At 67.4% G+C, this 57,493-nt stretch carries 47 protein-coding genes (2 of these 47 cut by a window edge); 24 read left to right on the top strand and 23 right to left on the bottom strand.

The features are described from left to right. The 5 genes from AB6806_RS03625 to AB6806_RS03605 form a co-directional block, all read right to left on the bottom strand. On the bottom strand, positions 1-343 hold the start of the coding sequence (locus AB6806_RS03625; protein ID WP_142020706.1) for a L,D-transpeptidase family protein. The gene continues 902 nt to the left of window position 1, outside the view; the window shows 343 of its 1,245 coding nt (coding positions 1-343); its start codon is at positions 341-343; its stop codon lies beyond the left edge, outside the window. 290 nt (positions 344-633) lie between these two features. Further along, positions 634-1,146: a transcriptional regulator LdtR gene (ldtR, locus tag AB6806_RS03620; protein ID WP_038368311.1), complete on the bottom strand. Its 513-nt coding sequence runs from the start codon at positions 1,144-1,146 to the stop codon at positions 634-636. A 336-nt stretch (positions 1,147-1,482) separates the two neighbouring features. Beyond that, positions 1,483-1,923: a DUF6163 family protein gene (locus tag AB6806_RS03615; RefSeq protein ID WP_051988506.1), complete on the bottom strand. Its 441-nt coding sequence runs from the start codon at positions 1,921-1,923 to the stop codon at positions 1,483-1,485. Positions 1,924-1,925: 2 nt separating this feature from the next. After that, the gene (locus AB6806_RS03610) at positions 1,926-2,981 is read right to left on the bottom strand and encodes an enoyl-CoA hydratase/isomerase family protein (RefSeq protein ID WP_370954124.1); all 1,056 of its coding nucleotides are present in this window, start codon (positions 2,979-2,981) and stop codon (positions 1,926-1,928) included. 221 nt (positions 2,982-3,202) lie between these two features. Then, on the bottom strand, positions 3,203-5,242 hold the full coding sequence (locus AB6806_RS03605) for a putative bifunctional diguanylate cyclase/phosphodiesterase (protein WP_185747822.1): 2,040 nt from the start codon (positions 5,240-5,242) through the stop codon (positions 3,203-3,205). 275 nt (positions 5,243-5,517) lie between these two features. Between AB6806_RS03605 and hemB the strand changes: the two genes are divergently transcribed. The 5 genes from hemB (at position 5,518) to AB6806_RS03580 (ending at position 10,284) form a co-directional block, all read left to right on the top strand. After that, entirely contained in the window at positions 5,518-6,573 is a 1,056-nt protein-coding gene (hemB, locus tag AB6806_RS03600) for a porphobilinogen synthase (RefSeq protein ID WP_142020704.1), read from the top strand. A gap of 33 nt (positions 6,574-6,606) precedes the next feature. Continuing rightward, on the top strand, positions 6,607-7,029 hold the full coding sequence (locus AB6806_RS03595; RefSeq protein WP_142020703.1) for a GatB/YqeY domain-containing protein: 423 nt from the start codon (positions 6,607-6,609) through the stop codon (positions 7,027-7,029). A 65-nt stretch (positions 7,030-7,094) separates the two neighbouring features. Then, complete coding sequence (locus AB6806_RS03590; RefSeq protein WP_142020702.1) at positions 7,095-8,435, top strand: branched-chain amino acid ABC transporter permease; 1,341 nt, start codon at positions 7,095-7,097, stop codon at positions 8,433-8,435. 74 nt (positions 8,436-8,509) lie between these two features. Next, positions 8,510-9,754: a threonine ammonia-lyase gene (locus tag AB6806_RS03585; protein ID WP_370954123.1), complete on the top strand. Its 1,245-nt coding sequence runs from the start codon at positions 8,510-8,512 to the stop codon at positions 9,752-9,754. Positions 9,755-9,810: 56 nt separating this feature from the next. Then, positions 9,811-10,284 carry an RDD family protein gene (locus tag AB6806_RS03580; RefSeq protein WP_051988508.1) on the top strand — a complete coding sequence of 158 codons (474 nt, stop codon included), beginning with the start codon at positions 9,811-9,813 and terminating at the stop codon, positions 10,282-10,284. A 3-nt stretch (positions 10,285-10,287) separates the two neighbouring features. Here AB6806_RS03580 and AB6806_RS03575 read toward each other — a convergent pair whose 3' ends face one another. After that, on the bottom strand, positions 10,288-11,118 hold the full coding sequence (locus AB6806_RS03575; protein WP_142020700.1) for a class I SAM-dependent methyltransferase: 831 nt from the start codon (positions 11,116-11,118) through the stop codon (positions 10,288-10,290). A gap of 86 nt (positions 11,119-11,204) precedes the next feature. On the opposite strand from AB6806_RS03575, the gene AB6806_RS03570 reads away from it, so the two are divergent. The 4 genes from AB6806_RS03570 (at position 11,205) to AB6806_RS03555 (ending at position 14,976) form a co-directional block, all read left to right on the top strand. After that, complete coding sequence (locus tag AB6806_RS03570; protein WP_142020699.1) at positions 11,205-11,969, top strand: arginyltransferase; 765 nt, start codon at positions 11,205-11,207, stop codon at positions 11,967-11,969. A gap of 204 nt (positions 11,970-12,173) precedes the next feature. Further along, a complete protein-coding gene (locus AB6806_RS03565) occupies positions 12,174-13,199 on the top strand; it encodes a DUF2336 domain-containing protein (RefSeq protein ID WP_142020698.1) in 1,026 nt (341 codons plus the stop codon). Positions 13,200-13,303: 104 nt separating this feature from the next. Next, positions 13,304-13,912 (top strand): outer membrane protein, encoded by a 609-nt coding sequence (locus tag AB6806_RS03560; RefSeq protein WP_038368326.1) that lies wholly within the window; start codon positions 13,304-13,306, stop codon positions 13,910-13,912. 203 nt (positions 13,913-14,115) lie between these two features. After that, positions 14,116-14,976 (top strand): peptidoglycan-binding domain-containing protein, encoded by an 861-nt coding sequence (locus AB6806_RS03555; RefSeq protein ID WP_142020696.1) that lies wholly within the window; start codon positions 14,116-14,118, stop codon positions 14,974-14,976. 34 nt (positions 14,977-15,010) lie between these two features. Here the strand turns inward: AB6806_RS03555 and parC are convergent, their stop codons facing one another. The 3 genes from parC to AB6806_RS03540 all read right to left on the bottom strand — a co-directional run bounded on the left by parC (position 15,011) and on the right by AB6806_RS03540 (position 18,706). Beyond that, positions 15,011-17,257, bottom strand: coding sequence for a DNA topoisomerase IV subunit A (gene parC, locus AB6806_RS03550; RefSeq protein WP_038368327.1), 2,247 nt, complete (start codon positions 17,255-17,257; stop codon positions 15,011-15,013). A 180-nt stretch (positions 17,258-17,437) separates the two neighbouring features. Beyond that, positions 17,438-18,184 carry a DNA repair protein RecO gene (gene recO / locus AB6806_RS03545; RefSeq protein WP_142021047.1) on the bottom strand — a complete coding sequence of 249 codons (747 nt, stop codon included), beginning with the start codon at positions 18,182-18,184 and terminating at the stop codon, positions 17,438-17,440. Positions 18,185-18,325: 141 nt separating this feature from the next. After that, positions 18,326-18,706, bottom strand: coding sequence for a tautomerase family protein (locus AB6806_RS03540; RefSeq protein ID WP_113254681.1), 381 nt, complete (start codon positions 18,704-18,706; stop codon positions 18,326-18,328). A 122-nt stretch (positions 18,707-18,828) separates the two neighbouring features. On the opposite strand from AB6806_RS03540, the gene AB6806_RS03535 reads away from it, so the two are divergent. Beyond that, positions 18,829-19,674: a LysR family transcriptional regulator gene (locus AB6806_RS03535; RefSeq protein WP_370954122.1), complete on the top strand. Its 846-nt coding sequence runs from the start codon at positions 18,829-18,831 to the stop codon at positions 19,672-19,674. Between the two features lie 57 nt (positions 19,675-19,731). Here AB6806_RS03535 and AB6806_RS03530 read toward each other — a convergent pair whose 3' ends face one another. The 3 genes from AB6806_RS03530 to AB6806_RS03520 all read right to left on the bottom strand — a co-directional run bounded on the left by AB6806_RS03530 (position 19,732) and on the right by AB6806_RS03520 (position 24,451). Beyond that, positions 19,732-21,945 carry a RelA/SpoT family protein gene (locus tag AB6806_RS03530; RefSeq protein ID WP_038368850.1) on the bottom strand — a complete coding sequence of 738 codons (2,214 nt, stop codon included), beginning with the start codon at positions 21,943-21,945 and terminating at the stop codon, positions 19,732-19,734. A gap of 158 nt (positions 21,946-22,103) precedes the next feature. Continuing rightward, positions 22,104-22,493 carry a DNA-directed RNA polymerase subunit omega gene (gene rpoZ / locus AB6806_RS03525; protein ID WP_038368333.1) on the bottom strand — a complete coding sequence of 130 codons (390 nt, stop codon included), beginning with the start codon at positions 22,491-22,493 and terminating at the stop codon, positions 22,104-22,106. Positions 22,494-22,732: 239 nt separating this feature from the next. Next, positions 22,733-24,451, bottom strand: coding sequence for an ATP-binding protein (locus tag AB6806_RS03520; protein ID WP_370954121.1), 1,719 nt, complete (start codon positions 24,449-24,451; stop codon positions 22,733-22,735). A 234-nt stretch (positions 24,452-24,685) separates the two neighbouring features. Between AB6806_RS03520 and AB6806_RS03515 the strand changes: the two genes are divergently transcribed. Beyond that, on the top strand, positions 24,686-25,438 hold the full coding sequence (locus AB6806_RS03515; RefSeq protein WP_370954306.1) for a pyridoxine 5'-phosphate synthase: 753 nt from the start codon (positions 24,686-24,688) through the stop codon (positions 25,436-25,438). 9 nt (positions 25,439-25,447) lie between these two features. Continuing rightward, the gene (gene acpS / locus AB6806_RS03510; protein ID WP_370954120.1) at positions 25,448-25,852 is read left to right on the top strand and encodes a holo-ACP synthase; all 405 of its coding nucleotides are present in this window, start codon (positions 25,448-25,450) and stop codon (positions 25,850-25,852) included. Positions 25,853-25,942: 90 nt separating this feature from the next. Here acpS and aqpZ read toward each other — a convergent pair whose 3' ends face one another. Further along, positions 25,943-26,668, bottom strand: a complete 726-nt coding sequence (gene aqpZ, locus AB6806_RS03505) for an aquaporin Z (RefSeq protein WP_038368335.1) — start codon at positions 26,666-26,668, stop codon at positions 25,943-25,945. Positions 26,669-27,125: 457 nt separating this feature from the next. Between aqpZ and lepB the strand changes: the two genes are divergently transcribed. The 5 genes from lepB to AB6806_RS03480 all read left to right on the top strand — a co-directional run bounded on the left by lepB (position 27,126) and on the right by AB6806_RS03480 (position 30,932). Continuing rightward, positions 27,126-27,893: a signal peptidase I gene (gene lepB / locus AB6806_RS03500; RefSeq protein ID WP_038368337.1), complete on the top strand. Its 768-nt coding sequence runs from the start codon at positions 27,126-27,128 to the stop codon at positions 27,891-27,893. Further along, positions 27,890-28,621 carry a ribonuclease III gene (gene rnc / locus AB6806_RS03495; RefSeq protein WP_260368319.1) on the top strand — a complete coding sequence of 244 codons (732 nt, stop codon included), beginning with the start codon at positions 27,890-27,892 and terminating at the stop codon, positions 28,619-28,621. The genes lepB and rnc overlap by 4 nt, the downstream gene beginning before the upstream one ends. Continuing rightward, positions 28,614-29,525, top strand: coding sequence for a GTPase Era (gene era, locus AB6806_RS03490; protein ID WP_142020692.1), 912 nt, complete (start codon positions 28,614-28,616; stop codon positions 29,523-29,525). Before rnc ends, era begins: the two co-directional genes overlap by 8 nt. A gap of 21 nt (positions 29,526-29,546) precedes the next feature. Continuing rightward, complete coding sequence (locus AB6806_RS03485) at positions 29,547-30,098, top strand: sugar O-acetyltransferase (RefSeq protein WP_142020691.1); 552 nt, start codon at positions 29,547-29,549, stop codon at positions 30,096-30,098. A 198-nt stretch (positions 30,099-30,296) separates the two neighbouring features. Then, positions 30,297-30,932: a LabA-like NYN domain-containing protein gene (locus AB6806_RS03480; protein WP_038368345.1), complete on the top strand. Its 636-nt coding sequence runs from the start codon at positions 30,297-30,299 to the stop codon at positions 30,930-30,932. Between the two features lie 24 nt (positions 30,933-30,956). Here the strand turns inward: AB6806_RS03480 and smpB are convergent, their stop codons facing one another. Genes smpB through dapA form a run of 3 tightly spaced genes read right to left on the bottom strand, consistent with a single transcriptional unit; the run spans position 30,957 to position 33,021 of the window. Next, entirely contained in the window at positions 30,957-31,430 is a 474-nt protein-coding gene (gene smpB, locus AB6806_RS03475; protein ID WP_038368346.1) for an SsrA-binding protein SmpB, read from the bottom strand. Further along, positions 31,427-32,074, bottom strand: coding sequence for an FMN-binding negative transcriptional regulator (locus AB6806_RS03470; protein WP_113254590.1), 648 nt, complete (start codon positions 32,072-32,074; stop codon positions 31,427-31,429). Before AB6806_RS03470 ends, smpB begins: the two co-directional genes overlap by 4 nt. Positions 32,075-32,127: 53 nt before the next feature. Then, positions 32,128-33,021: a 4-hydroxy-tetrahydrodipicolinate synthase gene (dapA, locus tag AB6806_RS03465; protein WP_038368349.1), complete on the bottom strand. Its 894-nt coding sequence runs from the start codon at positions 33,019-33,021 to the stop codon at positions 32,128-32,130. A 171-nt stretch (positions 33,022-33,192) separates the two neighbouring features. Between dapA and AB6806_RS03460 the strand changes: the two genes are divergently transcribed. Together AB6806_RS03460 and AB6806_RS03455 are read left to right on the top strand one after the other, a co-directional pair. After that, positions 33,193-35,271 (top strand): transglycosylase SLT domain-containing protein, encoded by a 2,079-nt coding sequence (locus tag AB6806_RS03460; RefSeq protein ID WP_185747820.1) that lies wholly within the window; start codon positions 33,193-33,195, stop codon positions 35,269-35,271. A gap of 8 nt (positions 35,272-35,279) precedes the next feature. Next, the gene (locus AB6806_RS03455; protein ID WP_038368350.1) at positions 35,280-36,167 is read left to right on the top strand and encodes an alpha/beta fold hydrolase; all 888 of its coding nucleotides are present in this window, start codon (positions 35,280-35,282) and stop codon (positions 36,165-36,167) included. Between the two features lie 25 nt (positions 36,168-36,192). Here AB6806_RS03455 and AB6806_RS03450 read toward each other — a convergent pair whose 3' ends face one another. The 6 genes from AB6806_RS03450 to AB6806_RS03425 form a co-directional block, all read right to left on the bottom strand. After that, positions 36,193-37,257, bottom strand: coding sequence for a hypothetical protein (locus AB6806_RS03450; RefSeq protein ID WP_370954119.1), 1,065 nt, complete (start codon positions 37,255-37,257; stop codon positions 36,193-36,195). A gap of 10 nt (positions 37,258-37,267) precedes the next feature. Next, positions 37,268-39,598: an OmpA family protein gene (locus AB6806_RS03445; protein WP_370954118.1), complete on the bottom strand. Its 2,331-nt coding sequence runs from the start codon at positions 39,596-39,598 to the stop codon at positions 37,268-37,270. Between the two features lie 376 nt (positions 39,599-39,974). Continuing rightward, positions 39,975-41,360 carry a porin gene (locus tag AB6806_RS03440; protein ID WP_191123409.1) on the bottom strand — a complete coding sequence of 462 codons (1,386 nt, stop codon included), beginning with the start codon at positions 41,358-41,360 and terminating at the stop codon, positions 39,975-39,977. Between the two features lie 390 nt (positions 41,361-41,750). Continuing rightward, entirely contained in the window at positions 41,751-46,049 is a 4,299-nt protein-coding gene (locus AB6806_RS03435; RefSeq protein ID WP_370954117.1) for a translocation/assembly module TamB domain-containing protein, read from the bottom strand. A 122-nt stretch (positions 46,050-46,171) separates the two neighbouring features. Then, a complete protein-coding gene (locus tag AB6806_RS03430) occupies positions 46,172-48,184 on the bottom strand; it encodes an autotransporter assembly complex protein TamA (protein ID WP_370954116.1) in 2,013 nt (670 codons plus the stop codon). Between the two features lie 108 nt (positions 48,185-48,292). Continuing rightward, positions 48,293-49,048, bottom strand: a complete 756-nt coding sequence (locus AB6806_RS03425; RefSeq protein ID WP_370954115.1) for a hypothetical protein — start codon at positions 49,046-49,048, stop codon at positions 48,293-48,295. 142 nt (positions 49,049-49,190) lie between these two features. Here AB6806_RS03425 and AB6806_RS03420 point away from each other — a divergent pair, with 142 nt between their 5' ends. Both AB6806_RS03420 and AB6806_RS03415 read left to right on the top strand, forming a co-directional pair. Beyond that, complete coding sequence (locus AB6806_RS03420; RefSeq protein WP_370954114.1) at positions 49,191-49,703, top strand: DUF4142 domain-containing protein; 513 nt, start codon at positions 49,191-49,193, stop codon at positions 49,701-49,703. 102 nt (positions 49,704-49,805) lie between these two features. Beyond that, a complete protein-coding gene (locus AB6806_RS03415; RefSeq protein ID WP_370954113.1) occupies positions 49,806-50,930 on the top strand; it encodes a zinc-dependent alcohol dehydrogenase family protein in 1,125 nt (374 codons plus the stop codon). A 120-nt stretch (positions 50,931-51,050) separates the two neighbouring features. Here AB6806_RS03415 and AB6806_RS03410 read toward each other — a convergent pair whose 3' ends face one another. Continuing rightward, the gene (locus tag AB6806_RS03410) at positions 51,051-52,484 is read right to left on the bottom strand and encodes an aldehyde dehydrogenase family protein (protein ID WP_370954112.1); all 1,434 of its coding nucleotides are present in this window, start codon (positions 52,482-52,484) and stop codon (positions 51,051-51,053) included. Between the two features lie 198 nt (positions 52,485-52,682). Between AB6806_RS03410 and AB6806_RS03405 the strand changes: the two genes are divergently transcribed. From AB6806_RS03405 to AB6806_RS03395, 3 genes are all read left to right on the top strand, one after another. Further along, on the top strand, positions 52,683-54,650 hold the full coding sequence (locus AB6806_RS03405) for a bifunctional 2',3'-cyclic-nucleotide 2'-phosphodiesterase/3'-nucleotidase (protein ID WP_370954111.1): 1,968 nt from the start codon (positions 52,683-52,685) through the stop codon (positions 54,648-54,650). A gap of 151 nt (positions 54,651-54,801) precedes the next feature. Continuing rightward, a complete protein-coding gene (locus AB6806_RS03400; RefSeq protein WP_162738028.1) occupies positions 54,802-56,712 on the top strand; it encodes a putative bifunctional diguanylate cyclase/phosphodiesterase in 1,911 nt (636 codons plus the stop codon). Positions 56,713-56,753: 41 nt separating this feature from the next. Then, positions 56,754-57,493, top strand: the 5' portion of a protein-coding gene (locus AB6806_RS03395; RefSeq protein ID WP_112761835.1) for an aspartate carbamoyltransferase. 301 nt of this gene lie beyond the right edge of the window; the window shows 740 of its 1,041 coding nt (coding positions 1-740); its start codon is at positions 56,754-56,756; its stop codon lies off the right edge, out of view.

Here is a 57,493-nt window from a genome sequence, read left to right as displayed (position 1 = left end):
CACCGGCATTCTGCTGGAGGTCGCCGGTGATCGAGAGGCGCTGGCGCAGCGCCGCAACGGCGCCCCCCCTGGCGCCGAGGCCCATGCGATCGGGCAACTGCACCGGCTGCCAGCCGCCGCGGGCGGCAAGGTCGCGATAGGCGGCGATCGCCTGCTCCGTCGCCTGCAGCGACTCGGGCGACAGCATCGGCGTCGAGGAGCGCAACACGGCGTTGCGCGGGCCGGCATCGTAATTCTGAAGCCATTCGGCCTGCTGGGCGAAAGCAGGAGCCGCTGCGGTCGAGGCAGCGCCGGAAAGCAGCGCCAGCACAGTCTCGCGGCGTGTCAGGCTCAGTTGCGACATCTCTTCCCTCTTCAACTTCATCCGAACGCGGGCGGCCGGCACGAAAACGCCGCCGGCGGGAGCGGCAGCGCGGCTGATCGGCTCCCATGACGGCGACGGTGTCGTATCACAGTTAAAGAGGCGTGATGAGAGCGGCGAATTTAGGGCATGGCCATGTTTTGCCGCATGCATGGCAGTAAAGTCACACTTGACTGCCGGCCGGCATCTCACCGCCGCTGAAACGACCCCGGGCGGCTGGGGTAGCCAGCCGCCCGGTGGGCAATCTCCCGAAACCCCTGGAAAGACGGCCTTCAGAGCTTGTAGCGGATCTGATCGGTCCAGAAGCGCTCCAGCCGCAGCAGCGCGTTGTTCATGCGCTCGAAGTCATCAGCCGCGATGCCGCCGATCTGCTCGACGGTGCGAACATGCTTGTCGTAGACGCCCTTCACGATGTCGTGCACTTCGGCGCCCTTCTCGGTCAGGCTGATGCGGACCGAGCGGCGGTCGATGCGCGACCGGGCGTGGTGGAGATAGCCGAGCTCGACCAGCTTCTTGACGTTGTAGGAGACGTTCGAGCCGAGATAGTAGCCGCGGGTGCGCAGCTCGCTGGCGGAGAGTTCGGCGTCGCCGATATTGTAGAGCAGCAGGGCCTGCACGCTGTTGACGTCGTCGCGACCGCGGCGCTCGAACTCATCCTTGATGACGTCGAGAAGCCGGCGATGCAGCCGCTCCACCAGGGTGAGCGACTCAAGATAAAGCGGCTTCACGTTGAGATCGGCCGCGCTATCCTTGGCAACTACAGAAGTCTTCACGCTCGCTTTCATGGTATTACCCGCCTGTTGTGTGCCAGCCGGAATTTCTCTTCCGGTCCGCTTCTGAAAAACACCATAAGCCTGCCCGGATGAAAACGAGTTTAAATATCAGGATGAATCGGAGATTTACCCCTTTGGGTGAATCGTAAGTGAAGCCAGAAACGCTTAAGCTAAAGCGATTCTTACCATGACTCGCGGCAATTGCGCGGTTGCAGGGCGCCAGCGCCCATCGCTTGAAGTCGGCCGGAGGGTCGATATCTGCGCCGAAATCCGAGCCCTCATCCTTCGAGACACCGCTTGCGCGGCTCCTCAGGATGAGGGCTCGCTCGACAAGGAGGCCGGAGCGCCCTACTCCGCCTCGTTCTCGGCCGCCCAGGTGACGAGGAAGTAGACCGCGATCAGCGCCATATAGATGCCCACCATCCAGGTCGTCATCGGCACGAAGCGCGGAAAGAAGAAGCTCAGCAGGAGCTGGCTCAGCGTCGCGAGCAGCCAGAGCACCCCACCCCAGGTCGAGGTCAGCCACAGCCCCACCGCCGCGACGAGGTCGATCACCGCGAAATAGACGATGATCGCCTGGAAACTGAGCAAACGATTCTCGAAGGGCAGCTGGCCGTCGCCCGAAACGCCGAAGATCACCATCCAGGCCATCAGCCCCTTGGCGAGCCAGAGCACCGAGAGCAGCCGCAGGAACCAGACCAGCACGAGCCGCCAGCGGGCCGCATCCTTGGTGCCGCCCTCGCCCGCCTGTTCGCCGCGCAGGGCCTCGACGTCGCCACCCAGACCCAAGCTCAGACCTCCAGCTTCAGCTCGGCGGCGCCGAGTGGAGCGAAATAGGCCGCGATCGCGGCAGGCTCGACGGCTTCCAGCGTATCCGGCCGCCAGTGCGGCGCCTGGTCCTTGTCGATCACCACCGCGCGCACGCCTTCATAGAAATCATGGCCATGGGCGATGCGCGAGACGATGCGGAATTCGGTGCGCATCGCCTCGGCGAAATCGAGATCCTTGCCGCGGCGCATCTGCTCATGGGCGATGGCGACGCTGGTCGGCGATTTGGCGGCGATGGTCTGCGCGAGCTTGCCGGCAAAGGCGCTGCCGCCGGTCGCGAGAGCTTTCAGCCGCGCGACGACCTCCAGCGGCGAGGCCGCAGCGAAGGCGTCCGCGATCGTCGCGGCCTCCGCCTGCAACGGGCCGGGCGGCCGGGCGATGGTGAAGCCGGCGAGGATGTCGTCGAGGGCGGCGCGGCTGGTCAGCGCGTCGGCGAGCTCGGCCATGCGGTCGCTGGCGACGCTATGGGTGGCAAGGCCGACCGAAAGCGCGTCGGCCGCACCGATGCGCTCGCCCGTCAAGGCGAGGAAGTTGCCGAAGGCGCCGGGCAGGCGCGGCAAGGCATAGGTCGCGCCGACATCGGGGAAGAAGCCGATGCCGACCTCGGGCATGGCGAAGAGATAGCGGTCGCCGGCGATGCGATGGCTGCCATGCAGCGATATGCCGACGCCTCCGCCCATGACGATGCCGTCGATGAGCGCGACATAGGGCTTGGGATAGGTCTTGATGCGATGGTTGAGGATGTACTCCTCGCCCCAGAAGGCGAGCATCTCGTCCTGGCGGCCGGCCTTGCCGCAATTATGCAGCCAGCGGATGTCGCCGCCGGCCGAAAAAGCCTTCTCGCTCGTGCTGATGACGACGACGCGCGTCACCTGCGGATCGTTCTCCCAGGCGTCGAGGGCGCGGGCGAGCTCGCGGACCATGCCGAGGCTGAGCGCGTTCAGCGCCTTCGGCCGGTTGAGGATGACGACGCCGGCCGCGCCGCGGATCTCGCAGATGATGTCCTGGTCCTGCGCCATGATCCGCCCCGGTTACGATGGGCTGCGGTTCTGGAAGGCGGGGGCGAGGTTGTCAACGCGGGGGGTGGTGTAACGGTGCAAATGTCGGTTTGGGGTGGAAACGAACGCTGGAGGACCTCCCTGGAAGCCGGCACCTAGCCCCAAGACCTGCCCCGGCTCAAACGGTGCTGCTGGAGCCGGTGAAGGTTGCGTGCTGGCCGGTGGCTCGGATCATTGGTGCGTCAGGAGCGCGTCGAGGGCGAGCGGCCTGCCGGCGACCAATTCCGAATGGTCTTCGGCACCTTCTCCCCTTGCAGAGGCCTTGCATACAAATAGCCTTGAGCGGAATCGCACCCTGTTTCTCGCAGGCGCGCGGCCTGCTCGGCGCTTTCGACCCCTTCTGCCGTCGTATGCATTCCCATGGCGTGGCCGAGGCTCACGATGGCGGCGACAATCGCGGCGTCACTGTCGTCGCTGATCAGGTTCTGCACGAAACTCTGGTCGATCTTGATGTGATCCACGGGGAACTGCTTGAGGTGCAGGAGCGAGGCAAACCCCGTCCCGAAATCGTCCAGAGCGATGGAGACGCCAGCCTCATGCAGTTCGCTCAAGATGGCGGACGCCGTCGCTGTCCTGCGCCCAAGGAACGCCGTTTCGGTCACTTCGACTTCGAAATGCTCGGAGGAGACACGCGCCTCTTCCAGGATGCGGAGAATCCTGTCGGCGAGTTTCGGGTCGGAGATGTCGGCCGAGGACAGATTGACGGCCACCCGGCCGCATTCGAGACCCTGGTCCAGCCATAACCGAACATCGGCGGCAACCTGGCGGATCATCTGCTCGCCCAGCGCAATCGAAATGGCCTGCTCAGAGAACATGGAGCCAAAGTAACCGGGAGTGAGAAGCCCTTTGGTCGGGTGGTTCCACCGCGCGAGGGCCTCGAAGCCGACGATCCGGCCTGTCACCAGCGACACTTTCGGCTGGTAGTACGGGACGAATTGCTGCGCCGCGAGCCCTTCCCTAACGTCATGCGCGATGGTCACGCGGTGTTCCATCGTCTCGCGGGCGGCGCTGGTATACACCACCGCTTGGCTGCGCCCCTGCTCCTTGGCGCGATAAAGCGCGATGTCGGCGTCCTTCATCAGCTCGACCGGGTCGCGGTGATGTTCCGGGAAGGTCGCCAGCCCAATGCTGACCGTGGTGGAGAGCGCCCGCCCCTCGTGCTGGAAGGGCGCGCGCAGAGCCTCGACAATTTCCGCAGCCCGGGCGATGGCGTCGCTCCCCGCTGAAATCTCGGCGAGGATAATGGCGAACTCGTCGCCCCCGAGGCGTGCCACGGTATCGCCTTCGGCGACGAAGCTCCTGAGCCGAAGGGCCGCTTCCTGAAGGAGGAGGTCTCCGACCGCGTGACCCAGGGTATCGTTGACATCCTTGAAGTCGTCGAGATCGAGCAGCAGCAGGCCCACGCCGGCCCCGGAGTCCCCCGCATTCTTCAGGGCCTCGTTCAGGCGGACATGGAACAGCGCCCGGTTCGCCAGGCCCGTCAGGGGGTCGTGGTTGGCGGTTCGCCAGATGGCTTCCTCGGCCGCTTTCCGATCGGCGATGTCGAAGGTCAGTCCGATGAGCCGGTTTTCGCCCTTTCGCTCAGCCCTGAGTGACAGCCATGTGTGCGTGCCGTCTGGGGACAGGTAGCGCACTTCGGTCGCGCCACTGCCCTCCGACATCACGGCGTGCCAGAAGGTCGTCACCCTCTGCCGGTCGTCGGGATGCACCCGATCGATGAAATCGGCCGCCGGTCCCGAAGAAATCCCCAGCAGCACCATGGAATTCTCGGAGCGATCGACCCACAGCGTCTCGAGATCGAGTTCCCAGGCCGCCATCCTGCTGGCTTGCAACGCCAGCCGCAGGCGCTCCTCGCTCACCCTGATCGCGTTCTCGGCTGCATTGCGGATGGTGATGTCGGTAAAGGTGCGCACCATTCCGCCATTGGGAAGGCGGTTGGTTCGAACCTCCAGCACCGTCCCGTCCGGTCTCTGCCTCTCATAGTCCAGAATTTCGACGTTTATTCCTTCGTATTTGATGGCGCGAAGGAGCGCTTCGGTGACCGTACCAAATTCGCCTTGCTCCATCTGCCATCGTTTCACCGCCTCGAACGACGGATGGGACCGCATCAAGTCGGCAGGCAGGCCGAGCAGATCGATCGCGCGCTGATTGCAGACCGCCACATAGCCGTTGGCGTCCACCATCAGAATTCCCTGGTCCACATGCTCCACGACAGCGTTCAACAGAGCGCTGTCCACGGGGAATGCTCGCGTCATGCGCTGAGTGGTCAAGCGTCGGCCCCTCCCCAAGCTAATGGTCAAGCAAGGTATGGCCGCCCACTTTCGAAATACTGAAAGACCGAATGCCCGGCATCGCAGGCCAGACCGGCATGCTCGCTCGGCTTGCGACCATGCGCCTCTGGTTTGGAATTGTTCCGATGTGATATGAAGCCGGCATGCCGCTGCCGCCCCCGCTCAAGCCTCGGGCGTGCCGCGACGTCGTCATTTGAGGCATCGCCATGGAATCCCGGGTCGTCAGGCCGTTCCCCCATCCTGAGTCGCGCCAGAGCGAGGCCCAGGCCGCCCCCTCGCTCGGACTGACGCGCCGCATGCGCCGCAACCGCAAGGCCGAGTGGTCGCGACGGCTGGTGCGCGAGACGCGGCTGACGACCGACGATCTGATCTGGCCGATCTTCCTGATGGACGGGCAGCAGGCCCGCACGCCGGTGGAATGGATGCCCGGCGTCGACCGGCTGAACATCGACGAGGCCGTCCGGCAGGCGGCCGAGGCGGCGGCACTCGGCATCCCCGCCATCGCCCCCTTCCCCTATGTCGAAAAGGCGCTGCGCGACTCGACGGGCTCGGAGGCGCTGAGCAGCGAAAACCTGATGTGCCGCGCCGTGCGGGCGATCAAGCGGGAGGTGCCGCAGATCGGCATCATCTGCGACGCCGCGCTCGACCCCTACACCTCGCACGGCCATGACGGCGTGATGGATGGCGAGCGCATCCTGAACGACGCCAGCGTCGCGATCCTCGTCCGGCAGGCGCTGGCGCTGGCCGATGCCGGTGCCGACGTGATCGCCCCTTCCGACATGATGGACGGGCGCGTCGGCGCGATCCGCGCCGCGCTCGACGCCGCCGGCCAGGAGGACGTGCAGATCATGGCCTATGCGGCCAAATATGCGTCCGCCTTCTACGGCCCGTTCCGGGACGCCATCGGCACCAATGCGACGCTGATCGGCGACAAGCGCACCTACCAGATGGACCCGGCCAACACCGACGAGGCCATCGCCGAGGTCGCGCTCGATCTCGAGGAAGGTGCCGACATGGTGATGATCAAGCCCGGCCTGCCCTATCTCGACGTGGTGGCGCGGGTGAAGGACCAGTTCCGCGTGCCGACCTTCGCCTATCAGGTCTCCGGCGAGTACGCGATGCTGATGGCCGCCGTGCAGAATGGCTGGCTCGACGGCGACAAGGCGATGCTGGAGAGCCTGCTCGCCTTCAAGCGAGCCGGCGCCGACGGCGTGCTGACCTATTTCGCGCCGCGCGTGGCGAAGATGCTGAAGGCGGGCTGAACTTTCCGGTCCCAGACGATTTCGGCTCGTTCGGTGGGTGCCGAATGGTTTTCCGCTCCGCTCGAAAGCGACGACGATTTCAGCATGATGACGGATGAGAGCCAGAGCTTCCTGGCGCGACTGAAGGCCGACCTGCGAACGGCGATGCGAGAGCGCAAATCCGCCGAGGTAACGGTGCTACGCGAATTGATCGCCGCGATCGACAATGCCCAGGCCGTTCCAGTCGGCGATCGACACGACAGCTATGTGTTTCACGCATTCGGCGACAGCGCGGTCGAAGTCCCACGCAAGGTGCTGGGCAAGGACGAGCTGCGCCGATTGGTCGAAGCCGAAATCCACAGCCGAAACGACGCAGCGAAGACGTATCGCAGCCTCGGGCGCGACGACAAGGCTCAGGATCTGTCTGATGGAGCACAGACCCTGAATCGATATCTCGATCCGCCCGATCTGAGCTAGCGGCACACCACCCACTCCAAAGCCATGTTTCAAACGGCACGGGCAAGCGCTACCGTTGCCGCCGCATGCGCCCGCTCCTCCTGCCGATTCTGGTTGCCGTCCTCGTGGCCCTCGCCGGTTGCGGCGAAGACTTCGACACCGACCAGACGCGGCTGTGCCGGCAGGCGATCCCGCCGCTCAACCCGCCGGGAGCGCATATCGAGATCGAACGGATGACGGTCGGCCCGGTGCGGCGGGCCCTGCGCCTGCTCTACCGGATGCAGCTCGGCGACGGCGTCGCGCGGCATCGCAGCATCGACTGCCTGTTCGGCACGGACGACAAGGGGCTCGGGCGGCCGACGCTGATCGGCATCGCCTCGGACGGGCAGCCGATGTCGGATGCCAGCTTCTATTTCCTGCGCCGGTTCTATCTCGAGGATCGCAGCGAGCCGCCGCCGGATCCGGCCGCGCCCACGGCGTCGGACCTGCCCGCCGTGCCGGCCGGCCTCGCCTATGGCCTGCAGCAGGCGCTGAGCGGCCTGCCCTCGGCAGCGATCTACGGGCTGCTCGCCGCCGCTTATGCGCTCGTCTACGGGCTGACCGGGCGGATCATCCTGTGCTTCGGCGAATTCGCCGCGCTCGGGGCGCTGGCCTCGGTGGTCGGGGTGGCGCTGCTGCTCTCGCTCGCCGTCTCGACGCCGCTGACGGGGCTCGCCGTCGCCTTCACCGTGGCGATCCTCGTCTCGGCGCTGCACGGCTTCGCCATGGGCCGCTTCGTGCTGCGCCATCTCGAACGCGCCAGCGGCCAGCAGATGCTGATCGCGACGATCGGCCTTTCGATCGCGCTTTCGGAATATCTGCGCCTCGCCCAGGGGCCGCAATTGCGCTGGCTGCCGCCGGTGTTCAACGCTCCCGTGGCGCTCGTCCATGCCGGCGATTTCATCGTGACGCTCAACCCGGTCGCGACCCTCCTGACGCTGATCGGGTTGGGCGCCACGCTCGGGCTGGTGCAGCTCATCCGCCGCACCGCCTATGGCCGGGCCTGGCGGGCGGTCGCCGATGACGAGGGCACGGCGGCGCTGTTCGGCGTCGATGCACGCGCCGTGCGCGACATCGCCGTCATCATCGCCTGCGCGCTCTGCGGCATGGCGGGCGTCATCGTCACGGTGATCTATGGCGGCATGGGCTTCGCCGGCGGCTTCTCGCTCGGCCTCAAGGCGCTGGTCGCGGCCATTCTCGGCGGCATCGGCTCGGTGCCGGGCGCGGCGCTGGGCGGATTGTTCATCGCCGGCTTCGAGGCGGTCTGGTCGGCGACGCTGCCGATCGAGCAGCGCGACCTCGCGGTCTATCTGCTGCTCGCCATCGTGCTGATCTGGCGCCCCGGCGGCTTCTTCGGCGACAGCGAATTGACGCCGCGCCAGGTTTGACGACAGCCTGCGGCATCGGCTTCCGTCCGAAAACACATTTGCCTTTCGCCCCCGGACGAGACACGGACCTCATCATGACCGAGACCTTCGCGATCACGCCCGAGGACATCGACGCCGCCGCGGGGCGGATCGCAGGCCATGTCCTGCGCACGCCGCTGGTGCCGGCGCCGCGCCTCTCCGAGCTCACGGGCGCGCAGGTCATGGTCAAGCATGAGAACATGCAGGCGACCGCCTCCTTCAAGGAGCGCGGCGCGGTCAACAAGCTGCTCTCGCTCAGCGAGGACGAGCGGGCCCGCGGCGTCATCGCCATGTCGGCCGGCAACCATGCCCAGGCGGTGGCCTATCACGCCAAGCGCTTCGGCATCCCGGCGACCATCGTGATGCCCGAGACGACGCCATTGGTGAAGGTCGAGAACACCCGCGCCCATGGCGCGCGCGTCGTGCTCCATGGCGAGACGCTCTATGAATCCGCGCAGAAGGCACGCGAGCTCGCCGGCGCCGAGCAGCTCGTCTTCGTCCACCCCTATGACGATGCCGCGGTGATGGCGGGCCAGGGCACCGTCGCGCGCGAGATGCTCGCCGACGAGCCCGATCTCGACATGCTGATCATCCCGCTCGGCGGCGGCGGGCTGATGGCCGGCAACGCCGTCGCCGCCAAGGCGATCAAGCCCGGCATCGAGCTGATCGGCGTCGAGGCCGACCTCTACCCCTCCTTCTTCAACGCCGTGAACGGGCAGGACCGCCCCATCGGCGGGGCGACGCTGGCCGAGGGCATCGCGGTCAAGACCGTCGGCCAGATGACGCTGCCGATCGTCTCGAAGCTGGTTTCCGACATCGTGCTCGTCGGCGAAGACCTGATCGAGCGCGCCGTCAACGCCTATGCCTGCCTGCAGCACAGCCTGGCGGAAGGCGCCGGCGCGGCCGGGCTCGCGGCGATGCTGAAGGAGCCGGAGCGCTATGCCGGGCGCAAGGTCGGGCTCGTGCTCTGCGGCGGCAACATCGACACCCGCCTGCTCGCCGCGATCATGGTGCGCGAGCTGGAGCGGGAGGACCGTATCGTCGCCTTCCGCCTGACCAGCAGCGACCGGCCCGGCCTGCTCGGCAAGATCGCGAGCCTTCTCGGCGATGAGGGGGCCAATATCCTCGAGGTCAGCCATGGCCGGCTTTTCCTCGACGTGCCGGCGAAAGGCGTCTCGCTCGACGTCACGGTCGAGACGCGCGGCGAGGCACATTCGCGCGCGATCGAGGACATGCTGGCGAAAAATGGCTTCGCGCCCCGGCGCATCCTGCCGCGTGGCCTTGCGGAACCGACGCGCTGATCAAACATTGTTGCCCGGGTGCGCATTCCCGCGCGCCGTCATGAGGATCGAGTTCGATGAGCGATACCCGCTACGGCCAGCCGCCGATCACGGCCCTGGAGCAGCGTCCCTACCAGAACGTCAGCGGCGTCCTGGGCTCGCGGCTCTTCGCCTGGATCATCGACATCGTCGTGCTGTTCTTCCTCGGCTGGCTGGTCTTCCTGCTGCTGGTGGTGCTCGGCCTCGTCACCTTCGGCGCGACCTGGTTCCTGATCCCGGCGGCCGCCTTCGTGACGGCGCTGGGGTATGCGGCTTTGACGGTCGGCGGCCGGCGCCAGTCGACCTGGGGCATGCGCGTCGCCGGCTTGCGGGTCGAGACCGCGGATGGCGGGCGGCCGGACGGCCTCGTCGCGGCGGTGCATGCGCTGTTCTTCTACGTCGCGGCCGGAACGGTGGCGCTGTGGCTCATCGACATCGGCTGCGGCCTCTTCCGCTCCGATCGGCGCCTCGGCCATGACCTGCTGACCGGCCTCGTGGTCGTGCGGGCTTGAGGGCTAAAACCGGAAGCGCAGCAGGCGGCCGATTCGCGAGAAGGCCGGGATCATCTCCATGACCGGCACGGCCATTCGCGCGAACAGGGACAGGCGCGCGATCTGGTCGAGGTCGTAGCCGCGCGAACCATAGCCTGTGAGCTCCTCCACCAGCTCGAGCCGGGGAAGCTGCCGGAGCAGTTCCTCCGGCTCGTCGAGCGCCCAGTGCAAAGCCGCGCCGGTGGCGCGGATGGAGGGCTGCCAGGCGATCAGGATGAGCCCGAGCTGGCTATAGGCATCGAAGGCCAGCTCGCCCCCGGGCAGATGCCCGGTCACGCGTTCCAGCAGCAACGGCACCTCCTCCGACGGCAAATAGGGCAACAGCCCTTCGGCGATGACGAAGGCCGGCCTGTCCCGCGGCACGGCTTCGAGCCATTCCGGCTCGGTCACCGAGGAGCCGAGCAGCACACAGCCGTCGCGGGCCGGGTAGAGGCGCTGCCGCAGGGCGATCACGTCCGGGTAGTCGACGTCGAACCAGCGGACGGTTTCGGGCGGCGCGATCCTGAAGACGCGGCTGTCCAGCCCGCAGCCGAGATGAAGCACCGTCGCATCCGGGTGTCGCCCCAGAAAATCGCGTGTCCAGCCATCGATGAGGTGAGCCCGCAAGGCGACGCCGATCATGATGTCGCGGTCGACCCTCAGCCGGTCGAAATCGTAGTCGATCCCCGCCAGGGCCTGCGCGGCAAAGCGGTCCTTCAGCAGGGTATCGGGCAGCTGGCTCTCGCCGGCCTTGGCACAGAGCGTGACGAGAAGCGTTTCGCGCGCGCCGTGGAGAACTACCTTTTCACCGGCCATCGCGTCCTCCCGATCTCGCATCGCGCTTGTTGCCGCCGCTGCCGATGCTACATTGAAGGGCGGAAGCTTCCGGGGAGCCAGCCGACGTGACGCGCCCGTTGCGGGATGCCCCGCAATTCTACCTCACTTCGCCGACCGCGTGTCCCTATTTGCCGGGCCGCGAGGAACGGAAGGTGTTCACCCATCTCGTCGGACCGCGCGCCGGCGACCTCAACAACGTGCTGTCGCAAGGCGGATTCCGGCGTTCGCAGAGCATCGCCTACCGCCCGGCCTGCGAGGTCTGCCGGGCCTGCGTCTCGGTGCGCGTCTGCGTCGACGATTTCCGCTACTCGCGCGGCTTCCGCAAGGTGCTGGCCCGCAACAGCGACCTGATCGGCGAGGCCCGCCCGCCGCAGCCGCGCTCCGAGCATTATTCCCTGTTCCGCTCCTATCTCGACGAGCGGCATCCGGATGGCGGCATGGCGACGATGTCGGCGCTCGACTTCGCGATGATGGTCGAGGACACCCATGTCGAGACCAGCCTGATCGAGTATCGGCGGCGCGGACCGGATTCGGGCTTCACCGGGCGCGGCCAGGGCGACCTCTTCGCCATGGCGCTGACCGACACGCTGAACGACGGCCTGTCGATGGTCTATTCGGTCTATGATCCCGGGCTGGAGCTCCGCTCGCTCGGCACCTTCATGGTGCTCGATCACATCGCGCGCGCCCGCAGGCTCGGGCTGCCTTACGTCTATCTCGGCTATTGGGTCGATGGCTCGCCCAAGATGTCCTACAAGGCCCGGTTCCTGCCGCAGGAGCGGCTGACGCCGCAGGGCTGGGAGCGGGTCGAGACGAACGCTCCCACCGCGTGAAGCGCATCGCGACGCCAGCGAACCGAATTCCGCAACCTATGAGGGCATTCTCTCAAGAATGATCGCATTCCCATAGGGCGTCGGGCCATACGGTCAGGGATCGGCGTATCCGCCCCCGTTTTCCCCGAAAAAGCGCAATCGGCTTAAGAGTAAATCAAGTCCGCATCTCGCATTGTCCCGGCACCTGATCGCCTGGGGGGCTTCATGCTGCGCGACCTGACCCGGATGCCGGCCGAGATGTCGTCGGATTCGCGCCGGCAGTTGCTCAATGCCGTCACGGACCTGTTCCTGCTGGACCAGGAGCCGAGCAAGGTCAGCAAGGAGCATTACGGCGACATCGCGGTGACGTCGCTCTCCCATCTCGGCGACGAGGACCGCCAGAGCTATGCCGATCGCGTCGCGGCGCTGCCGAGCCTGCCGCGCAACGTCGCCGTCACGCTCGGCGGCGACGACAATGTCGAGGTGGCGCGGCTGGTCCTGACCCTGTCCCCGGTCCTCACCGACACCGATCTCGCCGCCATCGCCGTCAGCCAGACGCAGCAGCATCTCGCGGCCATCGCCGAGCGCGCGCGCCTGTCCGAGAGCGTCACCGACATCCTGGTCGAGCGCGGCGACCGGACCGTTCTCTCAACCGTCAGCGCCAATGAGGGCGCCGCCTTCTCGGATCGCGGCTTCGACCGGCTGCTGGAGCGCGGCACCGGCGATGCGGGCATCGCCGGCAACCTCGCCCGGCGCTCGGATCTCGCACCGAAACGGGCTGAACGGGTGCTGCGCATCGTCGAGCAATTGTCGGACAGCCCTGGCGCTGCGGGGACACCGACCGAGGAAGCGGTCTCGCTCGCCCGGCAGGCCCGCCAGCAGCGTCTGGAAGTGAAGCTCCTGCTCTCCGATCTCACCGCCAAGGTGCGCGAGGTCGACGACGTCCTGACCATGCTGGCCGACGAGGACCGGGCCTTCCACCTGGCGCAGGTCTTGTCGCAAGTCGCCGAGATCACCCCCGAGCAGGCGCTGCGCGTGCTGATGCAGCGCAATGCCAGCGGCATCGCGGTGACCTGCCGCTCGCTCGGCGTCGGCATGACGGCCTTCCGCGCCATCCTGCAACTGCGGGCGCGGCGCCTCTATTTCTCCTCGCGCGACATCGACGACGACGTCGACGCCTATGCCAAGCTCGACCTCGCCACCGCCGAGCGGACGCTGCGCTTCCTCAAGCTGCGCACCAAGATCGCCTGAGCCGCTAGGCGCGCCTGCGCGGAGCGGCCGCGCCACAAAACGGCGACATTCGCCGGACCTCATGCTAAGCTCCAGCAGGTATTTGCCGTGAGGATGCCTTCGACGTGAGATTTCCGGTCGTTTCCGCCGCCGTGACCGCCGCCGGGCTGGCTCTGTTTGCGGCCGCCGGAACGGCACGGGCCCAGACCTCCCTCCCGCTCACCGGCTTCGCCTCGCTGCCCTCCTTCGCCTGGGACGCGCCCTCGCTCTCACCGAAATGGGAGGGCTCCTATGCGCGCATCTCCTCCGGCTTCCAGGTGACGAGCGGCAAGCATATGCGCACCAGCGCGGGGCCGACCTTCGGCCTCGAAATGGGAACGATGCGGCAGGAGGGCAATTTCGTCTACGGCATCGTCGGCGCGCTCGACTACTCGCCCACCCTCGGAGGCTACGGCACGCCGAGCTTCGGCAATGTCGCCTATACCCGCGATTTCGCCGGCGCGTTCCAGATCAAGACCGGCGTGCTCGTGACGCCGGACGTGCTGGTCTACACCAAGGTCGGCATGTCCGCCGCGAACGAGACCTGGCGCTATGGCGCGACGAGCGTCTCCCCACCCTTCAGCCAGAGCGATATCGCGGTCAGGCCCGAGGCGCGAGCCGGCGTGGAATGGGCCGTTACCGACAAGCTGACGCTCGGCGTCGAGGTCGGCGTGGTCGGCCAACGGCTTCGCTGACGGAGTCGGCGCCGACACCGGCGGGGCGGCATCCCGCGCATCGCCCCGAGATTTCGCCCTCGTCCTCCAAACTGATGATCCCGCCGCTCGCGGACACAATAAGCTGCGCCTGACCGGACGTTCCCGGATCGGGCGAGCGTGCCGCGGGCCGGCAGCCCGGATCCCCGTCGCCCGGCTTCGAACTCCTCAGGCGAGGCGAAGCGATGGCGCGCAATCTCAGCAAGGGCATGAGCGGCCAGGATGTGCGGATCCTCCAGGACCGGTTGAACTACCATCTGCGCCGCGAAACCCCGCTCGCGCTCGACGCCATCTTCGGGCCGAAGACTCATGAGCGGGTGAGCAAATTCCAGACGCTTCACGGGCTGACGAAGGACGGCATCGTCGGCCCAAGGACCCGCGCCATCCTGTTCGAAGTCGAAACCTTCCCGGCGCAGGTCCTCGTCTTTCCCGAATTGACGCGGCCGACCTTCGGAGCCGGCGCGGCTTCGGGAATCAAGCCGCCGCAGCTGATCCCGCCGCTGACGCTGCCAGGCACCGCGCCCAAGCAGCCGCAATTCGTCCTGCAGCCCCCGGTCATCCTGGGCCCTCAATTGAGCCTGGCGGGGGTCTCCTCGGCGTCCTTCTCACCGGTGAGACAGCCGAGCCTGCTCAACCTGACCTTCACGCTCGTGCCGGTGCAGGACCCGAGCGACCCGGTCGTGCGATCGACGCAGAACATCGTCAAGCTGGTCCAGGACATCCCGGTCAACAGCAGGTTCAAGGCTCAGATCCTGTCGTTCATCCCGAAGCCGTTCAAGTCGATCAGCGAGCCGACGGCCGGGCTCGATGTCGATATCGGGATCCCGAAATATTCCCCGCTCGATCCCAACAAGATCAGCCAATCCGGCAGCGCGCAGTACAATCTCCGGCTCACCGGGCGGCCGGGCGGAGCGACGCCGCTCGTCATGCTGCAAGGCCGGGCCGAAGGCGAGATCGAAATCGACTACACCGGCAAGGCGCAGTCGAACTATTTCAAGGCGACCGTCACCTGCAATTTCTTCCTCGGCGTCGTCGGGACTTTTTGACCGGACCGCCGCAGGCATCGCGACCTTAAGCCCGTCAGCCGCCGAAGCTGTTGCTCTTCGGGAAGCCCTTGGGCGGCAGACGGCCGGACTCGGCGCGGTGGCCGAGCCATTCGAGCAGATCGCCCTGCGGCACCGTCCAGGTCCGGCCGGAGGTGTCGAGCCAGGTCAGTCCATCAGCCAGCTTGAAGGTCTTGGCGTCGGAGAGGCCGCCATCCTTGTAGCGCTGCAGGCGCACGCCCTTGCCGCGCCCCATCTCCGCGACTTCCGAGATCGGGAAGCAGAGCAGCTTGCGGTTCTGACCGATGATCGCGACATGGTCGCCATCGGCCGGCACGGCCAGCATGGCGACGGTCGTTCCATCGACATTCAGGACCTGCCTCCCTTTACGCGTATTGGCGACGACGTCGTCCGCAGGCGCGACGAAGCCCCTGCCCTCGCTCGTCACCATCAGCAGCTTCGAACCAGGCTTGTAGGCGAAAGCCGAGACGATCTCGGCCGTCTCCTCGAGCTCGATCATCAGGCGGATCGGATCGCCGAAGCCGCGCCCGCCCGGCAGCTTCGAGGCCTCCAGCGTGAAGACCTTGCCGTTCGAGGCGAGCACCAGCACCTTCGCCGTCGTCTCGGTGAAGAAGGCCGTCTGGAGCGTGTCGTCGCCCTTGAAGGAGAAGCTGGACTTGTCCTGGACATGGCCCTTCAGCGCGCGGATCCAGCCCTTCTTCGAGATCACGACCGTGATCGGCTCGCGCTCGACCATGGCCTGAGTCAGGTCGATATCGGTGGTATCGGGCATATCCGCGAAATCGGTGCGGCGCTTGCCGATCGCCGTCTCCGGGCCGAAGGTCTTCTTCACCTGGCGGATGTCCCAGGCGATGGTCTTCCACTGGGTCGCCTCGGAGCCGAGCAGTTCCTCGATCTGCCCCTTCTCCTTGGTCAATTCGTCGAGCTCGGTCTTGAGCTGCATCTCCTCGAGCTTGCGCAGCGCGCGCAGGCGCGTGTCGAGGATCGCGTTGGCCTGGACCTCGGTGAGCTCGAAGACCTTCATCAGCTCGATCTTCGGCTCGTCCTCCTCGCGGATGATTTTGATCACCCGGTCGAGGTCGAGATAGACGATCAGCAGGCCGCGCAGGATTTCCAGCCGCTTGTCGATCTGGCCGAGCCGGAAGCGCGAGCGCCGCTGGAGCACCTCGCGGCGATGGTCGAGCCAGGCGCGCAGCGCCTCGGCGAGGCCGAGCACGCGCGGCACCAGCCCGCCGGTCAACACGTTCATGTTCATCGGAATGCGCGCTTCGAGCTCGGAGAGCCTGAACAGCGATTCCATCATCAGGTTGGCATCGACATTGCGGGCGCGCGGCTCGATGACGATGCGGATGTCCTCTGCGGATTCGTCGCGCAGGTCGGCGACCAGAGGCAGCTTCTTGTCGTTGAGCAACTCCGCGATCTTCTCGATCAGCCGGCCCTTCGAGACCATGTAGGGGATCTCGGTGACGACGACCTGCCAGGCGCCCCGCTCAAGGTCCTCCTTCAGCCAGCGCGCGCGGGTGCGGAAGGCGCCGCGCCCGGTGCGGTAGGTCTCCGCCATCGAGGCGCGGGTCTCGACGATGATGCCGCCGGTCGGGAAATCCGGCCCGGGCACGAAGGTCATGAGCTGCTCGGAGGAGGTCTCCGGGTGCTGGATCAGGTAGAGCGCGGCGTCGCAGAGCTCGGCCGCGTTGTGCGGCGGGATCGAGGTCGCCATGCCGACCGCGATGCCCTGCGAGCCGTTGGCGAGCAGGTTCGGGAAGGCGGCCGGCAGTACGACCGGCTCCTCGTCCTCACCGTTATAGGTCTCGCGGAAATCGACCGCGTCCTCGTCGATGCCGTCGAGGAGCAGGCGCGCGACCTCGGTCATGCGCGCTTCGGTGTAACGATAGGCGGCGGCGTTATCGCCGTCGATATTGCCGAAGTTGCCCTGCCCGTCGACGAGCGGGTAGCGCTGGGCGAAATCCTGCGCGAGGCGCACTAGCGCGTCATAGACCGACTGGTCGCCATGCGGGTGGAACTTACCGATGACGTCGCCGACGATGCGGGCGCATTTCTTGTGGACCTGGCCGGGGTCGAGCCGGAGCAGACGCATCGCATGGATGATGCGCCGGTGGACCGGCTTCAAGCCGTCGCGCGCATCCGGCAGGGCGCGGTGCATGATGGTGGAGAGCGCATAGGCGAGATAGCGTTCTTCGAGCGCCGATTTCAGATCGATGCGCTCGGCTCCATCCTCCGGCGGCGGATCGATCGGTTTGCCCATACGCTGTCAGCCCTCTTCCCGTCCAAATTCGCGCCGACCCTGATCGTCTGGAGCATTGCTCCCTGCGGAAACCGGCACCCGCTTCTTCGCGCCATGCTCTATGGCACAGCACGAATCAGCCCGCCAGAACAATGCAGGTACGCACGCATGCGCGCAAACGCCGGAGCGGCCATTTTGCGTTCAATCGGTGGATGAATTCGCGGCCAAGCGCGTCGCCAGCTCGACCAGCCGGGCGCGCTCCGGCGGCTCCTGCAAGCCGCGCGGCTCGAAGAGGTGCCGGCGCAGGAAAAAGCCGGTCAGGGCGAAGCCCGACAGGATGTCGGCGGCGGAGGGCTGGCGTCCGCCCTGCCCCTCGACGAGAAAGGCCGGGAGCTTCAGCAGCCGGTCGAGATAGGGCTGCGCCGCCGGGCGGCTGACGGCCTTGCCGGATTTCGGTGAGACATGGCTGAGGTCATCGGGCGTGCCGGTCACGGCGCAGCGGGCGAGATCGAGCCCGAAACCGAGCTCGGAGAGCATGGCAAGCTCGAAGCGCACCACCAGCGGCGGGGCGAGCTGCGGCTCGTCGAGATGCTCGACGAGGACGGCGAGCCCCTCATAGAGACCCGGATGCGGATCGCGCTCCGGCAGGAGACGCAAGAGGCCCGCAATGGTCGCCAGCCCATAGAGCGCGACCGGTGTGGCCATCAATCGCGCGGCATGGGAGGTCAGCAACTCCACCTTGTACTCGCCGAGATGCTCGTCGAGACGAGCCCGCCATGTCAGCGCGACCCGGTTGCCGGGCTGGAGCAGCGGCTGCGTCTTCTGCGAGCGCCCGCCGCGAACGAGGCCGAGATGGCGGCCGTGGAAGCGCGTCATCACCTCCAGGATCACGGCGCTTTCGCCATGCCCCCTCAGCCCGATGACGGTGCCCTCGTCGACCCATTCCATGGACTGGATGTAGGGCAGACAAGCGCAGGAAGGAACCGCGTCATGGTCGGGCTTGCCCCGACCGTCTCGGAAACGAGCTATCTTGTCATGAGATTCTCGGGTCTGCGCTTCGCTTCGCCCGAGAACGACGCCTCGTCGGTTTCACACATATTGCGCGATGCCGCCGCCGAAGGACCAGTTCTCGCGTGCCGTCTCGACGAGATTGATGAAGATGTCGTCGGAGCGCAGGCCCGGATCGCGGCGCAAATTCTCGTGGATCCTCGCGAACAATGCCTTCTTCTGCGTCACGCCGCGCGAGGCGCTGACGGTGATCTGGATGACCACCATCGCATCCGAGCGATCGAAGCCGAAATACTTGGCGTCGTAGATGAACTCGCCGGCATCGTGCTGGTGGACCAGCGCGAAGAGATCGCCCTCAGGCACCTCGAAGGTCTCGCGCAGCGCCTTGTAGACGCCATCGACGATGGCGGCGGGCTCGGAGGCCGGGCGGCCGCGGCGCATGGAAATCCGGATCAGGGGCATGGTCGTCTCCTTTGGCGGCGAAGCGCGATCCCGCGCCGATCGCCGATGGAGAGAAGCTAGCGTTGAAACAACAAACATAAAACCGTATCATACGAGATATCAGAGATACGGATTCTTGATTGATGAGCTCCCCTGCCCTCGACGTGGACGCCGTCGCCGCCTTCCTGCAAGCGGCCGAGCTCGCCAGCTTCACACGCGCGGCGGAGGCGCTCGGCTCGACGCAATCGCTGGTCAGCACCCGGATCAAGCGTCTCGAAACCACGCTCGGCCGGCTGCTGCTGCAACGCCATCCGCGCCTCGTGCGGTTGACGCCGGAAGGCGAGCGCTTCCTGCCGGCGGCGCGGGAATTCCTGGCGGCGCATGGCCGCGCGCTCGCGGCCTTCACCGAGGAGCCGGAGCGTATCGCGGTCGGCATCAGCGAACAGGCGGCGGGGCCCGACATCCCGCTCCTGCTCTCGCGGCTGGCGGCGCATGATCCCGGCCTCGTCGTCAATCTCCGGATCGAGCCGTCAAGCCTGCTGGAAGCCGCCTTCGAGGCCGGGGAACTCGACGTCGTGCTGGTCCGGCGGGTCGGGGGAGGCAGGACCGGCGAGGTGCTGCGCGAGGATATCTTCGGCTGGTTCGCCTCGCCTGCGCTGATGCCCTGGCCGGACGCGCCGCTGCCGATGATCAGCCTCGTCACCGAGTGCCGCCTGCGCCGCCATGCCATCGAGGCGCTGACCCGCTGCGGCCGCCCCTGGCGCGAAGCCTTCATCGGCGGCGGCATGGCGGCGGTGCTGGCGGCGGTCTCGGGTGGGTTGGGCGTCAGCCCGCTCGCCAGCCGCATCGCGCCGCGCGACGCGGTCGATGTCGGGGCGGATTGGGGCCTGCCGCCGCTCGGCCGCTCGCAGGTCGTGCTGCGCAGCCAGGTTTCCAGCGCGCGCGGGCGCTCCTTCGTCCGCGAACTCGCGGCGGCGTTCCGGGGGTGAGCCTCGCGGTAAGGCTGCCGTCATCGGGAATGACGGACCTGCCCTGGAAGAACGGCCCTATCCCAGCACGCGCTCGACCCGGCTGATCTGACGCTTCTCACGCAATTCGCTGATGATCGCCGAGAGGTGCTTCAGGTCCCAGACCGTCAGATCGATGGTCACATCGGTGAAGTCCGGATTGGGCCGGTTCATCTGGACGGCGTCGATATTGCCATCATGCTCCGCGATGATCGTGGTGATCTGGGCGAGCGAGCCCGGCTCGTTGATCGACTTCAGCGCGATCCGCGCCGGGAAGCGCTGCGGCACCTTGTCGTCGAGATCCCAGCGGACATCGAGCCAGCGATCGGGCTCGTTGTCGAAGGCGGCAAGCGCTGGCGACTGGATCGGGTAGATCGTCACCCCCTCGCCCGCCGTCAGGATGCCGACGATGCGGTCGCCCGGCACGGCGCCGCCTTGCGGCGAGAAGCGCACCGGCAGGTCGCGCCCAAGGCCCCGGATCGGAATGGCGTCGGCGCTGGGCTCGCCCGGCAGCTTGAACTTCAGGTTCTCGCCCTTGCCGAGCTCGAACCAGCCCTTGCCGCTCGCCGTGGCCGCGGCCGGCTTGGGCTCGCCGGCCGTGCGCTTCTCCGGCTCCAGATCGGGGTAGACGGCCTTGACCACATCGCCCGAATACATCTCGCCGCGGCCGACGGCGGCCAGCACATCGTCCACGGTGCTGCGCGCGAGGCGCTTCAGCGCCGCCTTCAGCTTCTCGTCGGAGAAGGCCTTCTCGGCACGCGAGAAGGCGCGTTCGAGGATCTGGCGGCCCAGGCCGGCATATTGCCGGCGCACCGCGACACGGGTGGCGCGGCGGATGGCGGCGCGGGCCTTGCCGGTGACGACGAGGGATTCCCAGGCGGCAGGCGGAGCCTGCCCCTCGGCGCGGGTGATCTCGACCTCGTCGCCGTTCTGCAATTCGGTCAGCAGCGGGGCGATGCGGCCGTTGATTTTGGCGCCGACGGCGCTGTTGCCGACATCGGTGTGGACGGCATAGGCGAAGTCGATCGGCGTCGCGCCGCGCGGCAGGGCGATGAGCCGCCCCTTCGGCGTGAAGCAGAAGACCTGGTCGTGGAAGAGCTCGAGCTTGGTGTGCTCCAGGAACTCCTCGGGGCTGTCGCCCTCGGCCAGCAGATCGACGGTGCGGCGCAGCCATTGATAGGCGCGGCTCTCGTCGACGAGCTGCATCGGCTCGCCGGGGCGGCCATCCTTGTAGTGGGCATGGGCGGCGATGCCGTATTCGGCGATGCGGTCCATCGAATCGGTGCGGATCTGCAATTCGACGCGGCTGTGGCCGGGGCCGACCACCGTGGTGTGGATCGAGCGGTAGTCGTTCTGCTTGGGCGTCGAGATGTAGTCCTTGTAGCGGCCCGGCACCATCGGCCAGGTCATGTGGACGATGCCGAGGACGCGGTAGCAATCCTGCGGCTTCTCGACGATGACGCGGAAGCCGAAGATGTCCGACAACTGCTCGAAGGAGACGGATTTCCGCTCCATCTTCTTCCAGATCGAATAGGGGCGCTTGCGGCGGCCATGGACCTCGGCCTCGATGCCGCTGGCCGCGAGCTTGTCTTTCAGGTCGCGCTCGATCTCGCCGATGACCTTGCCCTCGCGCGCGGTCACCTCCTCCAGCCGCTTGGTGACGGTGGCATGCGCCTCCGGCTTGATATGGCGGAAGGCGAGCTCCTCCAGCTCCTCGCGCAATTCCTGCATGCCCATGCGGCCGGCAAGCGGGGCGTAGATCTCGATCGTCTCCTCGGCGATGCGCAGGCGCTTTTCCGGCGGGACGAAATGCAGGGTGCGCATGTTGTGCAGCCGGTCGGCCAGCTTCACCAGCAGCACGCGGATATCGTCGACGATGGCGAGCAGGAGCTTGCGGAAATTCTCGCCCTGCGCCGCCTTCTTCGAGACGAGGTCCAGCTTCTTGATCTTGGTGAGCCCGTCGACGAGCCGGCGGATATCCGGCCCGAAGAGGTTCTCGATCTCCTCCAGCGTCGCCGCCGTGTCCTCGACCGTGTCGTGCAGCACCGCCGCGACGATGGTGGCATCGTCGAGCTTCAGGTCCGTCAGGATCGCGGCGACTTCGAGCGGATGCGCGAAGAAGGGATCGCCGGAGGCGCGCTTCTGCGTGCCATGGGCGCGCATGGCATAGACATAGGCCCGGTTGAGCAGGTCCTCGTCGGTACTCGGATTGTAGCTCCTGACCCGGTCAACGAGCTCATATTGCCGCATCATGCCCATGCGGGCCCCAGCCTCAGCCTACGATCATTGCAACGCATTATTATTTGCACAGGTCTGGGCGGCAGCAAGGCGCTTTTCCGAGTATCGGGCATGAAAAAGCCCGGCAGTGCCGGGCTTTAGAGCAAAACGGTGAAGAAATTCCCCGACGGGAATCAATCCTCGTCGTCGGCGCTCTCGGTCGGCGGCACAAGGCCGTCGAGACCGCGCAGCAGGTCTTCCTCGCTCATGCGATCGAACTGGACTTCGTTGTCCGAGGTCGCGGCGCTCGTGGGGCTGGCGAGCAGCGGGACGGTCTCCGGCTCCGGCTCGTCGACCTCGACATGCTTCTGCAGCGAGTGGATCAGCTCTTCCTTCAGATCCTCGGGCTTCAGCTTCTCTTCGGCGATCTCGCGGAGCGCGACGACGGGGTTCTTGTCGTTGTCGCGCGCCACCAGGATCGAAGAGCCCGAAGCGATGTTCCGAGCGCGATGAGCCGCGAGCAGGACCAGCTCGAAGCGGTTGTCGACCTTGTCGATGCAGTCTTCAACGGTAACGCGAGCCATGGCGGCTCCTTCCGATCTCGGCGATGCAGGGAGATGAATCTGCGACGGCCATACAGGCAAAGCCGCCGCGATGCAAGAATTTCGCTGGCTGAGATACAAGCCACCGGCGGCAAACGTCAACCGAGCGGCCGCCCTCCGCGGTCATTCCGGACAAGCCGCATCGCGGCGCCGATCCGGAATCCATCATAGAGCACGGCACCTTCGATGGATTCCGGGTCAAGCCCGGAATGACGGTGGATTCAGGCGCGCATCCGCCGCACCAGATCGTCGAGCGTCGGGTCAAAGCGCGCGCCCTCCTCCGCCGCGGCCTTGCCGCCCATGGCCGGCAGCTCGTGCGGCGCGAGCGCGGCGAAGCGCATGCGCATGGTCGTCGCCACGCCTTCGCCGAAGGCGATGGCCTCGCGGTTGCCGATCGAGGAGAGGAAGGCGATCGTGCTGGCGGAGGCGTCCGAGATCGCCGAGCGGATGATCTGCTGGTCGCGCTCATTGGCGAGGCGCATCGCGAAGATCGTCGAGCACTGCGACATGATCGTCGGGTCGAGTTCGCCCGGGCGCTGGGTCACGACGCCGAGATAGGCGCCGTATTTGCGGCCTTCCTTGGCGATGCGGGCGATGGCCTGGCGCGTCGGCGCGAAGCCGAGCTGAGGGTCGGACGGCACATAGCGATGCGCCTCCTCGCAGAGCACGAGCACCTCGATCGCTCCCTGGCTGGCGACCGCCAGCTCGAAAGCGAGGCGCGACAGCACGGAGGCGACCGCATTGACCACCTCGCCCGGCAGGCCGCCGAGCTGGAAGGCCGTGATCGGGCGGCCATGCATGGGAACGCGGAAGATCTGGCCGAGGATCGGCGCCATGGTCTCGTACATGTTGGCGCGGCCGAACATGAAGCGATAGCGCGGATCGGCATGGAGCGATTCCAGCCGGACCTTGAGCGAGCGCAGCGCGGCGCGGGGCCAGCGCTGCTCGTGCAGGCCGATCAATTCGTCGATGATGGCGAAGACGTCCTTGAGCCGGTAGGGCGTCGGCGCATCATGGCTCGCCTGGGCCTGCACCGGCTCCGGCCCGGCCGCGCGCGGGCCGCCGATATCGAGCGGGCGCTTCAGCAGCGAGGAACCGAGATCCCGCGCCAGATCCGGCGCGGTCGGCGTGCGGTAGCGGGTGCGCGCCGCGGCCACGACCTCGCGCAGGATGTCGGGCTCGTCGTCCAGCGCCGGACGCCCGCGGAAGACGACCTCGGCCAGCTCCTCCTGCTTGAACATCCAGAACGGCAGATCGAGCGCGTCGCCGTCGATCGTCAGCGCAAGCTCGGGAAAGGCGCTCGAATATTCGTTGTGCGGGTCGAGGACGAGCACGCGCAGGCGCGGGCGGACGGCGACGGCCTTGCGCAGCAGCAGCGCGACCGCGCTCGACTTGCCGACGCCGGTGGTGCCCAGCAGCGCGAAATGGCGGGAGAGCATGTCCTGGATGTTCACGGTCGCGGGGATGCTCGCATCCTGCGTGATCTGGCCGATCACCACGCCGCCGCGTTCGCCGAGATCATGGACCAGCGCGAGATCGCCGGTACGGATGCGGTGCGCGACGGCGCCGATCGGCGGATAGTTGGTGATACCGCTCTGGAAGCGCGTCTTGCCGTCCGAGCCCTCCAGCACCTCGCCGAGGAACTCGACCTCGATCCGGATCGGGTTCTCGGCCGTGTCGGTCCAGGCCGCCTCGACCGCATGCACGCGATAGACCAGCGCCACGATGCGGCTGCTGCCGAGATTGATCGAGATCATGCGGCCGATCGCCCAGGCGTCGCCGGCCAGCCAGCTTCCCGTCGAGACGGCGCTGAGGATCGTGGCGCGCGCGCCATCGCAGGCGATCACGCGGCCGAGCACGCGCTCCGGCGGCTGCTTCGTGTCGCGCCGGTCCGGCATGGCGTCGCTTTCGAAGATGCCCGATTTCACGGCTAGCTGCATCGCCTTCCCCGTCCCTGTCCCGACCATAAGTAGAGACGGCCCGGTTACGATTGACTTCATGGCGGCCGGCTCATGGATTCGCGGTTAGCAAACCGCAAAGCCGTTCGCTCGCCTTGGCCGTGTCGGGGCCCATCTCGCGAACCGATCAGAATTGGTGGCCCTGCCATCACATTCGCTGCATTGAGCCCAGGGGTCCGTTTCGTCTATGCACGGCGATACGAAATAAGGGGGCGGATCATGGCCGAGCGGCTGCGTCTGGGTGTGAACATCGACCATGTCGCGACGGTGCGTAACGCACGCGGCGGCGCCCTGCCCGATCCGGTGCGCGCGGCGCATCTGGCGATCAAGGCGGGGGCTGACGGCATCACCGCCCATCTGCGCGAGGACCGGCGCCATATCCGCGACGAGGACATGGCCCGATTTGCCGCGGAACTGACGAAGCCGCTCAATTTCGAGATGGCCGCCACCGACGAGATGATGGTGCTGGCGGAGCGCTTCCGGCCGCACGCGGCCTGCCTCGTGCCCGAAAAGCGCGAGGAGCGCACCACCGAGGGCGGCCTCGACGTCGTCGGCCAGCAGGCCCAGCTCGCGCCGCGCATCGCCCGGCTGAAGGCCGCCGGCTGCCGTGTCTCGCTGTTCATCGAGCCGGACGAGGCGCCGATCGCGATCGCGGCGAAGCTGGGCGCGCCCGTCGTCGAATTGCATACCGGTAGCTGGTGCCATGCCGTCGCCGATGGCGATGCCGTGAAGGCCGAGGCGGAGTTCCAGCGGCTGAAGAGCGGAGCGGCCTATGCGGCCGGGCTCGGCCTCGAGGTCCATGCCGGACACGGGCTCGACTACGCGACGGCCCGCGAGCTCGCCGCGGTGCCGGCCTTCGCGGAATTCAACATCGGCCATTTCCTGATCGGCGAGGCGATCTTCGTCGGGCTCGAAGCCGCGATCACGGCCATGCGTCAGGCCATGGACGAAGGGCGCGCGGCGATTTAAGTCGGGGTCATGATCCTCGGCATCGGCTCCGATCTCTGCGACATCACGCGCATCCAGAAGTCGCTCGACCGCTTCGGCGAGCGCTTCACCCATCGCATCTTCACTGAGGGCGAGCGGGCGAAATCCGACCGGCGCGCGACGCCGGCTGCGTCCTATGCCCGCCGCTTCGCCGCCAAGGAGGCGTGCTCCAAGGCGCTCGGCACCGGGATGCGTGCCGGTGTGTTCTGGCGCGATATGGAAGTGGTCAACTTGCCCGGCGGGCGGCCGACGATGCGGCTCACCGGCGGCGCGGCCGAGCGGCTGAAGGCGATGACGCCGGCCGATTTCGAGGCCTTCGTCCATGTCTCGCTAACCGACGATCCGCCGATGGCGCAGGCCTTCGTGGTGATCGAGGCTCGGCCGGCTGGCGGCTGAAAGCACGGCGCGCCGTCATCTTCAGCCGAACAAAAAAGGCCGGCGCTGGTGGCGCCGGCCTCATTTTGAGCCTGAAAGCTCGAGCCTGGCTTATTCGGCCGGCTGGGTGCCGCTGACGACGCCCTGCGGCTCGTCGCTCAGCCAACGATAGATCACGCCGCCGAGGATGCCGCCGAGCAGCGGCGCCACCCAGAACAGCCAAAGCTGCTGAAGGGCCCAGCCGCCGACGAACAGCGCCGGGCCGGTGCTGCGGGCCGGATTCACCGAGGTGTTCGTCACCGGGATGCTGACCAGATGGATGAGGGCGAGGCCCAGGCCGATGGCGAGCGGCGCGAAGCCGGCCGGCGCCTTGCCATGGGTCGAACCCATGATGATGAAGAGGAACATCATCGTCATCACGACCTCCATCAGGAAGGCCGAGACGAGGTTGTACTTGCCTGGCGAATGCTCGGCATAGCCGTTCGAGGCGAAGCCGCCGGCGAGATCGAAGCCAGGCGCGCCACGCGCGATGACATAAAGGAGGCCCGCGGCGACGATCGCGCCGACGACCTGCGCCACGATATAGGGGACCACCTGCCCGCCGGGGAAACGCCCGCCGGCCGCGAGGCCGACCGTCACCGCCGGGTTGAGATGGCAGCCGGAGATATGTCCGATGGCATAAGCCATCGTGACGACCGTGAGGCCGAAGGCGAGCGAAACGCCGAGCAGACCGATACCCACATTCGGAAAGCCGGCGGCAATGACGGCGCTACCGCAGCCAGCAAAAGTAAGCCAAAACGTGCCGATGGCTTCGGCGGCATATTTCTTTGCATTCATTAAAATAACCCCCGATTGAATACTCGCGAACACTGGCCTTGCGCCGGAGATTCGTCAACATCCGACCTCCGCGTCCGGAGCATGGACGCCGGCTCAACCTTGCTGCTTCTGCTGCATTGCATCATCGGCATGGCAGGCACCGCAGAAGGCCGCCGTCGCCGCGGAATCGCCATAGTGCGAGCGCCTTAACCTCGGCGAGATCGCCAGGCACGACGGGCGGATCGGCGACCCTGCACCGGGAGAGCGCATGGCGGCCCATCCCCTTGTCAGGGCAGAGGATTGCGCGGAAAAGTGGTTTCCACTTTGCGGCCCGATGCTGTAGACCGCGCGCTGGATCGCAGTCTGGATCACCGCGCGCCCCAGGGGACGCGCGGTGATCCGTATATTTTATGATCGCACCGGATGTGTCCGGAAAGTGGAGTCCGCTTTCCGGTCCGATGCTGCAGGGAGCGCCCGCGTGGCCAACGACGTCGACAGCAAAACCAAGGCGGCCAAGGAAGAAGGCGGCATCCTCGAGACGATCAAGGTGGTCGTCCAGGCCCTTCTGATCGCGCTCGTCATCCGCACCCTGCTGTTCCAGCCCTTCAACATCCCGTCCGGCTCGCTGATCCCGACATTGCTGATCGGCGATTACCTGTTCGTCTCGAAATACACCTACGGCTATTCGCGCTACTCGATTCCGTTCGGGCCTCCGGTGATGTCCGGCCGCGTCTGGGCGGCCGAGCCCAAGCGCGGCGACATCGCCGTCTTCAAGCTGCCGAGCGACAATTCGACCGATTACATCAAGCGCGTCATCGGCCTGCCCGGTGACCGCATCCAGATGATCGAAGGCATCCTCAACATCAACGGCCAGCCGGTGAAGCGCGAGCGCATCGCCGACTATGTCACGAGCGACAATTGGGGCCGCAACGTCCCGGTGATCCGCTATGTCGAGACCCTGCCCAACGGCGTGAGCCACGAGATCATCGAGCGCGAGGGCGACACCGGCACCTTCGACAACACGCAGGTCTTCACCGTGCCGCCCGGCCATTTCTTCATGATGGGCGACAACCGCGACAACTCGCTCGACTCGCGCGACCGCAGCGTCGGCTACGTGCCCTTCGAGAACCTCGTCGGGCGGGCGGAGATCATCTTCTTCTCGATCGACGAGGGCGCTTCGGCCTGGAAGATCTGGGAATGGCCCTCCACGGTTCGCTGGAACCGGATCTTCAGCACCATCAAGTGAGCAAAGCGGCTGAAGGCGGGCGCAAGGCCCCGGACACGGCGCGGCTCGAAGCCACGCTCGGACATCGTTTCAACGACAAGGCCCTGCTGGCGACGGCGCTCACCCATATGAGCGCCGAGGAATTGCGGCTGGCGAGCTATCAGCGCCTGGAATTCCTTGGCGACCGCGTGCTCGGCCTCTCGATCGCGGACATGCTGTTTCGGCGCTATCCGCAATCCGAGGAAGGCGATCTCTCGCGCCGGCTCGCCGATCTCGTGCGCAAGGAGACCTGCGCCGAGGTGGCTCAGAGCTGGAATCTCGGCCAGTTCATGCGGCTCGGCGACGGCGAGATCCTGGGCGGCGCCCGCAAGAACAAGGCGATCCTGGCGGATGCCTGCGAGGCGATCATCGGCGCGGTCTTCATCGATGGCGGCTACGAGGCGGCGCGCGCGCTGGTCGAGCGCGGCTTCGGCGAGCGGCTGATGAAGCCGGTGCGCCCCTTGCGCGACGCCAAGACCGCGCTGCAGGAATGGGCGCAAGGCAAGGGCTACCCGACGCCGACCTATAGCGAGCTCGGCCGCTCGGGGCCGGACCACGCGCCGGTTTTCATGGTCGCGGCGAAGATCACCGGGCTCGAGGACGCGGAAGCGCGCGGTCCATCGAAACGGCTGGCCGAGCAGGCCGCTGCCGAAGCTTTTCTGAAACGCGAGGGTTTGTGGAACGACAAGCCGGAGGGCGACAATGTCTGAGGCCAACCAACCCACACGCTGCGGCTTCGTCGCGCTGATCGGCGCGCCGAATGCCGGCAAGTCGACGCTGCTCAACCAGCTCGTCGGCGCCAAGGTCTCGATCGTCTCGCGCAAGGTGCAGACGACGCGCACGCAGGTGCGCGGCATCGCCCTGTCGGGGCCGACGCAGGTCATCTTCGTCGATACGCCCGGCATCTTCGCGCCCAAGCGCCGGCTCGACCGCGCCATGGTGACGAGCGCCTGGGGCGGCGCCACCGACGCCGACCTGATCGGCGTACTGATCGACGTCGCCCGCTTCGAGCATGAGGAAAACACCGCGCTGCTGGAGAAGCTCTCCGAGCTGAAGCAGCCGAAATTCCTGATCCTCAACAAGATCGACACGGTGGCGAAGGAAAAGCTGCTCGAGATCACCGCCAAGGTGAACGAGCTCGGCCAGTTCGAGGCGACCTTCATGGTCGCGGCACTGACCGGCTACGGCGTCAAGGACATCCTCGTCTGGCTGGAGAAGCGCCTTCCCCTCGGCCCCTGGCTTTACCCGGAGGACCAGATCTCGGACGCGCCGCTGCGCTTCCTCGCCGCCGAGATCACCCGCGAGAAGATCTTCGAGCGGCTGCATGACGAACTGCCCTATCGCTCGACGGTCGAGACCGAGAGCTGGCAGCAGCGGCCCGACGGCTCGGTCCGCATCGAGCAGACGATCTATGTCGAGCGCGAGGGCCAGCGGAAGATCGTGCTCGGCGAAGGCGGCCAGACCATCAAGGCGATCGGCCAGAAGGCGCGCGTCGAGATTTCCGAGGCGGCCGAGGCCAAGGTCCATCTCTTCCTGTTCGTGAAGGTGCGCGAGAACTGGAGCGACGATCCGGAGCGCTATCGCGAGATGGGGCTGGAGTTCCCCAAGGGCTGAGCCGGGCACGGGACAGCCGCCATGCGCAGCGAAAAGGACAGGATGCTCGCGGGCGAGCTCTATCGCGCCGACGATCCCGAACTGGTCGCCGATCAGCGCCGCATCAGCGCCTGGATGGAACGCTTCAACGCCACCACCGCCAGGCCGGAGGAGAGGCCCGCGCTCTTGCGCGAAGCGCTCGGGCATGTCGGGCGCGACGTCACCATCCGGCCGCCCTTCCATTGCGACTACGGCTACAACATCAGCCTCGGCGACGGCGTTTTCCTGAACTTCAACTGCGTCATCCTCGACGTGGTCGCGGTGGCGATCGGCCAGGGCACGCAGATCGGGCCGGGCGTGCAGATCCTGACGGCCGACCATCCGCGCGATCCCGGGGAGCGTGCACGGATGCTGGAATTCGGCCGGCCTGTCGGCATCGGCCGCAACGTCTGGATCGGCGGCGGCGCGATCATCCTGCCCGGCGTCACGATCGGCGACGACGCCATCATCGGCGCAGGCAGCGTGGTCACGCGCGACGTGCCGGCCGGTGCGACCGTCGCCGGCAATCCGGCGCGTCCCCTCGGCCGGAAATGAGCAGGGCATGGACGGGCGCCGGAACGATTGCCGCAAGCCCCGCCCGCTTCACCGGCAGCCCCAACGGAACGGGCCTACGCGACAGATCGCCACGCAATTGTCATATGAAACGAGGCCATTCTCCGTGAATTGACATTGTTCCAACGCGATTGGCCCCCATCTTGAATATTTGATGACATTTCAGCAGGAGTTGTTGCCATGGCCGCCTCACCGCGCATTGCGCTGTTCATCGACGGCGCCAATCTTTATGCAACCTCGAAGCAATTGGGCTTCGACATGGATTACCGCCGGTTGCTGCGCGAGTTTCAGGGACGCGGCAACCTGATCCGCGCGTTCTATTTCACCACGCTGGTGGAGAGCGAGGAGTATTCCTCCATCCGCCCGCTGGTCGACTGGCTCGATTACAACGGCTATCGCGTCATCACCAAGGCTGCCAAGGAGTTCACCGACGCGACCGGGCGCCGGCGCGTGAAGGGCAACATGGATATCGAGCTGGCGATCGAGATGCTCGAGCTCGCGCCGCATCTCGACCAGATCTACCTGTTCTCCGGCGACGGCGATTTCCGGCCGCTGGTCGAAGCCGTGCAGCGCAAGGGCGTGAAGGTCTGGGTGGTCTCGACCATCTCGACCAACCCGCCGATGGTCTCCGACGAGCTGCGCCGCCAGTGCGACGAATTCCTCGACCTCGCCCAGCTCATGCCGAAGATCGGACGCGACCCGGCCGAGCGCAGTGCCCGCAGCGGCGGCGCGCCGGGCGGGCCGGTGACGCCCGGCAATCCCGGGCTGGAGCGGCGCTACGGCATCCGCCAGGGCGACGAGCCGGTCGAGGGGTGAGTTTGGCGCGGGACCGGCGCCGCCCTACCCGCCGCTCTTCAACAACCGCTGCTTGTCGCGATTCCAGTCGCGCTCTTTCTCGGTCTCGCGCTTGTCGTGGAGCTTCTTGCCCTTGCCGAGGCCGAGCTCGACCTTCGCCCTGCCCTTGTCGTTGAAATAGACCTTGAGCGGAATCAGGGCCATGCCCTCGCGCTGGACCGCGCCCATCAGCTTGTTGATCTCCCGCCTGTGAAGCAGGAGCTTCCGCGGCCGGCGGACCTCGTGATTGAAGCGGTTCGCCTCGAGATATTCCGGAATATGGGCGTTGAACAGGAAGAGCTCCGTCCCCATCGGGCCGGCATAGCTCTCGCCGATCGTCGCCTTGCCGCCGCGTAACGACTTGATCTCGGTCCCCTGCAGGGCGATGCCCGCCTCCACGGTTTCCTTGATCTCGTAGTTGAAGCGCGCCTTGCGATTATCGGCGGCGAGCCTGTAGCGCTCTGGATCGGGCTTTTTCATGCGTTCCCGCCGAATCCATGTTCCCTGACGAGCGCCGCCATCGCCTGCGATTCCGATTCAGGATCGGCGCTCAAGCCGTTGAGAACGCCGAGCTTGTCGTCCTCGCGCCGATTCTGGCTGAGCTTGAACTTGCCGATGATCGAGGCGATCTCGACCTCGATGCCGACGATGCCGCGGGTCTGTGCCGCGATGAAGGGCTCGGGCGCGTCGGTCACGGCCCAGGGTTCGGCGCGGGGCGCCTCCTGCTGCCGCGTCAGCGATTCGAGCTGGGCGCGCAGCCAGGCCGGGTCCTCGATGGTGCGGGCGGAACCGCGCACCTGCACCGTGACGTAGTTCCAGGTCGGCACGACCTTGCCGGTCTCGCGCTTGGTCGCATACCAGGCAGGCGTGACATAGCGCTCGACGCCGGTGAAGATCACCAGCGTCTCGGCACCGGCCGCGATCGCCTTCCATTGCGCGTTGGGTCGGGCGAGATGGGCCCGCAGCACGCCGTTCTCGCCGATATCCTCATGCAGGACGAAGGGCACGGGATTGGCGATCAGGCCGCCCTCGCCCACCGTCACCAGCGTGGCGAGCGGATGCTGGCGGATGACCGCGTGCAGTTGCGCGCGGTCCTCGACCTTGAAGTGACTGGGCTCGTACATCGTTCCGGTATCCCTGGCTTCGGCCGGGGCGACCGGTCGAACACAATCCCTATTTAGGCATTCATCAGCCCGGCGAAAACCATGGCCTCGCGGATCACCTTCCCCGTCGCCGGCGTCACCGGCAGCAGCGGCAGGCGGATCTCCTCCTCGATGCGGCCGAGCAGCTTCAGGCCATGCTTGGCGCCGGCGAGGCCCGGCTCCTTGAAGGTGGCGTCATGGAGCGGCACCAGCCGGTCCTGCACCTTCAACGCCTTGGCGTAATCGCCCTTGAGCGCAGCCTCCATCAGGTCGGCGCAGAGGCGCGGCGCGACATTGGCGACCACCGAGATGCAGCCATGACCGCCGGCCGCCATATAGGCCAACGCCGTCATGTCCTCGCCCGAGAGCTGGATGAAATCCGGCCCCATGGCGTGGCGCTGCTGCGAGACGCGGGCGAGGTTGGCGGTGGCGTCCTTCACTCCGGCGATGTTCTTGAGCTCGTAGAGCCGGGCCATCGTCTCGACCGACATGTCGACCACCGAGCGCGGCGGGATGTTGTAGATGATGATCGGAATGCCGACCGCGTCGTTCACCGCCTTGAAGTGCTGGTACATGCCCTCCTGGGTGGGCTTGTTGTAATAGGGCGTGACGACGAGGAGAGCGTTGGCGCCCGCCTTCTCGGCGTGAACGGCGAGGTCGATGGCTTCCGTCGTGTTGTTGGAGCCGGCACCGGCGATGACCGGAACGCGGCCCTTGTTCTGGGCGACGACGATCTCGACGACGCGCTTGTGCTCGTCATGGGAGAGCGTCGGGCTCTCGCCGGTGGTGCCGACCGGGACGAGGCCGGTCGAGCCGCTCTCGATCTGCCAATCGACCAGCGCCCGCAGCGCAGCCTCGTCGACCTTGCCGTCTTTGAACGGCGTGACCAGAGCGGGCATCGAGCCGGTAAAGGCGGGGTGCTTGGTCATGAGGACGATCCTGAAAGGCAGAAACACGGGGTTACGGGCCGTCACACATAAACCCTCACCTCGCCAAGGCAAAGCCAACAACCCATGAAATTGCGTGGCTTCATAGTTAAGCTTTCATCAACCCGCTTCCCCGACCATCATCCGATGCCAGCACGAGGATGGAGACACGCCATGGCCTCGCCTGCCCTCCGGCGACGATTGCCGGGCGTCCTGCTGCCTCTGATGCTCTGCGCCTCCACGACCCGGGCGGGCGACGACGGCATGCTCGCCAGCCAGCAGACGCTGGCCATGATCCGCGACGTCGAGACCACCAGCTCGCTGCCGCCCTATCCCCCTGCCGCGCTCCCGGGAGACGAAACGGTCAATCTCGAGATGGTGCGCTCGGCGGTCGCGGCCTATCGCAAGGGCGCGCTGGCGGACGGCGACGCCCTCGCAGCGCGGATCGACGAGCCGGGCACCCGCGCTTTGCTGGAATGGGTCGCGATCCATGCCAATGCCGGGGTCGTGCCCTTCACGCGGATCGACGCCTTCCTGCGCGATCACCCGAACTATCCGGCCACCACCCGGTTTCGACGCCGGGCCGAGGAGGCCCTGATCGCAGAAAAGAAGAGCCCCGCCGTCATCCGCGCCTTCTTCCACGGCCGGCAGCCGGTCTCGCCCTCCGGGCGCATCGCGCTGGCGCTGGCGCTCAAGGACGAAGGCAAGAGCGACGATGCGCTCGCCCTCATCCGGCAAAGCTGGCGCAAGGACCCGTTCGGGCAGGCGCTGGAGAAGATCGTCCTGGCGCAATTCGGCGATGCCTTGACCAGGGAAGACCATCGCCTGCGCACCGAGCGCTACCTGTTCCGCCAGGACGGGCCGGCGGCGCTGCGCAGCGCCGCGCGCGTCTCGGCCGACTATGTCCCGCTGGCCCGCGCCCGCATCGCCAGCGCCGCGGCCCGGCGGCCGATCTCCGAGAAGCTGATCTCGGCCGTGCCGGCCTCGTTGCGCGGCGACATCTCCTTCGCCTTCCTGCAGGCGCAGCAGGCGCGGCGCGGCGACAAGCTCGACGATGCCGCCAAGGCCCTGACGGCCATTCCGCGCGACCCGGCGCTGCTGGGCGACGGCGATGGCTGGTGGGAGGAACGGCGCATCCTGTCGCGCAAGCTGCTCGATGCCGGCAATGCGCAGAAAGCCTATGAGGTCGCGGCGGGGCATGGCGCCGAGGACGCGCCCGAACGCATCGAAGCCGAATGGCAGGCGGGCTTCATCGCATTGCGCTTCCTGAAGAACGCCGAGGCGGCGCTGAAGCATTTCGACGCTGCCGCCACCGTGGCGGAGACGCCGATTTCGGTGGCGCGCGCCGCCTATTGGCGCGGTCGCGCCTATGAGGCGCTCGACAAGCCGGAAGAAGCGAAAGCGGCCTTCGGGAAGGCGGCCGAACAGCCCGTCGCCTATTACGGGCAGCTCGCGCGGGCCAGGCTTGGCCTCGCCGACCTGCCGCTGCGGCTCACGGCCGCCGCCGGCCTCGATACGCTACCGGGCCATCGCGGTGTGCGCCTGCTCTACAAGATCGGTGAGCGCGACCTCGCCAATCTGATGCTCGCCGATCTGGCGCAGCGCCTGCACACGGCCGCCGCGCTGGAGACGATCGCGGCCATCGCCCGCAAGGAGGCCGATGCGCGCACCCTCGTCGCCATCGGCAAATCCGCGCTGCAGCGAGGCTTCCCGCTCGACCAGGCGGCCTATCCGACCCATGGCGTGCCGGATTTCGACGTGCTGGGCGATCCGATGGAGCGCGCCATCGTCCACGCCATCGCGCGGCAGGAAAGCGCCTTCGACCCGACCGCCATGTCGCAGGCCGGCGCGCGGGGGCTGATGCAGATGATGCCGGCGACCGCCCGCGAGACGGCGCGCCGGGCCGGCCTGCCCTTCGACTGGGAGAAGCTGGGGCAGGATCCGCTCTATGCGGCGCGCATGGGCGCGGCCCATCTCAACGACCTGCTCAGGGAATGGCGCGGCTCCTACATCCTGACCTTCGCCGCCTATAATGCCGGCTCGCCCAATGTGAAGAAGTGGATCGCCGCCTATGGCGACCCGCGCGATCCGGAAGTCGATGCCGTCGACTGGGTCGAGCGCATTCCTTTCTCCGAGACGCGCAACTACGTCCAGCGCGTGATGGAGAATCTGCAGGTCTACCGGCAGCGGCTGAACCAGCGTACCGCCTATCTGATCGACTACGACTTGAAGCGGGGCGGCCGACGCGATTAGCTCGGGGGATGGACACCGGCTTCGCTTCCCGCTTCTTCACGGCTTCCGACGGGCTCAGGCTGCATGCCCGCGATTACGGCCCCCTCGCCTCGCCGGCGCTGCCGGTGATCTGCCTGCCTGGCTTCGCCCGTACCGCCGCCGATTTCCACGAGGTCGCACTCGCATTGTCGCAGGACGAGACGAAGCCGCGCCGCGTGCTCGCGCTGGATTATCGCGGGCGCGGCCTCTCGGCCTATGACGCCAACTGGAAGAACTACGACATCCGCGTCGAACTCGACGATTTGATGCAGGTGCTGGTGGTCGCCGGCATCGAGCGGGCGGCGTTCATCGGCACCTCGCGCGGCGGCCTGCTCACCATGGCGCTGGCGGCGGCGCGGCCTGCCGTCATCACGGGCGTGGTGTTCAACGATGTCGGCCCGGTCATCGATGCGCGCGGGCTGCTGCGCATCCGCGGCTATGTCGGCAAACTGCCCAAGCCGCGCAGCTTTTCGGAGGGCGCGGAGATCCTGAAGCGGCTCTCCGACCAGCAATTTCCGCTGCTGGGCGATGCCGAATGGGACTTGATGGCGCGGCGGACCTGGACCGATCGCGACGGGCCGCTGCGGCCGGACTACGACACCAACCTGATGAAGGTGCTGGAAGAGCTCGACCTCGAAGCGCCGCTGCCGGTGCTCTGGCCCTATTTCGAGGCCTTGCAGGGCGTGCCGGTTCTGGCGATCCGCGGCGCGAATTCCGACCTGCTCGCCGAGAAAACCTTGCAGGAGATGGCCGAACGCCACCCGGATTGCGAGACCCATGTGGCGCCCGGACAAGGCCATGCGCCGCTGCTCGGCAGCAAGGACATGATCCGCCGCATCGGCAAGCTTATCGCCAAGGCGGAGCGGCGGGCGGGCTAGATCGCGGCGCGTCCGGTCCGATGCGTCAGGATTTCGCCTTCGCGCGCTCGGCCTTCAGCGTCCGCGAATGCTGCGTGTCGCCGCCATGGGCGAGGATTCCGGCGTCCTCGCGCCAGTTCTCGGAAAGGCCACGGCCGGGCGCCCCTGCGAAGGCGGAGGCATAGCGCATCTCCTCGTCGCCGAGAGCGGCGATCTGGTCGAAATGCCAGATGCCGAGCCGGTTGAGATCGGCTGCGATCGCCGGTCCGATGCCCTTGATCAGCGTCAGATCGTCGGGCTTGCCATCCCGCGCCGCGGCGAGCAGATGTTCCGGCCGCCGCCCTTCGAAGCCGTCGCCTTCGAGCGCCGCGACATTGCCCTGCCCGGCCGAGCCGTCATCACGCGAGGTCTCGACGAGCCCGGCGCGGGCGCGGTCGGCGAATTCCGTGGTCTCGCCGGTGGCCAGGCGCTTCGCCTGACCGACCCAGTCCTCGCGCTCGATGCGACCGTGAAAAGCGAGATAGCCCCCGATCCATTCGACGTTCTCCGGAGTCCAGGCGGCGATCTGCTCGAAATGCCAGATGCCGAGCCCGTGCAGGCGCCCCTCGTTCTGCCGGCCGATCCCCTTGATGAGCTTGAGGTCGTCGGCCTTGCCGCCGCGCGCCTCGGCCAATGCGGCAGGCCTCTGGCCGGGCAGCGCCTCCTCGTTCTCGACGGGCGGAAGCGTCCGGCCGGCATCTGCCGGTGCCTGAACCGCGGCAATGGCGGGCTCGTTGGCCGCAACCGGCACGGCCGTCGATACGGTCGCAACCGAGGCGGTGGCCGTTTCCTTCACATCATCGTCGAGCGGGTGCAGCAGCGTGCCCGCCACGCAGCCGAGCCAATAGACCGCGACGAAGAGCAAGGCCGTTTCGAGCCACATCGCCGCCACGCCGTTGACGAGCTGCAACCAGGCCAGGGCCGCGCCGCAAAGCCAGAGCAAGGCGACGAGGCTCCAGCCACGACTCCAGAAGCGGCGCGCAGACCCGCTCTGGCTGATCCAGCCCATGACGAAGCCCAGCACGAGAGCGGCCAGGAGAAACCAGACGAACCGGCTGGCGAGATAGAGCATGGTCCCCTCCCTACTTCGCCACCGTGAACTGAACCCGGCGGTTCATCTCGCGCGCCTGGGCGGCGCCATAGGGCAACAGCGGCCGCGTGCTGCCATAGCCCTTCACCACGAGCTGGGCGGGATCGATGCCGCGCCGCGCCAGTTCGTCCCGCACGCGCTCGGCCCGCCGCATCGACAGGTCGAGATTGTCGAAGCCGCGCCATTCGCCGTCGCGATTGGCGTGGCCCTCGATGGTGACGCGCGCGCCCGGGCATTTCTTCAGAATGGACGCAGCCTCGCCGATGACGCGCTCGGTCACGGGGTCGAGATCGACCACCGCGGTGCCTTGCGCGAACAGCACCGGGTTCTGCCGGGTCAATCCGTCGAGGTCGTTCTGGCAGCTCGCCGGCGGATCGACGACGCAACCGGTCTGGCGCTGGCTGACGACGACATCCGCGGAGAAGCCGGGCGGCAGGCCCGTCGCGGCGCTGGTCTCGACCTCGCTCCTGATCAGGTCCCGGCAAGTGAGGCCCCGCAACATGACCGTCCGGTCGGTGAGCGTCGCCGAGCCGATGTCGAGCCGCAGCAGATCGGCGAGCACGGCCTTGGCGGCCTGGGCGAAGCCGTCCGGTGCCCCAGGCAGAATCACGGTCGTGTCCTCGAGCTTGCCGGCGAGCGGCGTTTCCGCGACGAGGGCGTGCAACGCCGCGCGCGTCGCCTCATCCGGCAGGTAGCCGGAGAAGGCCGCGCCACCGCGATCGGCCGAGAGCGACAGGCCATAAGGCCGGACCGTCACCGTTGCCATGGCGGACGGCAGCACGAGTCCCGCGGGGCGGGCACCGGCCAGCAAGGCCTGCAAGCCCTGCCAGCCTGCCGCATCGGCGGCTTCGCCCGCGATCGAGAGGGCATTGTCGCGGATCGAGACCGATCCGGCCTTGAGCTTCGACAGCGCCTCCAGCGCGTAGCCGGCCGAAGCGGCGAAGTCGGCGGCAGAGGAGCCGCCCGCCGCAAGCTCCATGCGGTCCTCCACTGTCGCACCGCCGAAGAGCCGTCCGGCCTGTGCGAGAAGGCTGGCTTTGGCCCCCGCATCGGGCACGGCCCCGGACAGCGTCAGCCGCTCTCCGGAAAGCCGGGCCGTCCAGGGGGCGACCGGAACCGGTTTCGCCGGCGGTGCCGGCGCTTGCGGCGCGGCAGCCGAAGCCGCGGGCGGCGCTCCGGATGGGGATGATTGCCCCCGAGTGCCGCGATCGGGTCCGGGCGCCGGAATCACATCATGCAGGACCGGGCCCGGAATCTCCGGCAAGGGCGGCATGACCGGCTCAGGGGGCGCCGGGGGGCATTCGATCGTCGCCTGCGCGACCGAGTCGGGACCGTCAAGCTGCGCGATCTGCAGCCGGAGCGCCTGGCAGGCGGCATAGTCGCTCGGGCCGAGGCCCGAAAGCTTATAGGCATCGCCATCGATCTCCGCCTTGCCGGATCTGAGCCGGGCCAGTTCCGAAGCGGCCCGCCTCACCTTGGCGAGGAAAGCGGACGGCGCGCCGACGCCCGGCAACATCCCGTCACGGATCGCGACAGGTGACGGAAAGGCCGTCTGGAAGGCTGCGAGAATCTGCCTTCGCGTCGCCTCGTCGGGAACGAAGCCTTGGATCTCGACCGCGTCGGGCGTCGCGTGGGCCGCGCTCCAGCGATAGGGCGAGATCGTCGGCGGCTCGAGACCGCAGGACACGGCGCTGAACCCGGCAACCGGGGGCTTCGTGCCGATCGCCTCCAAGGCCAGAAACGCCTCGGGGGTTGCGGCCTTGCCCTCGATGCAGAAGCGACCGTCATCCAGCGCGATCCGCCCGGTCGCCAGCCGAGGCAAGGCGGCGATCATCGCGGCGCTCATCGCCGCGAATCCCTGGGGAGCACCGAAAGCGACCGTCTGGCGATCGTCGATCCTGAGACCCGGCAAGGCCGCGCCGGCGGCGGCGACATTGGCATCCGCAACCGCGAGGTCGGGGACGAAGCCGCCGATGGTCACGACATTGGGCAAGCGACTGACGAACCAGGAATAGGGCTTCTGGGCAACGACCTGGGACAGACCGCCGAGAGCCCGGCGCACGCCGAATTCCCCGCGCAGCTGGGCCATGGCCTTCGCCGCCCCGTCTGACGACATGACCTCGCCACCGATCGTGACGTCGCGCCCCTCGACCTGCGCGGTCACCGGCCTCGCCCCCGGAGTGGCTCCCGCGCTCGCCTCCACGGCCCGCTCGGCCCGGTTGGCGACATCCCGCTGGATCGCATCGTCGAGAAGCAGATTGCCCGCGCCCCAGAGCAGCGCCAGCGGAATCACGCCCCAGAGCCAGCGCGTCGGTTGAGACATCGTTCGCCCCTCATTCCCCGCCGCCCCCGCAGCGAAGCCAGCCAGATCGCAGCCACGCATCCGCGCGGACGCAACGTCGCGATCCGTTCTTTTATCCCAACACAGGATCGTTCCGACAAGGGAATGCCACGTTTCGGGCCAAGGCTCCAGCCCATCGCCTCGATGGCATTGCAATCAAGGGGTTGGAGCCAATTCCCAAGTTATCGAATCAAGCTGGCGCAGCGCCGTCGTCACCCGCCAGGACCATGCGTCGGGCCGCTCGGCTCAATCAGTCCGGATCGGCCGGAGCCGCCAGCGACGACCATCGGCGGACAGATAGACAACAAAAAAAGCCCCGGGTTTCCCCGGGGCTTCCGACTAGGATCGCGAGAGGCGATCAGAAGTCGCGCTGGATGCGCAGGCGGCCAGCAACCGAGTCTTCCGACTTGATGCCGAGAAGCGCGCTGCGAGCGTTGCCGTTGTTCACGAGGCCGACCGGCGAACGAACATCGAGGTGCGAGTAGAGCACTTCGACGCCGATATCCAGGCCGGAGACCGGCGACCAGATCAGGTTGGCAGCGAGCAGGAACTCCTTCGGGTCAGCCGAGCGAGCGGTGACGCCGTTGAAAGCAACCGCAGCGGCGTCGAGGTACTTGAGCTTCAGCTCAGAGTACGAACCGGTGATCTCGGTGCGCAGGGTGGGGGTCCAGAAGTGGCGGAACGCCGCAACAACCGACCAGCCCTTCGAGTTCTCGACATTGCCGGTGATCGGGTTGATCGCGGCATCAGCCAGCGTCAGACCACCGATGCGGCCGAGGCCGAGGCTGCCAGCGGACCAGCCGAGGTAGCCGAGAGCGCCGTCAGCATAAGCAGCCTGCAGCCAGAAGGCGTCGCCAGCGGCGAGCATCGGCAGGTTGATCTTCACGCCGCCCTGGACGGCCCAGATCATCTCGTCGCCGTTGACAGCGTTGAGAGCCACAGCCGTGGCGTACTTACGCTGGCCGACAGCGCCGGACAGCTGAGCCGAACCCCAGCCCTGATCGACGCGCAGCGACGCGATCAGATCCGGATAGTCCTGGCCCTGAACGAAGGCCGCACCAGCGCCGCCGCCGACGAGCGGGTTGAAGGAGACGCCCGGCAGCTCGCGGCCGACGGTGCCCGAAGTGCGGTCTTCCGCCGAGATCGTGGCCGAGAAGCCCGAACCGAAGGTGGCGGTGTAGGCCAGCAGGTTGACGCGCGAGTCAGCCGTACGAACCGAAGCGAAGTTCAGGTCCGAAGCGTAGAAGTCGAAGAACGACTGAGCGCGACCAGCGGTGATCGGGCCGAACTGGACGAAGGCCAGGTCGAGCAGCGAGCCGGTGGAGGTCGACGAAGCGCCGCGGACGAAGCCCGGGACGGTCGCGCCGACGTTGAACGGGGTGACGCCGCCGGCGCCGTAGATGCCGGTGTTGTTCGTCAGCTCGTAGCGGATGAAGGTGCGCAGCGTGCCGTAGGCGGTCGCGGTGCGGACGTCGATGTTCAGACGGCCACGAGCGCGGGTGCCGTAGGCATCCTGATAGTCGCTGTAGCGGGTGCCGATAGCGTACTCGGCGCGAACGCGGCCCGAGATGCGCAGGCAGGAGTCGGTGCCCGGGATGTAGAAGAAGCCGGCACCGTAGGCGGTGCAGACGCGAACGTATTCGACCGGAGCGGCCTTCCGCGAGGGAAGGTCAGCGGCCTGAGCCCCGGCGACCGCGGCGATGCCGGCGGCGGAACCGAGGAGGAGGCTCTTGACGAGCTTCATTTGGTAACCTCCAAAAGAGTTTCGAGACCCTCGGGCTTCGGCTTGCCCCCCGCCCCAGACTTGTCGTCTGATCGCAGAACCTGCCTCTTCCCGGTCTTTCGCCCACGTCCCTGACCCAATTCAGAGGCGAAGACGAAAAACAGCGACCGGGAACGTCCCGACGCATTTCCACCATACGAAAGCGGACTTGCCGATCAACCATGATCGGACCCCAGAGGTCGCCTGGGGGGTGCTTTGGAAACTGGTGTTGCAGGCGAGCCACGCTTTGACCGCCGAAATTCACAAAGCGTTAACCAGACCAGCCCGCGAGGCCGGTGTTTTGGCGCTGCAACATGGCTTTGACGGCGAATCTCGGGGGCGAATCCCCGTATGCCGGCCGAATCCCGCGAGTCAGTATTCCCACTCGGCGCCGACGCCGACCGCAGCGCTGCCATCCGCGCCCGTCTCGGCCTGCAGCTTCAGGCGCTTGGTGACGTCGATGCCGACCGAGACGCCGCTGTCCTCCGGCTTGGCGCCGACCTTCACCCCGACCGAGACATTATCGCTGATGTAGCGCGAGGCGCCCACGGTCGGGCCGCCCTCGCCCATCTGGATGTCGAGATTGTCGACGCCCAGCGATTTGCGCAGCCGTTCGAAGGTGTCGTCTCCGCCGCCACCGGCGAACTGCGCCGCCGCCTGCGCGAGCTGAACCGCCTGGAAGGGCGAGAGCGAGCCCGAAGCCCGCGCGAAGAGCAGCCGCGACAGCACCTCGTCCTGCGGCAGTTGCGGCTCGGAGGTGAAGGCGAAGGCCGGCTGATCGGCCGGGCCGCTGACGATGATCTTGGCGGTCACGTCGGCGGCGCGGGTCTCGGCGACGAAATCAAGATCGGGAATCAGGCCGCCGGCGAAGGTCAGCCGCCCGCGGCTGAAGTCGAGACGCTGGGTCAGCACGTTGAGCCGGCCGCGGCGCAGATCGAAGCCGCCGTCGAGCGCGGGAGCCGCCAGCGTGCCGCCGACGCGAATCTCGCCGCCGAGTTCGGCGTCGATGCCGCGCCCCCGAATGAAGACGCGGCTCGGGGCCGAGACGGTGACGGCCAGCGCCGCATCGAAGGCCGGCGCGGCCCGGCCACGGCTGCCACGCGCCTTCTGCGCCTTGCGCGCGGCGGCAAGACGAGCGGCAGCGGTGCCCTTGGCATTGACGTGCTTGATGCCGTCGACCGGCCTGAGCGAAGCCGGTAGGCGATCGGGCACCGCGACATCCAGCGAGACGACGTCGATCCGTCCGCTGATGCGCGGACGCTGCGTCAGCGGGCCGGAGATCTCGAGATTGAGCCCGGCGACAGCGGTGACGAGACCGCTAGAGACGAGCTGGGCGCGATTGCCCTGGATGCGGATCGTGCCCGGGAAGCCGGCGGCGGGATCGACCTTGACCTGCCCGCTCGCCGAAATCGTGCCGCCATTGGGCGTGCTCGCTGAGGCGCTGTCGATCGTCAGGTTGTCGCCATTGGCCGCGACGCGCGCCCGCATATCGGTGAGGCGCACGCCCTGCAGCGCATCGGTGAAGCTGCCATTGGAGAGCGTGGCGCTGCCGCTGAGGCGCGGCGCCGTGGGCGTGCCCTCGGCGCGCATGTCGATGGCGACCGCGCCGGTCAGGCGCTGGCCGTTGACCGCGAGCATGGGGTTGGCGAGTGCGGCGTCGAGACGCCCCTGCGCAGCCAGAGACAGGGCACCGGCCGCATTGAGCGGGGCGGTGCCACGCAGAGTCAGGCTCGCGCCGCGGCCGGCATTGAGGGTCGCCTCGACGCTGGTGGCGTTGCCCTTGAAGGCGCCCTGCCCCGCGATCTCGACCGGCGGCAAGCCGGCCTGCTGCGTCTCCGGCGTCACCAAACGGGCGATCCGCAGGTTCCAGGGGCCGGACAGCGCATCCGGCCTGCCCTGAACCTGTGCCTGCGCGTTGAGCGTGCCCGAGAGGTTGAGGCGCGGCGCCACGATGCGCGCAGCCGAGAGAGGCACGTCGCGCGCGACGAAACGCAGGTCGAGCGTCTCGCCCGCCTTGCCGTCGAGCGTGACGCGGCCGCCATCGATCGCGAGCGCGAGCCCGGCGATCTCGACGCCCGAGGCCGGAAAGCTGAAGGTTGCGGGATTGGCGAGCGTGATGGCGCGGCCGTCGCGGCGGGCGTCGAAGGAGGCGACCTCAAGCTTCAGCGGCTCGCCCGGCACCAATCGGCCGGCACCCTTCAGGGCGAAACCGCGCGCATTGGCACTGAGCGTGAAGGCGCTGGCCTCGGGCGCGCCCTTCGAATCGAAGCGGATCGCGCTGATCGTCTCGCCGGCCGCGACGGCGCGGTCGATGGCGATAGCGGCATCGAGCATCGGACGCCCATAGAGGTCCTTCGCACCGAGGGTTGCGTCGAGCTTGTCGATCGAGACGGAAGGCCCGGCGAGCTTGGTGCCGCGCGCGGTCAGGTCGATGTTCTGGCGGCCTTCCTGGGTCGCAAGCGTGATGTCGGCATCGAGCTGGCCGCCGAGCTTGGTCAGCGCCAGCGCCGAGAGATCGTCGAGATTGCGAGCGGCGAGCGTCAGGCGGCCGGCGGCGCGGCTGGCCGGATCGAGCGTCACAGCACCGTTGAGGCGCACCGAGCCGATGGCGAGGTCGAGCTGGGAGAGGTTCCAGCCATCGTCCGGCTGGCGGTTCAGCGCGATCGTGCCGGTTGCCGGCTTGGCGTCGATCTCACCGGCGAGGGTAATGCGGGAATCGAGCGCACCCTGCAAATCCTTGACCACGGCGTCGATGGCGAGCCGCGGGATCGGCCTTGCCAGCGCGGTCGCATTGGCAACGGCGATGCGGGCGGTGGCATCGAGCTTCCTGAGCGGGCCGGTGATCTGCGCATTGACGTCACCTCGGCCGGAGAGGCGTGGATCGGCGCGCTTGAGGTCCGGCAGGGCGAGCGCGAGCTTGAGGTCCGAGGCATTCTGTCCGAGCGCCCCGTCGGCGGTGAAGCTTGCATGCTGGCCCGCCACCTTGAGCCCGGAGACGGTGTAGTCGCCGGCAAGCGCGTTGACCTTGCCGGCGAGCGTGAGGCTGCCGGCGAGCAGCCGGTCGATAACGGCCTCGCCGGTGGCGAGGCGCTCGGCCTTGCCGCTTAGCGTTGCGGCATAGCTGCTGAGCTTGGGCGTGGCGTCGAGCTCGGCGGCGATCTCGGCCCTGCCTCCGAGCGGGCGCCGGGCGAGGCCGCTCAGCCGGGCGAGATCGGGCAACACCGCCTTGAGCTGGCCGAGAACGCGGGCCTGACCGAGCTTGCCCTTGTAATCCAGCTCGATGCCGGAGAGCGCCAGGCGCAGCGTCTCGAAATCGGCGGTGGCGTCATCATTGCCGGTGCCGCGCAAGGTGAAGGTCACCTTGTCGCCGACGGCCTTGGCCAAAGCCTGATCCGTCAGGGCGATGCCGCTCGCCTCTCCGTCGCTGGTCAGCGCGATGCGGCTGCCGGGCTCGCCGATCGTGCCGCTCGGCGTGGCGTTGAAGGTCAGCCCCACCTTGCCGAAGCGGCCCGCCGGCAGCTTCGCGTCCTCGGCGTCCAGCTTGGCGGCAACGATCGGGCCGGCGACGGGGCCGCGGATCGTCGCGTCGAAGGCGAGCTTGCCGATCTCGGCGCCGGAGGCCACGGTGCGGCCCTCCGCATTGGGGCGTGCGGCGGCAGTGACGCGCAGGTCGAGCGTCCTGTCGGCGTTGTAGCGGCCGAGCACATCGAGCCGCGCCAGTGCGGAGACGAGCGCGAGGTTGCGGATGTCGACGCCGCCGCCATCGGCGAAGCCGACCGCGCCGTCGAGCCGGGTGGAGCCCGCGAAGACCGGCGCCACCGGCGCCGGCATCAGCCCCTCGATGCGGGCATCGAGCGCGAGCGCAAGCTGCCGCTCCGCACCGGCGCGGTTGAGCGTCGCCGAGCCGTCCGCGCCAATGGTCGGCCCGGCCGTGAAGGTCAGGTTCGAACGGAAGGAATCGAGTGGTCCGTCGCCGTTCAGGTCGAGCTTGACCGGCGGCTCCCCCGGCAGCCCAGCCGCCTTCGAGATCAGGCCGCCGGCCGGCTCGTCGAGCTTGGCTGCCAGCCTCAGCCGCGTGCTTTCCGGCACGAAGGACAGGTCGACATTGAAGTTCCCGCCCATATCGAGCCGCCGCGCCTCGAATTTGAGGTCGAGACCCTCATTGGGGGGACCGAGCCGCGCGGCACCGGTCGCGCCAAGCCGTGCCGCCGCACCGATGACCGGCTCGCCGAGCACGAGTTCGTTGAGCTGGAAGGCGCGCAGGATCACCTTGAGCGGCAATTCCGGCAGGATCGGCCCGTCATTCGCGGGGACCGTCCCGGCGGGCGGCGGCGCCGGCCGGCGCAGGATCTCGAGCTTGCCGATCTCCAGCCGGTCGACATCGAGCCGGCGCAGCAGCAGCGCGCTGCGGGTCCAGACCAGACGGACGCGGTCGAGCCTGAGCCAGACGCCGTCGCGATCCGAGAGCGCGATGTCGCGGATCTCGACATCGGAGGACAGCGCGCCGTTGACCTCGCCAATCGAGACCTGGCTGGTGTCGCTGGAGAGCGCCTTCGAGATCAGGTCTGCGACGACACCGCGATCGGTCTGGGCATTCTGGGCGAAGCCGCCGAAATGAGCCGAGGCGAGAAGGCCGACCGTCAGCAGCAGGGCGAAGAGCGCCAGAGACATTCCACGCTTCTTCGCAGCACGGAATGTCTCCGGGTTTCTGCTGGCGCGCATTTTCTTCACGCGAAACGGTGCCCACTTCGCTTGAAAATGCTTCACCCACGGAAAGCTCAGGAGGCGGCGCATCAGAAGGCCTGCCCGATGCTGACATAGAGCGCGACGGGCTTGTCGCCCTTGCGCGGATTGAGGGGCGCCGCGACATCGACGCGGATCGGCCCGATCGAGGTATAGTAGCGAAAGCCGAGGCCGGCGGCCATCTGCAGCTTCTGCTTGCCGTCGGGCAGGCTCGATTCGAAGGCAGTGCCGGCATCGAAGAACGGCACGATGCCGATGGTCTCGGTGATCTTGATGCGGGCTTCCGCCGACAATTCGAGCAGGCTGCGCCCACCGGTGAGCTGTCCGAACGGCCCGAGTGGCGAAAGCGAACGATAGGCGTAACCGCGCACCGAACCGCCGCCGCCGGCATAGAAGCGCCGCGTCGCCGGGATCTCGTCGAGGCTCGCGCCCGAAATCGAGCCGAAGCCGACGCGACCGGCCAGGACATAGCGCGCATCCTCGTCGAGCGCGTAATAGCCGGAGATAGCGGCCTTGGCTTGATAGATGCCGACCGTCGAGCCGAGGAAGGTCGGATAGGGCGTGAAGGACGCCGTGGCGCGGATGCCGCGCGTCGGGTCGAGCAGGCTGTCGGTCGAATCGTAGTTCACCGAAAGCGGCAGGCCGACCAGCGTGTAGTCGACCTGGCCCAGCACATCGCTGGTCTGGCCGCGTTCCACCTCCAGCCCGGCCTGCACCGAGAAGGTGTCGCTGAAACGGTAGCGGATCGCCGTGGTGGCGTTGGCGTAGCGGGCGGTGTAGCCGCCATACCGATTGGTGCCTACGCGCTCGCGGGTAGCGACGCCGTCGAGCAGCCAGTCGTAGCGGCTGCCGTCCAGCGCCGGCTTCATGAAGCTGAAGGCGAAGCGGCCGCCGAGGTCCGAGCGCTCGAAATCACCGAATCTCTGGATCTTGGTGCCGTCGATGCGCGGGGCGAAGAAGACGCTGGATTCCAGCCGCAGACGCTCGGCCCCGCCGAACAGGTTGCGATGCTCCCAATAAACCTTCACCGCCGGGCCATCGATCGTCGAATAACGGGCGGAGAAGCCGAGAAGCCGCTTGGGACGCTCCGTCACCTCGACGAAGATCGGAAGGTTGCCGGCCCCGTCGAGCTTGTCCGCCTCCCGGATGCGCACCGAGGCGACGGCGGGGATCTTCGCGATCGACTTGCGCGTGTCGGCCAGCGCCTTGGGCGAATAGGGATCGCCCGGCTCGAGATAGATGAAGGAGCGCACGACCTCGGGCGGGATCTCGTCGGTCTGGCCCACGGTGATGTCGCCGAAACCGGCGAGCGGGCCGGGATCGAGCACATAGGTCACGTCCATGATGCCGGCGGCATGATCGACCACCGGTCGCAGCTCCACCACCTTGGCGAGCGGATGCGACTGCGCGCGCATATAGTCGATGAGCCCGGCCTGCGCGGCACGCAGGGAGGCGGCCGTCGCCGGCTCGCCCGCCTTCAGCTTGGAGACCTTGAGGGGATCGGCGATCGCGGCCGAGCCGGCCCTGTCTCGTTCGACGATGTCGATCTTGCGGAAGCCGAAGACCTTGCCAGGACGAACCCTGACGGTGATCGGCACGGCGTCGCGGTTGCGGTGGGCTTCCAGCGCACGGATGAGCGGCGCGCCCGGCTCGGCCCCAACCGCCAGCGGCACGCCATCGACGACGAGGGCGACATCAGCGTTGAAATAGCCCTGCGACCAGAGCGCATCGACGAGCGGATTGAGATCGGCCGCCATGCGGCGCGACAAGGTCTCGCCATCGGGCGGCGCGTCCTGCCGCAGGCGATAGAGCAAGGAGGCGTCCTGCAGGGTGCGCGTCAGCGCCTTGGCGTCGTCGGCCTCGCCGAGGTCGAAGTCGAGCTTGTAGGGCAGCGTCGCGGCACTGGGAGCCGGCGGCTCGTCCTTCCTGGTGAAGAGGCCGAAGACATCCAGCGAGGAGAGATCGAAAGCTTTGGCAGGATCAGCCTGCAAGCCGACGAGCGCCGCAAACGCATAACCGCCGCCCAATGCCACCGTCTGGCTCGCCCTTCGCCAGAACCGCATCCGTCCTCCAAGCAACCCCCGGCCGCAACATCAAAAACTATTCGATGAGCATGGCCATCATAGAGACGGGATGGCCATGCGCAATGCTGAAGGACTCGACGCTTTCCTCTAACGAAGCGTAAACGCTACGCTCGCGAGCGGGCTGAGCTTGGTGACGACCTCGCCCTTGCCCGGCGAGAGCACGCCGCCGCAGAGGCTGCCGGTGGTGACGAGCTGGCCGGCGCGCAGGGGCCCGAGCCCCTCCTCCTTCCGGTTGGCCCAGGCCAGGAACGGCGTCATCGGATCGCCGTTTCCATGGACCGCCGGCTGGTCGTAGATCGTCACGCCATTGAGCGAGATGAAGCAGCCGAGCCCGGTCAGGTCGTCCAGCACCTTCATGTCGAGGTCCGACCCGACGAAGTAACCGCCATGGCCCATCGCATCGGTGAGCCAGAGCGGCATGGCGACGTTGCCCGACCAGTTGGCGAGGCGGCTCTCGACGATCTCGATGCCGAGGAAGGCCTTGTCGCAGCAGGCCAGCAGCTCCGCCCGCGACCAGGGCTGGCCGGGACGCAAGGGCACGTCGCGCGAGAGGCGCAGGCCCAGCTCGATCTCGACGCGCAGCTCGGCGCCGATCGCGCCCTCATAGACCTCTCCGGGGGCGAGCCAGGGGCCCGGCATCAGCCCGCCGATCGGCGTGCCGTCCGGGGCGATGGCGACCTTCCAGCCGAGATCCTCGAAACCCGCGCCGCGGCTGACCGCACGCGCGATGGCGAGGCCCTCCGCCAGCGAGGCCGGCACGGGCAGGCTCGCGGTCTCGATCAGCGAGCGCTCGCGGCGGGCGGTCAGAAGCGCATCGCGGATGGTTTCGGCAGTGGTCGGCATGGGGATCCCCTTCCCTTTCGCGCACGCCCATCACGGCAGCGACGCGCAGTTCTGCTATCGCAGCCCGGCGAGAGGAACAAGCGCGCCCCGGCAACCCGCCCATGCAGGCGGAACCTCGCGCGCGCTGCGTCGTTGCCCTGCCATGACCCGTACACGCCGCGCCTTTCTCGCGGGCCTTGCGCCTGCGCTCGCAACGCTAGCCGTCGCTCCGGTCGCGCTGGCCAAACCGTCCCCGCAAGACCTCGTCAATCAGGTGGCCGTCGCCAACATGTTCTGCATCGAGTCGGCGACGCTGGCGCTGAAGCAGAGCGCTTCGCCGGCGATCAAGGACTACGCCCATCGCCTCGCCGACGACCATGCGACGATCGCGAGCAGCCTGAGACGGATCATCGCGCGCCGCTCCGACATCGCCTTGCCCGACCGCCCCGACACGCGCCATCTCGACTTGCTGCGCGACCTCGGCGCCTTGCAGGGCGGCGATTTCGACAACGCCTATGTCGAGGCGCAGCGCGGCACCCACCACACGCTCGCGCTGCTGCTCGAAGCCTATGCCCGCGACGGCGAGGATCCCGAGCTCAAGGCTTTCGCGGCCGACGCCTTCCCCCGCTTCAAGGCGCTCGAGCAGAAGGCGCAGGAATTGCCGCTGTCGCCCTGAGCGATGGCATGGCCTCCAGCTACTCGACCTTCGGCGGCTTTGACAGCGGCGCCCGCGCCTGTCGGGATAGCGCCCGATCCACCAAAGCGGAGCCGCAGGCCCATGAAGATTCGCGCCGCCGTCCTGAACGAGAGCCCGGTTGCGGCGCCCTACGCACAAAGCCGCCCGCTCAGGATCGAGGAGCTCGACCTCGCCCCGCCCGGACGCGACGAGGTGCTGGTGAGGGTTCGGGCGGCGGGGCTCTGCCATTCCGACCTCTCCGTCATCGACGGCAACCGGCCCCGCCCCGTGCCGATGGTGCTCGGCCATGAGGCGGCGGGAGAGGTTGTCGAGGCCGGAGAAGGCGTCGATGACCTCAAACCCGGCGATCGGGTGGTGATGGTGTTCGTGCCCTCCTGCGGGCATTGCGCGCCCTGCGCGGAGGGGCGCCCCGCCCTCTGCGAGCCCGGCAACGCCGCCAATGGGCGCGGCGAGATGCTCGGCGGCGGGCGTCGGCTCTCGGCTCATGGCCAGCCGGTGCATCACCATATCGGCGTTTCCGCCTTTGCCGAGCACGCCGTGATCTCACGCCGTTCGCTGGTGAAAATCGAAGCGGATATTCCCCATGAGATCGCGGCGCTGTTCGGCTGCGCCGTGCTGACGGGCGTTGGCGCGGCGGTGAACACGGCGCGGATCAAGGCCGGCGAGACGGTGGCGGTGGTCGGGCTCGGCGGCGTCGGCCTCTCGGCCCTGCTCGGGGCGATCGCCTGCGGCGCCTCGCGGGTGGTCGCCGTCGATCTCGCGCAGGACAAGCTCGATCTGGCGCTGGCGCTGGGTGCGACCGATGCCTTCAGGGCCGATGCGCCGGATGTGATCGAAGCGATCAGGCAGGCGACGAAGGGCGGCGTCGATCATGGGCTGGAGATGGCCGGGTCGGTGAAGGCGCTCGACCTCGCCTACCAGATCACCCGGCGCGGCGGCACGACCACGACCGCCGGCCTCGCCAACCCAGCCCATACGCTCGCGCTCTCGCCGGTGAGGCTGGTTGCGGAGGAGCGCACGCTGAAGGGCTCCTATGTCGGCTCCTGCGTGCCCTCGCGCGACATCCCGCGCTTCATCGAACTCTATCAGCGCGGGCGGCTGGCCGTGGACAAGCTCTGGACCAGCTCCGGCAGCCTCGACGAGATCAACGAGGGGTTCGACGCGCTGAACGAAGGCCGGACGATCCGGCATATCGTCAGGATGTGACAGGCCATTGCAGGGCCGTCATTCTCGGGCCGCGCCCTGCGCGGACCCGAGAATCTCATGACCAGAACGCGCTGGTTTCCGAGATGCTCGGGTCAAGCCCGAGCATCTCGGACAGAGCGATCACCCGTGCTTGTGCACGATGGTCTTGGTCACCGCGAACTCCTCCAGCGCGATAAAACCCTTCTCGCGGCCATGGCCACTCTTGCCGGTGCCGCCGAAGGGAAGTTCGATGCCGCCGCCGGCGCCATAGCCGTTGATGAAGACCTGGCCGGCGCGGACGCGCTTGGAGACGCGCTGCTGGCGCCCGCCATCCTTCGTCCAGACCGCGGCGACGAGGCCGTAATCGGTGCCGTTGGCGGCCTTGATCGCGTCCTCCTCGTCCTCGAAGGGGAAGGCGGCCAAGACCGGCCCGAAGACCTCCTCCTGCTCCAGCCGGTTACCGCGCGGCACCGGGCCGAACAGCGTCGGTGTGACATAGAAGCCGCCATTCGGCACACCCTGCGCGATCTGGCCCTGCGCGATCACCGGGATGCCGGCCTCGCGCGTCTGGTCGATGAAGCTCTGGACGCGGCCGCGCTGCTTCGCGTTGATCACCGGGCCGCAATCGAGGTCCATCTCCGGGGTACCGGCCCGCAGCTTGGAGAATTCCTTGGCGACGGCCGAGACGACGTCGTCATAGATCGACTTCTGGACGAGCAGGCGGCTGCCGGCCGAGCAGGTCTGCCCGGTGTTCTGGACGATGGCCTTGCAGGCGAGCGGCACGAGCGCGTCGAGATCGGCATCCTCGAAGACGATCTGGGGCGACTTGCCGCCGAGCTCCAGCGTGCAGGGAATCAGATGCTCGGCGCAGGCGTGCTGCACCATCTTGCCGACCTCGGGCGAGCCGGTGAAGGACATGAAGTTGATGCCGGGATGGGCGGAGAGGGCAGCGCCCGCCTCATGGCCGCGGCCGGCGACGATGTTGATCGCGCCATCGGGGAAGCCGACCTCGCTTGCCAGTTCCGCAAGACGGAAGGCGGTGGCGCAGGCGTCCTCGGCCGGTTTCAGCACCACCGCATTGCCCATGGCGAGCGAAGCGGTGAGCGAGCGGCCGATCATCTGCGCCGGATAGTTCCAGGGCAGGATATGGCCGGTGACACCATGCGGCTCGTGGATGACGCTGACGCTGTACCCGTTGAGGAAGGGGATGACGTGGCCATGCACCTTGTCGGCCGCGCCGCCATAGAATTCGAAATAGCGGATGGTGGCGTCGATATCGGCGCGGGCCTGGCTCATCGGCTTGCCGGTGTCGCGGGCTTCCAGCTTCGCCAGCTCGTCGAAATGATCCTGCACCTTGAAGGCGAGCTTCGAAATCAGGCGTCCACGCTCGGCCGCCGTCAGCCTGCCCCAGGCGCCGTCGAAGGCGGCCCGCGCTGCCGTCACGGCCGCGTCGATATCGGCGGCGTTGCCGCAGGCGATGCGGGCGAATTCCTCGCCGTTGGCGGGGTCGAGCTTGGCGAGGGTTTCGCCTGTCTGGCCAGCGACATAGCGGCCATTGATGAAATGTCGATTCATGGTGGCTCCCGATCGCTCCGGGCGGTTCATGCGGTCCGGGCGGATTCGCGGCGCAAGCTGGCGCCTTGGGCGTGAATTCACAAGATGCTCTTGCGTCGGGGGCCCTCGCAGCCGGCGCAGAGCCGGCGTCTCCACCCAGGTGTCACGCGCCTGCCGCAATGCTAGCTTCGTTAGGCGCTGCGCACGGAGGAGTCGGGCATGTCACGGGATCGTCGTTTCAATCGTCGCGAAACGCTGAAGGGCGGAGCCACCTTGGCCGCCGCCGCCGCCATGCCTTCGGCGCTGAAGGCGCAGGCACCGGCATCGAGCCCCGCACGCCTCAAGCTCAGGGTGCTGGAAACGACGGATCTGCACGTCAATGTCGTGCCTTACGACTATTTCCGCGACGGGCCGGACGACACGGTCGGCCTCGCCAAGACGGCGAACCTGATCAAGGCGGCGCAGGCCGATGTGAAGAACAGCCTGCTCTTCGACAATGGCGACTTCCTGCAAGGCTCCTCGCTCGGCGACTATGTCGCCTACAAGAAGGGGCTCAAGGCCGGCGAAACGCATCCGATCGTCGCGGCGATGAACGCCCTGCCCTATCTCTGCGGCACGCTCGGCAACCACGAGTTCAATTACGGGCTCGAATTCCTCGACCATGGCCTCGCCAAGGCCGAGTTCCCGATCGTCTGCGCCAATGTCGAGCGCGCCGGCGGCGGTTCGCTGGTCGATGCCTGGCGGCTGTTCGAGCAGAGCTTCGAGGACGAGGCCGGCCATCGCCATGTCCTGCAGATCGGCGTGATCGGCTTCGTGCCGCCGCAGATCATGCAGTGGGACAAGGGCAATCTCGACGGCAAGCTTGTCGCCTTCGACATCGTCGAGGCCGCCCAGAAGCACATGCCGGACCTGCTCGACGCCGCGCCCGACCTCGTCATCGCGCTCTGCCATTCCGGCATCGCCGGCGGCGAGCGGCGCGGTATGGAGGAGAACGCTGCGCTGCATTTGTCCAAGATCGAGGGCATCGACGTCATCCTCACCGGCCACCAGCATCTCGTCTTCCCTGGCGGCAAGGCCTTCGACGGCATTCCCGGCGTCGACAACGTCAAGGGTGCGCTCAACGGCAAGCCCGCCTGCCAGCCCGGCTTCTGGGGCTCGCATCTCGGCATCATCGACCTCGATCTGGAGAAGAAGGGCGAGCGCTGGCGCATCGCCGATTTCAAGGTCGAGCCGAAGCCGATCTACGAGCGCACGCCCGAGCGCAAGATCGTGCCGAAGGCCAGCGCTGAGCCCGCCATTCTCGCCGCGGTGAAGGCCGACCACGAGGCGACGCTGATCTATATGCGCGAGCCGGTGGGCTCGACCGCCTCGCCGATCAACTCCTTCTTCGCGCTGGTCGCCGACGATCCCTCGATCCAGATCGTCTCCGAGGCGCAGATCGCCTATGCCAAGCCGCTGATGGCGCAGACGCAGTGGAAGGACCTGCCGATCCTCTCCGCCGCGGCGCCGTTCAAGGTCGGCGGCCGCTCGGGGCCCGGCTTCTTCACCGACATCCCCGCCGGGCCGCTGGCGCTGAAGAACGTGGCGGACATCTATCTCTATCCGAACACGGTGCAGATCGTGAAAGTCACGGGCGCCGAGGTCAGGGAGTGGCTGGAGCGCTCGGCCGGCATCTTCAACCGGATCGACCCGGCGAAGACGGAGGAGCAGCCCCTGATCAATCAGGGCTTCCCCTCCTTCAACTTCGACGTCATCGACGGCGTGACCTACCGGATCGATGTCACGCAGGCCTCGCGCTATGACGGCGACGGCAAGCTCGTGGCGCCCGAGGCGCACCGCATCGTCGATCTCGCCTTCAACGGCAAGCCGATCGACGAGAAGGCGCAGTTCCTCGTCGTCACCAACAATTACCGCGCCTCGGGCGGCGGCAATTTTCCGGGAACGAAGACCACGGTGGTGCTGGAGGCGCCGGACCTCAACCGCGACGTCATCGTCCGCTATCTCGTCGAGAAGAAGGCGATCGAACCCAAGGCCGATGGAAACTGGGCGCTGGCGCCGCTGCCGCCGCATGTCAACGTGACCTTCGTCACCTCCCCCGCCGCGGCCGGGAAGCTGCCGGCGACGCTCAAGGCGCAGCCGGCCGGCGATGGCGGCGAAGGTTTCGCCAAGTATCGATTGCTGTCGTAATCGGCCGCGAAATTCCGAAGACCTCTAAGAAATCGGCCGCGCGGCACACCGTTCATTAAGATCTCTCTCCCGAAGATGCCCTTGCCTTGCGTCATCGCAAAACAGGCTTAGGGCGGACATGATGGCGGAAGCTCGCGAAAACGAGCGCGCGATGAAGTCGGAATTGGTCGCCGCGCTCTACGGGACGCCGGGCACGATCACGACGGGCGCCATCATGGTGGCAGCCGTCATGGCCGCCGCCGCCGTTCTGACCGGCGGCGACCGCGTGTTCGGGCTGATGACGGCCGCGATGCTCGCCATCGGCGCGTTCCGCCAGATCGCGCATCGCCGCTTCATGCGGGTCGATCTTCCCAAGGCCAGCGACGCCGAGATCGACCGCCTCGAAAGGCTCGCGATGTTCGGCGCCTGGTCGACGGCAGCGCTGGTCTCCAGCTTCGGCTCCTATGCGGTGCTGAAATACACCTACCAGCCCGTGGCCGTGCTCGCGATCGCCCAGACGATCGGCTATCTCGCCGGCGTCTCCGGCCGTAACAGCTCGCGCCCGCTCATCACCCGCGTCCAGATCCTGATCGCCGCGGTCCCCTTCCTGCTCGCGCTCGCCTCGACCGGCGATGCCGCCTATGTCGTGATCGGGCTCACCGTCGCGCTGACGACGGTGCTGACCTTCTCCAGCGCCCAGGTCATCCACCGGATGTTCGTCGCCCGGCTGCGCACGATGCGCGAGCTGGAGACCCTTGCCGTCAACGACACGATCACCAGCCTCTACAATCGCCGCGGCTTCATGCGGGAGATCCGAGCCATCGCCTCGGCCGGGCAGCCGGTGACGCTGATCTCGATCGATATCGACCGCTTCAAGGGCATCAATGACAGCTTCGGCCACGATGTCGGCGACGCGCTGCTGCAGTCCTTCGGCGACATGCTGAGCGCGGAGCTCCGGCGGGGCGACATCGCCGCGCGCACCGGCGGCGACGAATTCATGGTCGCGACCTCGCGCGACGCGCCCGAAGCCGCGACCTTCGCCCGTCGCCTGGTGATGCTGCTCGGCAGCCAGCGCGTCCTGGCCGGGCGGCACGTCACGGCGACCGCCAGCATCGGCATCGCGCCGGCCGGCTGCGCGTCCTCGATCGACGAGGCACTGAAATGCGTCGACATCGCGCTCTATCGCGCCAAGCTCGAAGGGCGGAATCGCTTCGCGGTCTACACCGAGGCGATCCAGGACGAGCACGAAGACGGCCGGGCGATCGAGGCGGAGCTGCGCGAAGGCATCCGGCGCGGCGAGTTCTCGCTCGAATTCCAGCCGATCTACAATCCCCGCTCGGGCACGGCGACAATGGCCGAGACGCTGCTGCGCTGGAACCATCCGCGCCGGGGTATGGTCAGCCCCGAGATCTTCATCCCGCTGGCGGAGCGCACCGGCCTCATCACCGTGCTCGGCGCCTGGGTGCTCGACCAGGCGATCCGCACCGCGCTGACCTGGCCGCGCAGCGTCGGCGTCAGCGTCAACGTCTCGGCCCGGCAGTTCGACCGCGGGCATGATCTGGTCGGGCTCGTCGCGGCGCTGCTGCGCCTCCATGGGCTCGAGCCGCACCGGCTGACGATCGAGATCACGGAGAGCTCGCTGATCGCGGATGCCGAGCATGTCACCGCGCGGCTCGTCGCTCTGCGCGCGCTCGGCGTGCGAATCGCGCTCGACGATTTCGGCACCGGCTATTCCTCGCTCAGCTACCTCGCCCATCTGCCGATCGACACGATCAAGATCGACCAGGCCTTCACGCAGGAGCTCGGCTCGTCGCGCAAGGCCGAATATCTGATGAACGCCATCACGCAGCTCGCGCACGACCTCAAGCTGCGCCTGATCGTCGAAGGCGTGGAGACGCAGGAGCAGCTTGCGATCATCCAGAAGCATGCGACCCACGGGATCCAGGGCTTTGTTTTCGCGCGCCCGATGACAGCGGAGAAATTGCTGCCCATGATCGGCAACCGGGTGGCGACGGGGCGTACGAAGTCGGCACGACCCGGAGGCGGCCCCCGCAAGGGCGACCGCTTCAGCGAAGTCGCGTAGTCGCGCCCCCCGCACGCATCCGCGCGAGCCGGAGGCCTTCAATGCAGCGCCCGAACTATCCGAGCGGGAAGGACCTGCTGAGTGCCGACGCAGTCTCGCGCTTCGACCTCGACGACATCTTCGAGCGTGCCGAGCGGCATCTGCGGGAGGAAGAGCAGGAGAAGGCTGGCATCCTGCCGGAGCAGCCGCCGGTCTATCGCCGACGGCCCAAGGTCATCGCGACCCTGTTCGACCAGCGCAGCACGCGCACGCGACTCGGCTTCCAGTCGGCGGCGGCCCGGCTCGGCCACCAGTCGATCGACGCCTACGACACCGACCGCAGCCGCCTGGGAACCAGCACCGGCGAATCGATCGAGGACCACGTCCACACCGTCGAGCTCTACAGCGACCTCTTGGTCGTGCGCTCGCATCTGGAGGACATGCCCTACCGCGTCTCGCGGTTGAGCTACCTGCCGGTGATCAATGCCGGCAATGGCGCGGACGAGCATCCGAGCCAGGCGCTGATCGACCTCTTCGCCATCCGCCAGATGCGCGGCGAGATCGAGAAGCTCACGATCGCGCTCTCCAGCGACACGCGCGCCCGCTTCGCGATCTCCTTCGTCAAGATGCTGCGCCTGACGCCGCCGAAGCGCTTCACCCTGTGCTGCCTGCCCGACGTGCCGATCAACCCGGCGATGCGCGAGGCGATGACGGTTCTCGCCGGGCTCGGCACCGAGATCGGCATCGTGCACGACGTGCGCCAGACGCTCGGCCACGACATTCTCAGCATCCAGATGCAGGA

Source organism: Allobosea sp. RCC_152_1 (assembly GCF_041360765.1).
Lineage (GTDB): Bacteria > Pseudomonadota > Alphaproteobacteria > Rhizobiales > Beijerinckiaceae > Allobosea > Allobosea spartocytisi.
This window is presented reverse-complemented; position numbering and strand designations above follow the sequence as displayed.

What these genes read in the sequence shown, in the direction of transcription:
- rpoZ (WP_038368333.1), bottom strand. Translation starts at nt 22,493, where the DNA reads ATGGCTCGCGTTACCGTTGAAGACTGCATCGACAAGGTCGACAACCGC.
- aqpZ (WP_038368335.1), bottom strand. Translation starts at nt 26,668, where the DNA reads ATGAATGCAAAGAAATATGCCGCCGAAGCCATCGGCACGTTTTGGCTT.
- ldtR (WP_038368311.1), bottom strand. Translation starts at nt 1,146, where the DNA reads ATGAAAGCGAGCGTGAAGACTTCTGTAGTTGCCAAGGATAGCGCGGCC.
- AB6806_RS03420 (WP_370954114.1), top strand. Translation starts at nt 49,191, where the DNA reads ATGACCCGTACACGCCGCGCCTTTCTCGCGGGCCTTGCGCCTGCGCTC.
- recO (WP_142021047.1), bottom strand. Translation starts at nt 18,184, where the DNA reads ATGGAATGGGTCGACGAGGGCACCGTCATCGGGCTGAGGGGGCATGGC.
- AB6806_RS03590 (WP_142020702.1), top strand. Translation starts at nt 7,095, where the DNA reads ATGCGCCCGCTCCTCCTGCCGATTCTGGTTGCCGTCCTCGTGGCCCTC.
- AB6806_RS03455 (WP_038368350.1), top strand. Translation starts at nt 35,280, where the DNA reads ATGGACACCGGCTTCGCTTCCCGCTTCTTCACGGCTTCCGACGGGCTC.
- dapA (WP_038368349.1), bottom strand. Translation starts at nt 33,021, where the DNA reads ATGACCAAGCACCCCGCCTTTACCGGCTCGATGCCCGCTCTGGTCACG.
- AB6806_RS03610 (WP_370954124.1), bottom strand. Translation starts at nt 2,981, where the DNA reads ATGGCGCAGGACCAGGACATCATCTGCGAGATCCGCGGCGCGGCCGGC.
- AB6806_RS03425 (WP_370954115.1), bottom strand. Translation starts at nt 49,048, where the DNA reads ATGCCGACCACTGCCGAAACCATCCGCGATGCGCTTCTGACCGCCCGC.
- AB6806_RS03585 (WP_370954123.1), top strand. Translation starts at nt 8,510, where the DNA reads ATGACCGAGACCTTCGCGATCACGCCCGAGGACATCGACGCCGCCGCG.
- AB6806_RS03405 (WP_370954111.1), top strand. Translation starts at nt 52,683, where the DNA reads ATGTCACGGGATCGTCGTTTCAATCGTCGCGAAACGCTGAAGGGCGGA.
- AB6806_RS03480 (WP_038368345.1), top strand. Translation starts at nt 30,297, where the DNA reads ATGGCCGCCTCACCGCGCATTGCGCTGTTCATCGACGGCGCCAATCTT.
- AB6806_RS03400 (WP_162738028.1), top strand. Translation starts at nt 54,802, where the DNA reads ATGAAGTCGGAATTGGTCGCCGCGCTCTACGGGACGCCGGGCACGATC.
- AB6806_RS03470 (WP_113254590.1), bottom strand. Translation starts at nt 32,074, where the DNA reads ATGTACGAGCCCAGTCACTTCAAGGTCGAGGACCGCGCGCAACTGCAC.
- parC (WP_038368327.1), bottom strand. Translation starts at nt 17,257, where the DNA reads ATGGGCAAACCGATCGATCCGCCGCCGGAGGATGGAGCCGAGCGCATC.
- AB6806_RS03445 (WP_370954118.1), bottom strand. Translation starts at nt 39,598, where the DNA reads ATGTCTCAACCGACGCGCTGGCTCTGGGGCGTGATTCCGCTGGCGCTG.
- acpS (WP_370954120.1), top strand. Translation starts at nt 25,448, where the DNA reads ATGATCCTCGGCATCGGCTCCGATCTCTGCGACATCACGCGCATCCAG.
- AB6806_RS03450 (WP_370954119.1), bottom strand. Translation starts at nt 37,257, where the DNA reads ATGCTCTATCTCGCCAGCCGGTTCGTCTGGTTTCTCCTGGCCGCTCTC.
- AB6806_RS03430 (WP_370954116.1), bottom strand. Translation starts at nt 48,184, where the DNA reads ATGCGGTTCTGGCGAAGGGCGAGCCAGACGGTGGCATTGGGCGGCGGT.
- AB6806_RS03410 (WP_370954112.1), bottom strand. Translation starts at nt 52,484, where the DNA reads ATGAATCGACATTTCATCAATGGCCGCTATGTCGCTGGCCAGACAGGC.
- AB6806_RS03580 (WP_051988508.1), top strand. Translation starts at nt 9,811, where the DNA reads ATGAGCGATACCCGCTACGGCCAGCCGCCGATCACGGCCCTGGAGCAG.
- AB6806_RS03535 (WP_370954122.1), top strand. Translation starts at nt 18,829, where the DNA reads ATGAGCTCCCCTGCCCTCGACGTGGACGCCGTCGCCGCCTTCCTGCAA.
- era (WP_142020692.1), top strand. Translation starts at nt 28,614, where the DNA reads ATGTCTGAGGCCAACCAACCCACACGCTGCGGCTTCGTCGCGCTGATC.
- AB6806_RS03485 (WP_142020691.1), top strand. Translation starts at nt 29,547, where the DNA reads ATGCGCAGCGAAAAGGACAGGATGCTCGCGGGCGAGCTCTATCGCGCC.
- hemB (WP_142020704.1), top strand. Translation starts at nt 5,518, where the DNA reads ATGGAATCCCGGGTCGTCAGGCCGTTCCCCCATCCTGAGTCGCGCCAG.
- AB6806_RS03520 (WP_370954121.1), bottom strand. Translation starts at nt 24,451, where the DNA reads ATGCAGCTAGCCGTGAAATCGGGCATCTTCGAAAGCGACGCCATGCCG.
- AB6806_RS03575 (WP_142020700.1), bottom strand. Translation starts at nt 11,118, where the DNA reads ATGGCCGGTGAAAAGGTAGTTCTCCACGGCGCGCGCGAAACGCTTCTC.
- AB6806_RS03530 (WP_038368850.1), bottom strand. Translation starts at nt 21,945, where the DNA reads ATGATGCGGCAATATGAGCTCGTTGACCGGGTCAGGAGCTACAATCCG.
- AB6806_RS03415 (WP_370954113.1), top strand. Translation starts at nt 49,806, where the DNA reads ATGAAGATTCGCGCCGCCGTCCTGAACGAGAGCCCGGTTGCGGCGCCC.
- AB6806_RS03565 (WP_142020698.1), top strand. Translation starts at nt 12,174, where the DNA reads ATGCTGCGCGACCTGACCCGGATGCCGGCCGAGATGTCGTCGGATTCG.
- smpB (WP_038368346.1), bottom strand. Translation starts at nt 31,430, where the DNA reads ATGAAAAAGCCCGATCCAGAGCGCTACAGGCTCGCCGCCGATAATCGC.
- AB6806_RS03435 (WP_370954117.1), bottom strand. Translation starts at nt 46,049, where the DNA reads ATGTCTCTGGCGCTCTTCGCCCTGCTGCTGACGGTCGGCCTTCTCGCC.
- AB6806_RS03540 (WP_113254681.1), bottom strand. Translation starts at nt 18,706, where the DNA reads ATGCCCCTGATCCGGATTTCCATGCGCCGCGGCCGCCCGGCCTCCGAG.
- AB6806_RS03440 (WP_191123409.1), bottom strand. Translation starts at nt 41,360, where the DNA reads ATGAAGCTCGTCAAGAGCCTCCTCCTCGGTTCCGCCGCCGGCATCGCC.
- AB6806_RS03460 (WP_185747820.1), top strand. Translation starts at nt 33,193, where the DNA reads ATGGCCTCGCCTGCCCTCCGGCGACGATTGCCGGGCGTCCTGCTGCCT.
- AB6806_RS03555 (WP_142020696.1), top strand. Translation starts at nt 14,116, where the DNA reads ATGGCGCGCAATCTCAGCAAGGGCATGAGCGGCCAGGATGTGCGGATC.